57 protein-coding genes and 1 riboswitch (2 of these 58 only partly in view) are annotated in these 56,460 nt (G+C 68.7%); of the genes, 41 read left to right on the top strand and 16 right to left on the bottom strand.

Annotation, left to right across the window (positions count from 1 at the left end; genetic code table 11):
* Positions 1–209: the 3' portion of a ribonuclease J gene (locus OG817_RS19350; protein WP_131351645.1), read on the top strand. Its footprint begins 1,486 nt before the window's first position; only the last 209 of its 1,695 coding nucleotides appear in the window; its start codon lies off the left edge, out of view; the stop codon is at positions 207–209.
* A 26-nt stretch (positions 210–235) separates the two neighbouring features.
* Positions 236–1,267 carry a LacI family DNA-binding transcriptional regulator gene (locus OG817_RS19345; RefSeq protein ID WP_396389618.1) on the top strand — a complete coding sequence of 344 codons (1,032 nt, stop codon included), beginning with the start codon at positions 236–238 and terminating at the stop codon, positions 1,265–1,267.
* Here the strand turns inward: OG817_RS19345 and OG817_RS19340 are convergent.
* Both OG817_RS19340 and OG817_RS19335 read right to left on the bottom strand, forming a co-directional pair.
* Complete coding sequence (locus OG817_RS19340; protein WP_406056520.1) at positions 1,241–2,308, bottom strand: fatty acid desaturase family protein; 1,068 nt, start codon at positions 2,306–2,308, stop codon at positions 1,241–1,243. The two genes, OG817_RS19345 and OG817_RS19340, sit on opposite strands and share 27 nt — an antisense overlap.
* Positions 2,309–2,386: 78 nt before the next feature.
* Complete coding sequence (locus OG817_RS19335) at positions 2,387–3,454, bottom strand: fatty acid desaturase family protein (protein WP_406056518.1); 1,068 nt, start codon at positions 3,452–3,454, stop codon at positions 2,387–2,389.
* 193 nt (positions 3,455–3,647) lie between these two features.
* On the opposite strand from OG817_RS19335, the gene OG817_RS19330 reads away from it, so the two are divergent.
* Together OG817_RS19330 and OG817_RS19325 are read left to right on the top strand one after the other, a co-directional pair.
* The gene (locus OG817_RS19330; RefSeq protein WP_406056516.1) at positions 3,648–5,186 is read left to right on the top strand and encodes an alkaline phosphatase D family protein; all 1,539 of its coding nucleotides are present in this window, start codon (positions 3,648–3,650) and stop codon (positions 5,184–5,186) included.
* A 150-nt stretch (positions 5,187–5,336) separates the two neighbouring features.
* Positions 5,337–7,400: a prolyl oligopeptidase family protein gene (locus OG817_RS19325; protein WP_406056514.1), complete on the top strand. Its 2,064-nt coding sequence runs from the start codon at positions 5,337–5,339 to the stop codon at positions 7,398–7,400.
* 11 nt (positions 7,401–7,411) lie between these two features.
* Here OG817_RS19325 and OG817_RS19320 read toward each other — a convergent pair whose 3' ends face one another.
* Positions 7,412–8,776 (bottom strand): aminotransferase class V-fold PLP-dependent enzyme, encoded by a 1,365-nt coding sequence (locus tag OG817_RS19320; protein ID WP_406056512.1) that lies wholly within the window; start codon positions 8,774–8,776, stop codon positions 7,412–7,414.
* Between the two features lie 16 nt (positions 8,777–8,792).
* Positions 8,793–8,906: riboswitch (SAM riboswitch) on the bottom strand.
* 142 nt (positions 8,907–9,048) lie between these two features.
* Between OG817_RS19320 and OG817_RS19315 the strand changes: the two genes are divergently transcribed.
* The 11 genes from OG817_RS19315 to OG817_RS19265 all read left to right on the top strand — a co-directional run bounded on the left by OG817_RS19315 (position 9,049) and on the right by OG817_RS19265 (position 21,155).
* Positions 9,049–9,765: a hypothetical protein gene (locus tag OG817_RS19315; RefSeq protein ID WP_406056510.1), complete on the top strand. Its 717-nt coding sequence runs from the start codon at positions 9,049–9,051 to the stop codon at positions 9,763–9,765.
* A gap of 5 nt (positions 9,766–9,770) precedes the next feature.
* Positions 9,771–10,295: a DinB family protein gene (locus OG817_RS19310; protein WP_406056508.1), complete on the top strand. Its 525-nt coding sequence runs from the start codon at positions 9,771–9,773 to the stop codon at positions 10,293–10,295.
* Positions 10,296–10,366: 71 nt separating this feature from the next.
* Complete coding sequence (locus tag OG817_RS19305) at positions 10,367–12,457, top strand: DUF6351 family protein (protein WP_406056506.1); 2,091 nt, start codon at positions 10,367–10,369, stop codon at positions 12,455–12,457.
* 119 nt (positions 12,458–12,576) lie between these two features.
* Positions 12,577–13,365, top strand: coding sequence for a DUF4184 family protein (locus tag OG817_RS19300; protein ID WP_406056504.1), 789 nt, complete (start codon positions 12,577–12,579; stop codon positions 13,363–13,365).
* 73 nt (positions 13,366–13,438) lie between these two features.
* On the top strand, positions 13,439–16,069 hold the full coding sequence (locus OG817_RS19295; protein WP_406056503.1) for a DNA translocase FtsK 4TM domain-containing protein: 2,631 nt from the start codon (positions 13,439–13,441) through the stop codon (positions 16,067–16,069).
* Position 16,070: 1 nt separating this feature from the next.
* A complete protein-coding gene (locus tag OG817_RS19290; protein WP_406056501.1) occupies positions 16,071–16,637 on the top strand; it encodes a hypothetical protein in 567 nt (188 codons plus the stop codon).
* 119 nt (positions 16,638–16,756) lie between these two features.
* Positions 16,757–17,506: a helix-turn-helix domain-containing protein gene (locus OG817_RS19285; RefSeq protein ID WP_406056499.1), complete on the top strand. Its 750-nt coding sequence runs from the start codon at positions 16,757–16,759 to the stop codon at positions 17,504–17,506.
* Between the two features lie 329 nt (positions 17,507–17,835).
* Positions 17,836–19,482, top strand: coding sequence for a 30S ribosomal protein S12 methylthiotransferase RimO (gene rimO, locus OG817_RS19280; protein WP_406056497.1), 1,647 nt, complete (start codon positions 17,836–17,838; stop codon positions 19,480–19,482).
* Positions 19,479–20,096: a CDP-diacylglycerol--glycerol-3-phosphate 3-phosphatidyltransferase gene (gene pgsA, locus OG817_RS19275; protein WP_406056495.1), complete on the top strand. Its 618-nt coding sequence runs from the start codon at positions 19,479–19,481 to the stop codon at positions 20,094–20,096. The genes rimO and pgsA overlap by 4 nt, the downstream gene beginning before the upstream one ends.
* Positions 20,097–20,149: 53 nt before the next feature.
* Complete coding sequence (locus OG817_RS19270) at positions 20,150–20,701, top strand: CinA family protein (protein ID WP_406056493.1); 552 nt, start codon at positions 20,150–20,152, stop codon at positions 20,699–20,701.
* A 163-nt stretch (positions 20,702–20,864) separates the two neighbouring features.
* Positions 20,865–21,155 carry a helix-turn-helix domain-containing protein gene (locus tag OG817_RS19265; protein ID WP_131351698.1) on the top strand — a complete coding sequence of 97 codons (291 nt, stop codon included), beginning with the start codon at positions 20,865–20,867 and terminating at the stop codon, positions 21,153–21,155.
* A gap of 20 nt (positions 21,156–21,175) precedes the next feature.
* On the opposite strand, the gene OG817_RS19260 is transcribed toward OG817_RS19265, so the two are convergent.
* From OG817_RS19260 to OG817_RS19250, 3 genes are all read right to left on the bottom strand, one after another.
* On the bottom strand, positions 21,176–21,601 hold the full coding sequence (locus tag OG817_RS19260; protein WP_406056490.1) for a DUF4262 domain-containing protein: 426 nt from the start codon (positions 21,599–21,601) through the stop codon (positions 21,176–21,178).
* Between the two features lie 105 nt (positions 21,602–21,706).
* Positions 21,707–22,513, bottom strand: coding sequence for an Fpg/Nei family DNA glycosylase (locus OG817_RS19255; RefSeq protein WP_406056488.1), 807 nt, complete (start codon positions 22,511–22,513; stop codon positions 21,707–21,709).
* A gap of 3 nt (positions 22,514–22,516) precedes the next feature.
* A complete protein-coding gene (locus tag OG817_RS19250; protein ID WP_406056486.1) occupies positions 22,517–27,127 on the bottom strand; it encodes an ATP-dependent helicase in 4,611 nt (1,536 codons plus the stop codon).
* Between the two features lie 95 nt (positions 27,128–27,222).
* Here OG817_RS19250 and OG817_RS19245 point away from each other — a divergent pair, with 95 nt between their 5' ends.
* Together OG817_RS19245 and OG817_RS19240 are read left to right on the top strand one after the other, a co-directional pair.
* Complete coding sequence (locus tag OG817_RS19245; protein WP_406056484.1) at positions 27,223–28,368, top strand: LppM family (lipo)protein; 1,146 nt, start codon at positions 27,223–27,225, stop codon at positions 28,366–28,368.
* Complete coding sequence (locus OG817_RS19240) at positions 28,365–28,559, top strand: DUF3046 domain-containing protein (RefSeq protein WP_131351713.1); 195 nt, start codon at positions 28,365–28,367, stop codon at positions 28,557–28,559. The genes OG817_RS19245 and OG817_RS19240 overlap by 4 nt, the downstream gene beginning before the upstream one ends.
* A 3-nt stretch (positions 28,560–28,562) precedes the next feature.
* On the opposite strand, the gene OG817_RS19235 is transcribed toward OG817_RS19240, so the two are convergent.
* The 3 genes from OG817_RS19235 to OG817_RS19225 form a co-directional block, all read right to left on the bottom strand.
* Positions 28,563–30,677, bottom strand: coding sequence for an MMPL family transporter (locus OG817_RS19235; protein WP_406056481.1), 2,115 nt, complete (start codon positions 30,675–30,677; stop codon positions 28,563–28,565).
* 110 nt (positions 30,678–30,787) lie between these two features.
* Positions 30,788–31,351: a GrpB family protein gene (locus OG817_RS19230; protein ID WP_406056479.1), complete on the bottom strand. Its 564-nt coding sequence runs from the start codon at positions 31,349–31,351 to the stop codon at positions 30,788–30,790.
* A 44-nt stretch (positions 31,352–31,395) separates the two neighbouring features.
* Complete coding sequence (locus OG817_RS19225) at positions 31,396–32,187, bottom strand: hypothetical protein (protein ID WP_406056477.1); 792 nt, start codon at positions 32,185–32,187, stop codon at positions 31,396–31,398.
* Positions 32,188–32,437: 250 nt separating this feature from the next.
* Between OG817_RS19225 and recA the strand changes: the two genes are divergently transcribed.
* From recA to rny, 9 genes are all read left to right on the top strand, one after another.
* Positions 32,438–33,514 (top strand): recombinase RecA, encoded by a 1,077-nt coding sequence (gene recA / locus OG817_RS19220; RefSeq protein ID WP_131351723.1) that lies wholly within the window; start codon positions 32,438–32,440, stop codon positions 33,512–33,514.
* Positions 33,515–34,916: 1,402 nt separating this feature from the next.
* A complete protein-coding gene (locus tag OG817_RS19215) occupies positions 34,917–35,411 on the top strand; it encodes a regulatory protein RecX (RefSeq protein ID WP_238163069.1) in 495 nt (164 codons plus the stop codon).
* A gap of 289 nt (positions 35,412–35,700) precedes the next feature.
* On the top strand, positions 35,701–36,162 hold the full coding sequence (locus OG817_RS19210) for an alkaline phosphatase family protein (protein WP_406056474.1): 462 nt from the start codon (positions 35,701–35,703) through the stop codon (positions 36,160–36,162).
* Complete coding sequence (locus tag OG817_RS19205) at positions 36,162–36,497, top strand: alkaline phosphatase family protein (protein ID WP_406056472.1); 336 nt, start codon at positions 36,162–36,164, stop codon at positions 36,495–36,497. The genes OG817_RS19210 and OG817_RS19205 overlap by 1 nt, the downstream gene beginning before the upstream one ends.
* A gap of 116 nt (positions 36,498–36,613) precedes the next feature.
* Positions 36,614–37,132, top strand: a complete 519-nt coding sequence (locus tag OG817_RS19200) for an alkaline phosphatase family protein (protein WP_406056470.1) — start codon at positions 36,614–36,616, stop codon at positions 37,130–37,132.
* 86 nt (positions 37,133–37,218) lie between these two features.
* A complete protein-coding gene (locus tag OG817_RS19195) occupies positions 37,219–37,617 on the top strand; it encodes an MmcQ/YjbR family DNA-binding protein (protein ID WP_406056468.1) in 399 nt (132 codons plus the stop codon).
* Positions 37,618–37,791: 174 nt separating this feature from the next.
* On the top strand, positions 37,792–38,271 hold the full coding sequence (locus OG817_RS19190; RefSeq protein WP_406056466.1) for an antitoxin: 480 nt from the start codon (positions 37,792–37,794) through the stop codon (positions 38,269–38,271).
* A 143-nt stretch (positions 38,272–38,414) separates the two neighbouring features.
* Positions 38,415–38,906: a hypothetical protein gene (locus OG817_RS19185; RefSeq protein ID WP_406056464.1), complete on the top strand. Its 492-nt coding sequence runs from the start codon at positions 38,415–38,417 to the stop codon at positions 38,904–38,906.
* Positions 38,907–39,409: 503 nt separating this feature from the next.
* Positions 39,410–41,101 carry a ribonuclease Y gene (rny, locus tag OG817_RS19180; protein ID WP_406056462.1) on the top strand — a complete coding sequence of 564 codons (1,692 nt, stop codon included), beginning with the start codon at positions 39,410–39,412 and terminating at the stop codon, positions 41,099–41,101.
* Here the strand turns inward: rny and OG817_RS19175 are convergent, their stop codons facing one another.
* Positions 41,102–41,473, bottom strand: coding sequence for a nuclear transport factor 2 family protein (locus tag OG817_RS19175; protein ID WP_396389648.1), 372 nt, complete (start codon positions 41,471–41,473; stop codon positions 41,102–41,104).
* 45 nt (positions 41,474–41,518) lie between these two features.
* Here OG817_RS19175 and OG817_RS19170 point away from each other — a divergent pair, with 45 nt between their 5' ends.
* A complete protein-coding gene (locus OG817_RS19170; RefSeq protein ID WP_396389649.1) occupies positions 41,519–42,010 on the top strand; it encodes a GNAT family N-acetyltransferase in 492 nt (163 codons plus the stop codon).
* Here OG817_RS19170 and OG817_RS19165 read toward each other — a convergent pair.
* The 5 genes from OG817_RS19165 to OG817_RS19145 form a co-directional block, all read right to left on the bottom strand.
* Positions 41,989–42,291: a DUF6458 family protein gene (locus OG817_RS19165; RefSeq protein WP_406056459.1), complete on the bottom strand. Its 303-nt coding sequence runs from the start codon at positions 42,289–42,291 to the stop codon at positions 41,989–41,991. The two genes, OG817_RS19170 and OG817_RS19165, sit on opposite strands and share 22 nt — an antisense overlap.
* Positions 42,292–42,375: 84 nt before the next feature.
* On the bottom strand, positions 42,376–43,539 hold the full coding sequence (locus OG817_RS19160; protein WP_406056457.1) for an acyl-CoA dehydrogenase family protein: 1,164 nt from the start codon (positions 43,537–43,539) through the stop codon (positions 42,376–42,378).
* Between the two features lie 54 nt (positions 43,540–43,593).
* The gene (locus OG817_RS19155; protein WP_406056455.1) at positions 43,594–44,079 is read right to left on the bottom strand and encodes an NUDIX domain-containing protein; all 486 of its coding nucleotides are present in this window, start codon (positions 44,077–44,079) and stop codon (positions 43,594–43,596) included.
* Positions 44,076–44,651: a DUF1707 domain-containing protein gene (locus OG817_RS19150; protein ID WP_406056453.1), complete on the bottom strand. Its 576-nt coding sequence runs from the start codon at positions 44,649–44,651 to the stop codon at positions 44,076–44,078. The genes OG817_RS19155 and OG817_RS19150 overlap by 4 nt, the downstream gene beginning before the upstream one ends.
* A gap of 38 nt (positions 44,652–44,689) precedes the next feature.
* Positions 44,690–45,379, bottom strand: a complete 690-nt coding sequence (locus tag OG817_RS19145; protein WP_406056451.1) for a type 1 glutamine amidotransferase — start codon at positions 45,377–45,379, stop codon at positions 44,690–44,692.
* Between the two features lie 122 nt (positions 45,380–45,501).
* Between OG817_RS19145 and OG817_RS19140 the strand changes: the two genes are divergently transcribed.
* The 6 genes from OG817_RS19140 to OG817_RS19115 are packed head-to-tail and all read left to right on the top strand — an operon-like array spanning position 45,502 to position 50,895.
* Positions 45,502–46,356 (top strand): FHA domain-containing protein, encoded by an 855-nt coding sequence (locus OG817_RS19140; protein WP_406056449.1) that lies wholly within the window; start codon positions 45,502–45,504, stop codon positions 46,354–46,356.
* Between the two features lie 46 nt (positions 46,357–46,402).
* Positions 46,403–47,614: a 1-deoxy-D-xylulose-5-phosphate reductoisomerase gene (gene dxr / locus OG817_RS19135; protein ID WP_406056447.1), complete on the top strand. Its 1,212-nt coding sequence runs from the start codon at positions 46,403–46,405 to the stop codon at positions 47,612–47,614.
* Positions 47,611–48,921: a M50 family metallopeptidase gene (locus OG817_RS19130; RefSeq protein ID WP_406056445.1), complete on the top strand. Its 1,311-nt coding sequence runs from the start codon at positions 47,611–47,613 to the stop codon at positions 48,919–48,921. Before dxr ends, OG817_RS19130 begins: the two co-directional genes overlap by 4 nt.
* 24 nt (positions 48,922–48,945) lie before the next feature.
* Complete coding sequence (ispG, locus tag OG817_RS19125; protein ID WP_396389659.1) at positions 48,946–50,097, top strand: flavodoxin-dependent (E)-4-hydroxy-3-methylbut-2-enyl-diphosphate synthase; 1,152 nt, start codon at positions 48,946–48,948, stop codon at positions 50,095–50,097.
* 41 nt (positions 50,098–50,138) lie between these two features.
* Complete coding sequence (locus tag OG817_RS19120) at positions 50,139–50,354, top strand: hypothetical protein (RefSeq protein WP_406056443.1); 216 nt, start codon at positions 50,139–50,141, stop codon at positions 50,352–50,354.
* On the top strand, positions 50,347–50,895 hold the full coding sequence (locus tag OG817_RS19115; RefSeq protein ID WP_406056441.1) for a nucleosidase: 549 nt from the start codon (positions 50,347–50,349) through the stop codon (positions 50,893–50,895). Before OG817_RS19120 ends, OG817_RS19115 begins: the two co-directional genes overlap by 8 nt.
* Here OG817_RS19115 and OG817_RS19110 read toward each other — a convergent pair.
* Positions 50,876–51,382 carry an NUDIX domain-containing protein gene (locus OG817_RS19110; RefSeq protein WP_406056439.1) on the bottom strand — a complete coding sequence of 169 codons (507 nt, stop codon included), beginning with the start codon at positions 51,380–51,382 and terminating at the stop codon, positions 50,876–50,878. The genes OG817_RS19115 and OG817_RS19110 overlap by 20 nt on opposite strands.
* A 106-nt stretch (positions 51,383–51,488) precedes the next feature.
* Between OG817_RS19110 and OG817_RS19105 the strand changes: the two genes are divergently transcribed.
* The 8 genes from OG817_RS19105 to OG817_RS19070 all read left to right on the top strand — a co-directional run.
* Complete coding sequence (locus OG817_RS19105) at positions 51,489–52,274, top strand: cyclase family protein (RefSeq protein ID WP_406056437.1); 786 nt, start codon at positions 51,489–51,491, stop codon at positions 52,272–52,274.
* Positions 52,271–53,881 carry a thiamine pyrophosphate-binding protein gene (locus OG817_RS19100; RefSeq protein ID WP_406056435.1) on the top strand — a complete coding sequence of 537 codons (1,611 nt, stop codon included), beginning with the start codon at positions 52,271–52,273 and terminating at the stop codon, positions 53,879–53,881. Before OG817_RS19105 ends, OG817_RS19100 begins: the two co-directional genes overlap by 4 nt.
* An 81-nt stretch (positions 53,882–53,962) precedes the next feature.
* Positions 53,963–54,331 carry a MerR family transcriptional regulator gene (locus OG817_RS19095; RefSeq protein ID WP_360455124.1) on the top strand — a complete coding sequence of 123 codons (369 nt, stop codon included), beginning with the start codon at positions 53,963–53,965 and terminating at the stop codon, positions 54,329–54,331.
* Complete coding sequence (trxA, locus tag OG817_RS19090) at positions 54,328–54,663, top strand: thioredoxin (RefSeq protein WP_406056433.1); 336 nt, start codon at positions 54,328–54,330, stop codon at positions 54,661–54,663. The genes OG817_RS19095 and trxA overlap by 4 nt, the downstream gene beginning before the upstream one ends.
* Before the next feature lie 175 nt (positions 54,664–54,838).
* Positions 54,839–55,003, top strand: coding sequence for a CopG family transcriptional regulator (locus OG817_RS19085; RefSeq protein ID WP_360455119.1), 165 nt, complete (start codon positions 54,839–54,841; stop codon positions 55,001–55,003).
* On the top strand, positions 55,000–55,647 hold the full coding sequence (locus OG817_RS19080) for a VOC family protein (protein WP_406056430.1): 648 nt from the start codon (positions 55,000–55,002) through the stop codon (positions 55,645–55,647). The genes OG817_RS19085 and OG817_RS19080 overlap by 4 nt, the downstream gene beginning before the upstream one ends.
* Positions 55,644–56,126, top strand: coding sequence for a GNAT family N-acetyltransferase (locus tag OG817_RS19075; protein WP_406056428.1), 483 nt, complete (start codon positions 55,644–55,646; stop codon positions 56,124–56,126). The genes OG817_RS19080 and OG817_RS19075 overlap by 4 nt, the downstream gene beginning before the upstream one ends.
* Before the next feature lie 18 nt (positions 56,127–56,144).
* Positions 56,145–56,460: the 5' portion of an MFS transporter gene (locus OG817_RS19070; RefSeq protein ID WP_406056426.1), read on the top strand. Its footprint extends 941 nt past the window's final position; the window shows 316 of its 1,257 coding nt (coding positions 1–316); the start codon lies at positions 56,145–56,147; its stop codon lies off the right edge, out of view.

Here is a 56,460-nt window from a genome sequence, read left to right as displayed (position 1 = left end):
CGGAGATCCAGGCGCGCGGGTTCGTCGAGGACGACAGTGTCTTCGACGACCTGAAGCCGCGGATCGAGGCGGAGATCGAGAAGGCGATCGGCGGCGGTGTGGACGACATGTACCAGCTGCAGCAGGTGATCCGGCGGGTGGTGGGCAAGTGGGTCAGTGACACCCACCGCCGCCGCCCGATGATCATCCCGGTCGTCGTCGAGAGCTGAGCAGACAGGAAAGGGTGGGCCGGCGGGTGAGCATCAGCGGGGTGAACGGCACGGGGCAGCGCCGGCCCACGATGAAGGAGGTCGCGGCCCGGGCGGGCGTCGCGCTGAAGACGGTCTCCCGGGTGGTGAACGAGGAGCCGAACGTCAGCCCCGAGCTGACCGCGAAGGTCCAGGCGGCGATCAAAGAGCTCAACTACACCCCGAACGAGAGCGCCCGGATGCTGCGCCGCGGCAAGACCGGGACGATCGCGGTGGTCATCCGCGACATCGGCGACCCGTTCTTCGCCTCGCTCGGCCGCGCCGTCGAGCTGTGGGCCCGCTCGAGCGGTTCGGTCGTGATGATCGGCCTGACCGACGAGGACCCCGAGCGGGAGCGGGAAGTCTGCCTGGAGTTCGTCGCCCGCCGGCCGGACGCGCTGATCATGGCGCCGATCGGGGAGACCCAGGACTACCTGGCCCCGCACGTCGACGCCGGGATGGCGGTCGTCACGATCGACCGGCCGGCGCACGGGATCGAGGCCGACGCGGTGCTGGCCGACAATGCCGGCGGCATCGACCAGGCGATCGACCACCTGGTCCGGCAGGGGCACCGGCGGATCGCGTACCTCGGTGACGACGAGCGGATCTTCACCGCCCGCGAGCGCGTGGTCGCCTACCGGGCCGCGATGTCCCGGCACCGGATCGACGTGGACGAGGACCTGGTCCACCTGTCCGAGCCCACCACGGAGGGCATCGGCATCACGCTGTCCGCCGTACTGGACCGGGCGGAGCCGGCTACGGCGTTGCTGTCGGCAAACAACATGACCACCGCCGAGGTGCTCCGTGGACTGGCCGGCCGGCGGGACAAGGTCGCGTTGGTGTCGTTCGACGACCTCGCGCTCGGCGACCTGCTCAGCCCCGGGCTGACCGCGGTGGCGCAGTCGGCCGACGTGATGGCGCGGACCGCGATCCAGTTGATGACCGAGCGCCTGCCCGAGCCGCACCGGCCGGGCCGCACGGTCCGCGTCCCGGTGAAGCTGACGATCCGCGGCTCAGGCGAGATCCCGCCCACCGGCTGAGCGGAGTTCCGTCGCCAGCGGGCACTGGAACGGGTCCCGTGCTCTGAGCCCGACGTTGTTCAGGTAGTCGACGACGATCCGGTACGACTCGAACAGGCCGACCTCGGTGTACGCAACGCCGTGCAGAGCGCAGTACTCGCGGACGATCGGCTGGACCTGGCGGAGCGTCGGCCGCGGCATGCTCGGGAACAGGTGGTGCTCGATCTGGTAGTTCAGCCCGCCCAGCGCGAAGTCGGTCAGGGTGCCGCCGCGGATATTACGGGACATCAGCACCTGACGGCGGAGGAAGTCGAGCTTCATCCCGGCCGGGACGAGCGGCATGCCCTTGTGGTTCGGCGCGAACGCGGCACCGAGGCAGACGCCGAACACCGCGAGCTGCAGACCGAGGAAGGCGCTGGCCTTGCCCATCGGGAGCAGCAGATACAGCGCGGCCACGTAGCCCGCGATCCTGGACATCACGACCACGGCCTCGATCCGGTCCAGCCGGTTCGCGTCGCGGCGCAGGAGGTGGCGCACGCTCGACGAGTGCAGGCCGATTCCCTCCAGCGTCAGGAGCGGGAAGAACAGCCAGCCCTGCCGCGCTGCGATCCATTGACCGAGTCGCCCGCGCTTCGCAACGGCGTACGGCGTGAAGGCGATCGCATCGAGCTGTACGTCGGGATCCTTGTCCACCTGGTTCGGCGCGGCGTGGTGCCGGTTGTGCTTGTTCCGCCACCAGGTCACACTCATCCCCGCGATGCAGCCGGCCAGGACTCGTGCGGTCCAGTCGTTCCGCGCCGCCGAGTGGAAGATCTGCCGATGGGCGCCGTCGTGACTGAGGAACGCCACCTGCACGAGTACGAGTGCCAACGCGCCGGCCAGCAACAACTGGAACCACGAGTCGCCGAGCAGTACGACGCCCACTGCCACCGCAAGCAAAGCGGTCAGGACCAGACTGATCCGCGTGAGGTAGTAGCCCTGACGGCGTCGAAGGAGACCGAGCTCCTGAACGTTCTGCAGGAGGTCGGTGTAGAGGCTGACGTACCGCTGCTGGGTGCGCATTCGTGCATCATCCAGCATCGCGGCCAAACGGCCATGAAGGTGAGCGCGTGGTCCGATGTCCGGTTGGCAAAGTGCCGGCTAGCGCAGCTGCGCGGCCAGCGGGCACTGGAACGGATCGCGCGCCCGGAGCCCGACGTTGTTCAGGTAGTCGACGACGATCCCGTACGACGTGAACAGTCCGACCTCGGTGTACTTCACCCCGTGCAGGTCGCAGTACTCGCGAACGATCGGCTGGACCTGGCGCAGCGTCGGCCGCGGCATGCTCGGGAACAGGTGATGCTCGATCTGGTAGTTGAGCCCGCCGAGCGCGAAGTCCACGATCATCCCGCCCCGGATGTTGCGTGACATCATCACCTGGCGGCGGAGGAAGTCGAGTTTCATCGTCGCCGGGACGAGCGGCATGCCCTTGTGATTCGGCGCGAACGACCCGCCGAGGCAGATCCCGAACACGGCCAGCTGCAGCCCGAAGAACGCTCCGGCCTTGCCGACCGGCAGCAGGATCAGCAGCACCGCCACCGACCCGGCCAGCCGGGTCAGCACGATCGCGGCTTCGATGCGCTCTACCGAGGTCGCCGTACGCCGGAGCAGGTGGCGCAGGCTGGCGACGTAGAGGCTCAGGCCCTCCAAGGTGAGCAGCGGGAAGAACAGCCAGCCCTGACGCCGGGTCAGCCAGCCGCGCAGACCCTTGCGCTGGGCAAATACCTCGGGCGTGAAGGCGATGACTCCTGGGCCGATGTCAGGGTCGCGGCCGAGCTGGTTGGGCGCGGCGTGGTGGCGGCTGTGCTTGGAGTGCCACCAGCCGGAGCTCATCCCGACCAGTACGGCGGCCAGCAGGCGCGTGGTCCAGTCGTTCCATCGGTTCGAGTCGAAGATCTGCCGATGGGCGCCGTCGTGGCTGAGGAACGCGACCTGGGTCAGCACGAGCGCCAGCCCGCCGGCCAGGAGGAGTACCAGCCACGAGTTGCCGAGCAGGGCGACTCCGGCCCAGACGGCCGCGAACGCGATCGTCACCAGGGCGATCCGGATCCAGTAGTAGCTGTGGCGCCGCTTCAGCAGCCCGAGCTCGCGCACGGTGCGGGACAGCTCGGTATAGAGGCTTGCGTAGCGCTGCTGCGGATGGTCGTCATCCTCGACGAGTTGCGACATGAGAAACGCCCCGCTCCGGGAGTGCATCGATCGCGATGCGCTACCGGGTCTGGGGCAGCGCCACGTATCTGTGGCTGGTACCACCACGGAACCACGGACACGGACCTGGCGCAACCGGCGGTGTCAATGTGAGACCGGGCGTTGATCATCCGGGGTTCACCCGGTCGTCACCGGTGCGGAGGAGGCTGGCGCCATGAACTTGAGCCGCCGCCAGCTCTTGGCCGCATCCACCGTCGCCGGTGCCTCCCTGGCTGTCCCCGGAATCCAGTCCAGCGTGGCTACCGCGGCCCCCAACGTCGTACGTCGTGCCCGGCCCGCGCTGCCGTCCGGGATCATGTCGGGCGACGTCACCGAGAACTCCGCCGTCGTCTGGTCCCGGACCGACCGCCGCGCCCGGCTGGTCGTCGACCTGACCAGCAACGGCCGCTTCGACACCGCGATCCGGTTGCGTGGCCCGATCACCGGACCCGACGACGACTTCACCGCCCAGCTGCCGCTGAAGGGCCTGCGCCCGGGCCAGCGCTACGACTACCGGATCGCGTTCGAGGACTCCTGGGGTCGCCGCGGCGAAACCCTCGAGGGGTCGTTCGGTACGCCGGGCCGCAACCGCGGACTGTCGTTCGTGTGGACCGGCGACACCGCCGGGCAGGGGTACGGGATCAACCCGGAGATCGGCGGCATGGCGGCGTACAAAGCCATGCACCAGACCCGGCCGGACTTCTTCCTGCACTCCGGCGACAACATCTACGCCGACGGCCCGATCGAGGCCGAGCTGAAGGTTGCCGACGGCACCGTCTGGAAGAACGTGGTGACCGAGGAAGTCTCCAAGGTCGCCGAGACGCTGGCCGAGTACCGCGGCCGGTACAAGTACAACCTGCTCGACGACAACGTCCGGGCGCTGTACGCCGACGTTCCGATCGTCAGCCAGTGGGACGACCACGAGACGCTGAACAACTGGTACCCCGGTGAGATCCTCACCGACGACCGCTACACCGAGAAGCGGGTCGACGTCCTGGCGGCCCGAGCCCGGAAGGCGTTCCTCGAATACCTGCCGATGGTGCACCCGGCCGGCCGGAACCGGATCTACCGCAAGGTGAGCTACGGCCCGTTGCTCGACGTGTTCTGCCTGGACATGCGGACGTACCGCGGCGCGAACCCGACACCCGACACCGTCGGCCCGGTCGCGATGCTCGGTGCCGAGCAGGCCGCGTGGCTGGTCCGCGAGGCGGCCGCGTCGAAGGCGACCTGGAAGGTGATCGCCAGCGACATGCCGCTCGGCCTGCTGGTTCCGGACGGCACGGTGATCGAGGCCGTCGCGAACGGCGTCAGCGGCGCGCCCGGCGGCCGTGAGCACGAGATCGCCTGGGTGCTGAGCCAGTTCAAGCGGCGCAAGGTCCGCAACACGATCTGGCTGACCGCGGACGTGCACTACGCCGCGGCCCACCACTACGACCCGTCCCGCGCGGCCTACACCGACTTCGACCCGTTCTGGGAGCTCGTGGCCGGCCCGGTCAACGCGGGCGCTTTCGGCCCGAACGCACTGGACTCGACGTTCGGCCCGAAGGTCGAGTTCGTGAAGGCGGCCGACTTCCCGAGCCAGTCGCCGGCCAGCGGCAACCAGTTCTTCGGTCACGTCTCGATCGACCCGCGCAGCGGCGTGTTCACCGCGTCCCTGCGCAACCTGTTCGGCACCGTGCTCTGGTCCCAGGACATCAACCCGGCCCGCCACTGAGGGCCCGTCGTACCCACCGGCCTCCGGCGCCTGCGCGGGATGCCGCCCACCGGAGGCGGTGGGTCCGACGCTCACGGCACGACGACGTCGACCCGCGGCCGACGTACGAGCTTCTGCTGAGAGTCGCACTCGCCGGATAGGTTGGATCGCATGACCGCCGCTTACCCCGAGAGCCGTCGCGACGACGTCGTCGACACGCTGCACGGCCACCAGATCGCCGACCCGTACCGCTGGCTGGAGGACCCGGACTCCGCCGAGACCCAGGACTGGGTCCGCCGGCAGAACGAGTTCACCCAGGCCGAGCTGTCGACGTACCCGGAGCGGGAGTGGTTCGAGGCCACGATGTCCGCGATCCTGGCCCGGCCGCGGGCCGGCGTACCGGCGAAGAAGGCCGGCTGGTACTTCGCCGGCCGCAACGACGGCACCCAGGCGCAGGACGTCGTGTACGTCGCGGAGTCGCTCGAGGAACTGCTCGACGGCGGCCGGGTCCTGATCGACCCGAACACGCTGTCCGCCGACGGCACCGACTCGCTGGGCTCCTTCACCGTCAGCCCGGACGGCAAGTACTTCGCCTACGGCATCAACGAGAGCGGCAGCGACTGGACGACGTTCCGGCTGCTCGACATCGCCACCGGCACCGCGGTGGACGACGTCGTCACGGAGGCGAAGTTCTGTGAGGCCACCTGGCTCCCGGACAGTTCGGCCTACCTCTATCTGCACTATCCGCCGACCGGCCGGAGCGAGGGCACGGAGACGAAGTCGCTGACCGGTGGACGGCTGATGTTGCACAAGGTCGGCGATCCGCAGTCGTCGGACGAGCTGGTGCTGAGCTTCCCGGACGAGGACCGCTACTTCATCACGCCCGAGGTGTCCGAGGACGACCGCTACCTGGTCGTGCACATCACCGAGGGCACCGACCCGGCGACCCGGCTCTGGGTCTTCCCGATCACGTCGGACGGCCTCGGCGATCCGGTCAAGGTGGTGGACGAGTTCACCGACGAGATCGCGTTCGTACGGATGTCCGGTGATCAGCTCCTACTGCGGACCGACCGGGACGCGTCTCGCGGTCGCGTGGTGCTCTCCTCGCTGGACGGTACGTTCACCGATCTGATCCCGGAGGGCGAGGCGACCCTGCAGGCGGTCCGCGGTACGGCGGCCGGCCTGACGACCCTCACACTTGTCGACGCACAGCCGGTGCTGACGCTCTACGCGCTGGACGGCTCCGGTGCTCGCGTTGTCGACGTACCGGGCGGGGGAGTGGTCGGTCTCAACGCGTCGCCGGAGTACGACGAGATCTTCGTCGGCCTGTCGACCACCACTGATCCCACACTGTCGTACGTCGTGTCGGCCGAGTCGGGCTCTGTACGTGCGTTGCCAGAGCTGGTCCGTGGCGGAGGCGGCTTCACTCCGCCATCGGTCATGGTGACTCGCCGGATCGCGCCGGGCCGCGACGTGCCGTACTTCCTGATCACTCGCTCCGACCTGGACTTCTCACAGCCGCGCCCGACTCTCATGTGGGGGTACGGCGGTTTCCGCATCCCGGTCCTGGCCGACTACCGGCCGGGTTGGCCGGCGTGGCTCGCGGCCGGCGGAGTGCTGGTGATCGCCAACCTGCGCGGTGGTGGTGAGTACGGCAGCGACTGGCACGACGCCGGGCGGCTGAAGAACAAGCAGAACGTGTTCGACGACTTCATCGCCGTGGCCGAGCACCTGCGCGACACCCGCGTGACCACTCCGGAGCAGCTGGCGATCCACGGCCGCAGCAACGGCGGTCTGCTCGTCGGTGCGGTGATGGCGCAACGCCCCGACCTCTTCGCGGTCGCCCTGCCGGGCGTGGGTGTCATGGACATGGTGCGCTTCCACCTGTTCACCGTGGGAGCCGCCTGGGCCTCCGACTTCGGGCATCCCGACGATGCGTCGCAGTTCGAGGACCTGCTGGCCTACTCGCCGCTCCACAGTCTGCGGGACGGTACGGCGTACCCGCCGACGCTCGTTGTCACCGGTGACCACGACGATCGCGTCGTGCCGTTGCACAGTCACAAGTTCATCGCGACGCTGCAGCATGCCCAGTCCTCGGCCGCACCGATCTTGACTCGGATCGAGGTCAACACCGGCCACGGCTTCGGCAAGCCCGCTGCAATGGTCGCGTCGGAATGGGCGGACCTACTGGCGTTCGCTGCTCACCATGTAGGTCTCGTAACTCCTGAGCAGTAGGAGGCGGGTCCTCACCAGATCGGCGGTGCCTGGAGGTCGCGCGGGTCTTCAACGGGTTGACAGCCGTGGGCGGTGTCCTCGTACTCCGTCCGCGGTCCGCTCGTGGCAAGCGTCCGTACGGCGTTGACGAGGCGGTCCACGTGCTCACGCGTCGTACCGAGGCCGAGGCTCGCGCGGACGGCGGTGCCGTGCTCGGGGGAGCCGGCGAGCAGGTGGCCGACCAGGGGGTGGGCGCAGAACTTGCCGTCGCGCACTCCGATGCCGTACTCCGCACTGAGTGCCGCCGACACGAGTGTCGAGTTCAGCCCGGCGATCGTGAAACAGACAGTGCCGACGCGGTCCGTGTCCTCAGCGAAGATCGAGTACGTCGTGACGCCGGAGAGCTGGGCGAGACCGGTGCGGAGCCGGGCGAGCAGACTGCGCTCGTGCTGCTCGATCGCGTCGCGGTGCTTGGTGATCGCCGCACACGCGGAGGCCAGTGCGATCGCGCCGATGACGTTGGGGGAGCCGCCCTCATGGCGTGCCGGGCCGGTAGCCCAGACCACGGTGTCGCCGGTGACTGTGGTCGTGGCGCCGCCGCCGTACAGGTAGGGGTCGGCGGCGTCGAACCAGTCCGCGCGGCCGATGAGCACACCGGCGCCGTACGGGGCGTAGAGCTTGTGGCCGGACAGTGCGACCCAGTCGACGTCCAGCTTCTCGATGTCAACGACGCGGTGCGGCGCGAGCTGGGCGGCGTCCAGGCAGACCCTGGCTCCGTGGGCCTTGGCTACTGCGGCGATCTCCGCGATCGGGAAGATCTCACCGGTGACGTTCGATGCACCCGTGACCACGACCAGCCGCGGGCCTTCGGGCGCGGCCCGGAGCGCGTCCGCGACGTCCGTCACGGCCTCGGTCGGGGAGCTCGGCGCGGCGAGGCGGACGGTCCGCTCGGCCGGCCAGGGGAGGAGCGCGGCGTGGTGCTCGGACTCGAAGACGATGACGGTCACGTCTGCGGGCACCACATGTGCGAGCAGGTTCAGCGCGTCGGTGGTCTGGCGGGTGAAGATCACCTGGTCGTCCGCGCGGGCGCCGACGAAGGCATGCACCTCGGCGCGGGCCTGCTCGTACCACTGCGTGGTGATGCGGGATGCGTAGCCGTTGCCGCGATGCACCGACGCGTACGACGGCAGTGCGGCCTCGACACTGGCGCGGACCGACTCCAGACACGGCGCGCTGGCCCCGTGGTCGAAGTTCGCGTAGTCCGTCACCCGGCCGTCGGCCAGCGGGACCAGGAGGTCCGAGCCGACGGTGGCCGGGACGCTGCCGGTGGCGAGCCGGGCGACGGTCGCCCGCGGGGTCGCCGTACTGGCAGGCTCGAGGATGGAGAGGATCGACATGGTGCTGCTCCCAGGAAGTCCGCGCTTGCCGAACGGGGTATCCGCACGGCCCGGTCTTCACCCGGGGCACCCCACCGCGGAGGAGGGTTGCCGGCCAGCAAGCCGGGGCTTGACGCTGGCACTCATGACCTGCCGAGAACGGTAACGAACGGGCCACGATCGACGCCAGCCCTGATCTCGCGATGTGAGATCGCCGCACGCATGTTGAGACACGGTCCGGACCGCAACCTTTCGCGCGGCTGTTGCGTCCGACCGGGCGGGAGGTGGTGGGGATGTGGTGGAAGAAGGCGAGCTGTCCGGTCCGCAGCGTGGAGCAACTCTGGATCGAGGAGAACCTCGACTGGTTCGTCGCCGAGTTCGGTGACGAGCTCCTGCGCCGGCCGGTGGTGGTTCCCGAGGAGTCGTGGTTCCCGGCCGGGTACAGCGGTTCGGAGGACGACGTACGGGCGGTGTTCCGGACGTTGTGCGATCACGTGGAGGTGCCGGCGGACCGAGTCCGGCTGGACCTCGAGCCGGATGAGCCCGACGAGCTCGTCGCGAACCTGGGGCTGAACTCCGAGTCGTCCGGGGCGGCGGCGCACTGGCGTCAGCGCGACGGCGTCACCGTGGTGACGGTGGACATGAAGCAGGCGCAGCGGCCGGTGGCTCTGGTCGCGACCATGGTCCACGAGCTCGGCCACGAGCGGCTTCTCGGCGAGGACCGGATCGATCCGGACCGGCGCGACGGCGAGCCGCTGACCGACCTGTTCACGGTCTTCGTCGGCTTCGGGATCTTCAGCGCGAACGCGTCCTTCGAGTTCTACCGGACCCATACCCACTACCGGACCTCCAAGCTCGGCTACCTGACCGAGGCCATGTACGGGTATGCACTCGCGCGGTACGCCTGGCTGCGCGGCGAGACCGAACCGGCCTGGGCGGAGCGGCTCGACACCAATCCGCGCGAATGGATGAAGCAGGGGCTGCGCTACCTGGAGGCTGGTGTTGGATAGGGGCCATGACGACGGAGTGGACAGCGCCTGACGTAGACCGGCCCGACGGTTCGCTGACCGCGCCGGAACGCGAGCTCCTGCAGGGGTATCTGAACTTCTACCGCACCACGCTGCTGCTCAAGTGCGCCGGTCTGACCGCGGAGCAGTTGGCCGAGCGCCCGTCGCCGCCATCGAACCTCTCGCTGCTCGGACTGATCCGGCACCTGACCAAGGTCGAGCGCATCTGGTTCCGCATCCACTTCGCCGACGAGTCGCCGGCCGAGCCGCTGTTCGCGCCCGAGCTGGGCAAGGACGCCGACTTCGAACTGATCGATCCGGCCGAGGCGCAGGCGGCGTACGACGGTCTGATCGCGGAGTGGAAGCTGTCCGACGACGCGGCCGCCACGCGGTCGCTCGACGATCGCTTCACCTTCGGCGGTACTGAGTCGACGCTGCGGATGATCTACATCCATCTCGTCGGGGAGTACGCGCGGCACTGCGGTCACGCCGACCTCGTCCGTGAGCAACTGGACGGCACCACCGGCGCCTAGTGGTCCACTCGAATCTGGAAATCGATTGCCTTGACCTTCCGGTCTGCATCGCGCTGTGATCGACTCGTCGCATGAAGCGACCGACCGCCCTCGTTCTGCTCCTGATCGCCGTACTCTCCAGCCTGCTCGCGGTGCCCGCGCACGCCGCGGGTGTCCGGTTGGAGGTGCTCTCGTCGCCACGACCGGACATGGTCAGCGACGGCAACGTGCTGGTCGGGGTCTACGGCCCGGACCTCGACCGCCTCACCGTCCGGCTGGACGGGCGCGATGTCACCGACGCCTTCGCCCGGACCGGTGATCACCTGACCGGCCTGGTCGACGGCCTCGTGGACGGCCGCAACACGATCACGGCCGACCGCGAGCGGCTGGTGGTCACGAACCACCCGCGCACCGGCCCGATGCTCGCTGGTCCGCACGAGACGCCGTACATCTGTGGGACCGCCGACTTCACCACGCTCGCGAAGGTCAAGCTCGGGCCGCCGACGGATGCGAACTGCTCGGTGCCGACCCGGGTCGACTATCTGTACCGGTCCACGATCGACCGCTCGCTGAAGGTGCTGCCCTCGGATCGGCCCGCGGACCTCGCGACCACGACCACCTCGGACGGCCGGACCGTGCCGTACATCGTCCGCGTCGAGACCGGCGTGATCAACCGGTCCATCTACGAGTACGCCGTACTCCACGACCCGGCGGCAGGCGAGCCGGACGTGCGGCACGCGCCGACCGGCTGGAACGGCCGGCTCGTCTACACCTTCGGCGGCGGCTGCCCGGGCGGCTGGTACCAGCAGGGCAGCGGCACCGGCGGCATCAACGACGACCTGATGCTCGGTCGCGGGTACGCCGTCGCGTCGTCGAGCCTGAACGTGTTCGGTGTCAACTGCAACGGGGTGCTGGCGGCCGAGACGATGTCGATGACGCGGGAGCACATCGCCGAGACCATCGGCGTACCGAGGCAGACCGTCGGCTGGGGCTGCTCGGGTGGGTCGTACCAGGTGTTCCAGATCGCCGACGACTACCCGGGGCTGCTGGATGGCATCGTCGCGTCCTGCGTGTTCCCCGAGGTCGGGTTCGCGACGCTGCACACGATCACGGACGCGCTGCTCCTGGACCACTACTTCCAGTCCGCGACGGGCTGGACCGACGAGCAGAAGCGGGCCGCGGCGGGCTTCGGCAAGGTCGGCACGATCGCCAACCTGGCCGGCGCCGGGCGCCGCATCGATCCGCGGGTCTATTGCCCTGGGCAACTTCCGGTGGAGCAGCGGTACGACCCGGTGACGAATCCCGGCGGCGCGCGCTGTGACGTCTACGACCACCAGGTGAACGTCTGGAGCAAGGATCCGGCCACCGGCGCGGCGCGACGTCCGCTGGACAACGTCGGCATCCAGTACGGCCTGGACGCGCTGAACTCCGGCAAGATCACTGCGGACCAGTTCCTTGACCTGAACCGGGCGGTCGGCGGCTTCGACACGGACGCGAACTTCGTCCCCGCCCGGACTGTTGCGGATCCGGCGGCGATCAGTACGGCGTACCGGACCGGGCAACTGATCAACGGTGGCGGGGGACTGGCGAGTACGCCGATCATCGACTACCGGCAGTACTGGGACGAGTTGCCGAACGGCGACATCCACCTGATCTTCCACTCGTTCTCGCTGCGGGAGCGGCTGCGCAAGGCCAACGGTGATGCGGCCAACCAGGTGATGCTGGTGCAGGCCGGCGACGCTCCGGGTGGATTCAGTACGACGAACCCGGTGCTGGCCGACGCACTGACGGCGCTGGACCACTGGATGGACGCCACGGACGCTGACACCCGGCCCGGCTCGTCGCACGCGCGGTTGCTGCGCAACAAGCCGACGTCATTGGCGGAAGCCTGCTGGAGCCCGCAGGGCGAGAGGATTGTCGAGACGCAGGTCAACGGCATCGGCACGACCCGGTGCAACACCTTGTATCCGGTGTGGCCGGCGCCGCGGCAGGTGGCCGGGGCATCCGTTGCCAACGACGTCATCAAGTGCCGGCTCCACCCGCTGACGCCGTCGGACTACAAGGTGCCGTTCGCTCCAGCTCAGAGGGAGTCGCTGCGGCAGGCGTTCCCCAACGGTGTCTGCGACTGGAAGGCACCCGGCGTCGGCCAGCAGCCGCTGGCTGGAAGCTGGCCCACCTTCTGACCTCTGGTCTTCTTAGTGTCCTGAGTCGGAAGTTCGACGGCGCTTTCGGCGCCCAGGCACGCACCTGAACACCGACATCGCTCGCCGAACTTCCGACTCAGGACACTAGGCTGCGGGACGTGCCGTTCACCCTCGCGCATCCCGCAGCCATCTTGCCCCTGGTCCGACGTCCTCTGGTGGTGTCGGCCCTGGTGGCAGGTGCGGTGGCGCCCGACCTCTTATACCTCGACCCGATCTACAGCTTCGCCACGCAAGGGATCAACGGCAACTTCACGCTGACCCTTACGCACAAGCTGTCGTCAGGCCTCTGGCTGGACCCGCTCCTGGCTTTGATCCTGCTCCTGGCCTTCCAGGTTGTGGTGAAGCGGCCGCTGCTCGCCCTGGCTCCGTCCGGTCTGGCTGCTCGCCTGCCCACCCCCTCCTGGCGCGTGCCCTCGACGGCTGTCCTGCTCTGGACGGTCGTGTCGGCGGTGATCGGCGCCCTGACGCACGTCCTCTGGGACTCGTTCACCCACTACGACGGCTACTTCGTCCGCCGGTACCACTCGTTCTTCGCGGCGCAGGTGACTGGTGCGTGGGACGTCAACCGCATCCTGCAGTACGTGAGCACCGTCGGCGGCTGCCTGATCCTCGCCGTCTGGCTCTACCGCTGGTACCGCCGGGTCGACGTACAGCCCGTCGCCACGCACGACCACATCCCGTCATGGGTCCGGTACGTCGTACTGGCCGCGATGGTGCTCATCGGCCTGGCCGGGGCCGTCGTACAGCTGAGCAGGGCGGACCTCGTCGGCGAGGCGGCCGCCCGGTCGATGCTGACGGGGGTCGCCTCCGGGTGCCTGGCGGCGCTCGCCTGGTACGTCGTCCTCTGGCACCTCTTCCGGCTCCGCCGCCGTGTGGCGGCGCTGTGATGCTACGGATGGGGCAGCGTGATCGGCGTGTGACACGTGGGACTCGAGAGGTAATCGGGGTAGCCTGCTAGATATGGCGACCCGCACGTCTTCCCCGGCGCGGGCGCAGAAGTCGGCAGCCAAACGACCGAGTACGGCTCGTTCGGCCGCTGGTGGACGCTCCCGTCCGTCAGGCGCTCAGAAGCGTGGGCAGAGCGCGAAGCGCGGTGGATCCTCCGCCGCGCGGACCAGTACGCCCAAAAAAGGCGGAGCGGGCCCGTTCGCGGCCGCCATGATCGCTCTCGGCCGCGGTGTCGTGAAGATCTGGATCGGAATCGCGCACCTGCTCGGCAGCATGGTCCGCGGCATCGGCCACGGCGCCCGCGACCTCGACCCCGAACACCGCCGCGACGGCGCCGGCATGTTCCTGATCGGCCTGGCGGTCGTGGTGGCCGCCGCCATCTGGTGGAACCTCCCGGGCGCGGTCGGTCATGGCATCCGGACCGTCGTCGGTGGCAGCGTCGGCATGCTCGGCTGGGCCGTGCCGCTGCTGCTGCTCTTCGTCGCGGTCCGCACGCTGCGTCACCCGGACCGCAACGGTCCGGCCGGACGTCAGGTGATCGGCTGGACCGCCGTCTCGCTCGGCGTACTCGGCCTGGTCCACATCGCCAACGGCCTGCCCCGTCCCGGCAACCCGGCCGACGCCTCGCTGCAGGACGCCGGCGGCGCGATCGGGTACGTCGTCTCCTCACTGCTCTCGGACCTGCTCACGCAGTACGTCGCCGCGCCGCTGCTGGTCCTGCTCGCGATCTTCGGTGCGCTGGTGATCACAGCGACGCCGGTCTACGCGATCCCGCTCCGCGTCCGCGCGGCGTTCGACGTACTGATGGGACGTACGGCGCTGCCCGAGGACGCTCCGTCCGTCGCGGCGGCCTCGACCGACGACACCGTGCGGTTGACCCGCAAGGAGCGCCGGGCCAAGGCTGCCGGCCTCGACGAGGACGGGGAGCCGACGATCAAGCCGTACGACTCGCCGGTGCTCGAGGGACGGGAGATCTCCAAGCGGGGCCGCAAGGCGAAGGCCGCGCCGCCGTCGGAGGACGACGCGTACGACGTCGATGTGGATGCCGCCGCGGCCTCCGCCGGTGCCGCCGTCACGGGCCCTGTGGCTTCGGCGAAGAAGACGCCGGAGGCGCCGCCCGAGCCGCCGCCGCACACGCCGATCCCGCAGCGCGTGGAGCAGCTCAGCCTGTCCGGCGACATCACCTACACGCTGCCCGACGGCCAGATGCTCAAGCCGGGTTCGGTGCACAAGGCGCGGACCAAGGCGTCCGACCAGGTGGTCGACCGGCTGACCGAGGTGTTCGAGCAGTTCGGCATCGACGCGCAGATCACCGGCTACACCCGCGGTCCGACAGTGACCCGCTACGAGGTCGAGCTCGGCTCGGCGGTGAAGGTCGAGAAGGTCACCGCCCTGTCGAAGAACATCGCTTACGCGGTGGCATCGGCCGATGTGCGGATCCTGTCGCCGATCCCAGGCAAGTCCGCGATCGGCATCGAGATCCCGAACACCGACAAGGAGATCGTCAGCCTCGGCGACGTGATCCGCTCGGCGACCGCCCGCAACGACCACCACCCGATGGTGGCCGGGCTGGGCAAGGACGTCGAGGGCGGCTTCGTGGTCGCGAACATGGCGAAGATGCCGCACCTCTTGGTCGCGGGTGCGACCGGCTCGGGCAAGTCGGTGTTCGTCAACTCGCTGATCACCTCGGTCCTGATGCGGGCCACGCCGGACGAGGTGCGGATGATCCTGGTCGACCCCAAGCGGGTCGAGCTGAACCACTACGAGGGCATCCCGCACCTGATCACGCCGATCATCACCAACGCCAAGAAGGCGGCCGAGGCGCTGCAGTGGGTCGTCCGCGAGATGGACATGCGGTACGACGACCTGGCCGCGTTCGGGTTCCGGCACGTCGACGACTTCAACAAGGCGGTCCGCGGCGGCAAGGTGAAGCCACCGCCTGGCAGTGAACGCGTGCTGACGCCGTACCCGTATCTGCTGGTGATCGTCGACGAGCTCGCCGACCTGATGATGGTCGCCCCGCGCGACGTCGAGGACTCGATCGTCCGGATCACCCAGCTGGCCCGTGCCGCCGGCATCCACTTGGTGCTCGCGACTCAGCGGCCGTCGGTGGATGTGGTGACCGGTCTGATCAAGGCGAACGTCCCGTCCCGGCTGGCGTTCGCAACCTCGTCGCTGGCCGACAGCCGCGTCATCCTGGACCAGCCGGGTGCGGAGAAGCTGGTCGGTCAGGGTGACGGCCTGTTCCTGCCGATGGGCGCGAGCAAGCCGATGCGAATCCAGGGCGCGTGGGTGACCGAGTCCGAGATCCACGGCGTGGTCGAGCACTGCAAGACCCAGCTGGAGCCGACGTACCGCGAGGACGTCACCGCCGTGGCCGGGCCGAGCAAGGATCTCGACGACGAGATCGGCGACGACCTCGACCTGGTCGTGCAGGCGGCCGAGCTGATCGTGTCGACGCAGTTCGGCTCCACGTCGATGTTGCAGCGTAAGTTGCGCGTCGGCTTCGCCAAGGCGGGCCGCCTGATGGACATCCTGGAAAGCCGGGGAGTCGTGGGACCGAGCGAGGGGTCCAAGGCGCGCGACGTACTGGTCAAGCCGGACGATCTAGAGGACTTCATCGCGACCCTGCGAGGAGAGTGACGTGACCGCCGCAAGTGCGCAGCCCCGGACCGATCGCTTCGACGTGGATCCCAGACCGGTGCCGTTCACCATCCGTTCCTCCCAGAAGGTGCACGGGGGACTGGCGCTCGGCGCGGCCCTGGTCGCGGTGGGCTTTGCCGCGTCCGCCTCCACCAGCCCGACCGGCGTACTGCGCTGGATCGCGGCCGCCGCGTTCGCCGTACTCGCCGTGATCTGCGCGCGGGCGTTGACGGTCGGGGACATGCTGGTCGCCGACGATGTCGGGATCCGGTTGCGAATCGGCAACGAATGGATCGGGACCCGGTGGGAGGACATCGACCAGGTGACGGTGCTGAAGCGCCGCCATCCGCTCGACGACGGCCGGATTGCCGTTCATTTACAGGATCCTGGGCCCATCCTTGGTGCGATGCCGAATTCCAGTCGCAAGAGAACTGATGCGAATCGGCGGTTGACCGGCTCGTCACTCGCGGTACCGTTCGGGTTGACGGCACGCCCGTCGAACGGGGAAGTGGTACAGGCACTGCACATGCTGGCGGATGCCAGATGTCCGGTCAGGGAACAACTCTGAGTCTGGCGTGACCCCGTCGCACCAAGGCCGTTGACTTGATGTCGAGGGTCCTAGCCGTCGGCGAAGACGACGTCGACGGCCCGAGCAACCAGTCGGGCGATGGAGAGGACGGTGGGGACGTGAGCATCGGCAGCGAGCTCACGGCGGCCCGCGTACGGGCCGACATGACGATCGAGCAGCTGAGTGCCGCTACCCGGATCAGAACCGGGCTGCTCGTCGCCATGGAGGCCGACGACTTCTCTCGCTGCGGTGGGAATTTCTACGCCCGCGGGCATATTCGGTCGATCGCCCGCGTGGTCAAGGCCGACCCCGTGCCGCTGCTCGCGGCCTTCGACGCCGAACACGCCGTCGAGGAGGAGAAGTCCCGCCGCGAGGAACGTGCCGTGGTCAAACGGCCCTCGCTGCATCCGGCCCGCCCGCGCTGGGCGGTTGTGGTCGGCGCGATCCTGGTCGGTCTGATGGGCTGGGGCATGGTCCGCCTCTTCACGCTGCCCAGCGACATCGAGGCCAACGCGTCAAAGACCGCCAGCCCCACGCCGGCCGTGACCACGCCGGTGGCGCCGAAGCCGACTCCCACGCCGACGCAGAAGGCCACCCCCAAGCCGCCGCCGGTCGCCACTCACGTGAAGCTGGTGCTGACCGCGAAGGGCGACGGCTCGTACGTCACGTTGCGGAACAGCAAGGGCAAGCGCCTCTTCCAGGGGATGGTCGGTCCCGGCGTGACCCAGACCGTCACCAACAAGGGCATCGTCCGTGTCTCCATCGGCGTGCCCGCCAACCTGGTCCTGAGCCTGAACGGCGAGCGCCTGCGAACCACCCTCTACCGCTTCACCGTCAAACCCGACGGCACCATCCAAAAGTCGTCCTGACACCGCCAACCGCGAGCGTCATCCCGCTGACTCCTGTCGACCCGGTAGTCGGCGCTGCCGCGCTTCGGCGCCGCGTGCGCCCGTGTTGCCACGGGCTGCTGCGGTTGGGCGCCGCGTGCTCCGCTGGTGGCGCGAGCTGCCGCGGTTGGGCAACGCGTGCTCCGGTGTTGCCGCGGGCTGCTCGAGTGTCGTAGGTGCGGTCGGATCCGTTCGCTCGTTCGGTGCCTGTTCCGCCCGGCAGAACTGGCGCGGGCGGTGTGGTGTGCAGGCGGTACGGAAGGTGATAGCTGGTTAGGTGGGGGACTGCGCGGCGAGTCATACTCGTGGGGATGACTACGCCACCCACCACCGTCGCCCTGGTCACGCTGGGCTGTGCCCGCAACGATGTCGACTCCGAGGAACTCGCCGGCCGTCTCGAAGCCGGCGGCTTCCGGCTCGTCGAGGACGCCGCCGAAGCGGACACCGTGGTGGTGAACACCTGTGGCTTCGTCGAGGCCGCCAAGAAGGACTCGGTCGACACCCTCCTGGCCGCCGCTGACTACAAGGACTCCGGCCGCACCCAAGCAGTCGTCGCAGTCGGCTGCCTCGCCGAGCGGTACGGCGAACAACTCGCCGACGCGCTTCCCGAGACCGACGCAGTCCTCAGCTTCGACGACTACGCGGACATCTCCGACCGCCTCCGCTCGATCCTCTCCGGCACCAAGCACCAGCCCCACGTCCCACGCGACCGCCGCAAACTCCTCCCGCTGGCCCCCTCCGCCCGAGCCGCCACCACCGGCGTAGCCATCCCCGGCCACGGCGACCACATCCCGGCCGAACTCAAGCCAGTGCGGTCCACCGAGTCGGTGGAATCTGACGGCGGACCTCAACCTCTCAAGGGGCGCTTCGTCACGACTGCCCCCGAGGAGTTGACGATCGACGCGCCGGATCTCGCGTCGGCGCCGGCGAGCGGTCCGCGGGTTGTTCGTCGCCGGCTGGACGGTGGACCGATGGCTCCGCTGAAACTGGCGTCCGGGTGCGACCGGCGCTGTGCGTTCTGCGCGATCCCGATGTTCCGCGGCGCCTTCGTCTCCCGCCGTCCGACCGAGGTGCTCGGCGAGGCCCAGTGGCTCGCGGAGAACGGCGTCCGCGAACTGTTCCTGGTCTCCGAGAACTCCACGTCGTACGGCAAGGACCTCGGCGACCTCCGCCTGCTCGAGACCCTGGTCAGCGAGATCGCGGAAGTCCCGGGGATCGCCCGCGTCCGGGTCTCCTACCTGCAACCCGCGGAGATGCGCCCGACCCTCATCACCGCGATGACGTCGACCCCCGGCGTTGTCCCGTACTTCGACCTCTCCTTCCAGCACGCCTCCGGCCCGCTCCTGCGCCGCATGCGCCGTTTCGGTGACGCCGAACGCTTCCTGGACCTGATCGCCCAGGTGCGCGCCACGGCGCCGACGGCAGGTATCCGCAGCAACGTGATCGTCGGCTTCCCCGGCGAGACGGAGGAGGACGTCGACATCCTGTGCGACTTCCTGTCCCGCGCCGGACTCGACGCGATCGGCGTCTTCGGGTACTCCGACGAGGACGGCACCGAGGCCGAGACGTACGACGGCAAACTCGATGAGGACACCATCGCCGCGCGCCTCGACCGCGTGACCCGCCTCGCCGAGGACCTCACCTCTGCCCGCGCCGAGGCCCGCGTCGGCGAGCTCCTCGAGATCCTCCTCGAGTCCGTCGACCCAAGCACGGACCCAGCCACCGACACCGAAGCCGACACCGAGCGGGCAGACGGGCGGTCGGGTGAGGGGCGGGCGGCTCATCAGGGCCCCGAGGTGGACGGTTCGACGACGGTGATCGGTCTTCCGGACGGGGTGAACGTCGGGGACATGGTGTCGGCGAAGGTGGTCGGGACGGACGGTGTGGACCTGATCGCAGAGTTCGCGGCACTCGTGAGCCCCCAGGACGGCCGTCGGGCAGCTAACCTGACCGCGTGACCAACCCGCCGAACCCGGCGCCGCGCGCAGCCGGCCATCTCCACGCGCCCAGCGCGTGGAACGTGCCGAACGCGCTGACGGTGTTGCGGCTCGCGCTGGTCCCGCTCTTCGTCTGGCTGCTGCTTCGCGACGGCGGCACCGAAGACGGCAACAGGTTGCTCGCGACCGCCGCGTTCGTGGTCGCGATCGTCACCGACCGCTTCGACGGAGACATCGCCCGCCGGTGGAACCTGGTCACGAACTTCGGCAAGATCGCCGACCCGATCGCGGACAAGGCGCTCACCGGAGCGGCCTTCATCGGCCTGTCCATCCTCGGCGAGCTCCCGTGGTGGGTCACCGTGGTCGTCATGGTCCGCGAGTGGGGTGTCACGGCCCTCCGCTTCTGGGTGATCCGGCACGGCGTGATGCCCGCCAGTCGCGGCGGCAAGCTGAAGACCGTACTCCAGGCGATCGCTCTCGGCCTCTACCTCCTTCCGTGGCAATCGGTGGCGGTCCTCCACTGGACCGCCATGGTGGTGATGGCCGCAGCCGTCATCGTGACGATCGTCACCGGCATCGACTACGTAGGCCGGGCAATCCGCCTGCGAAACGCCGCCAAACGTCCCCTCCCATGACCTCCTGCGGTCGTCGGCCGGAGCGGTGTGTCGCCTGCGCGGTGGCTGGATAGGTGACTGGTGCTGAGCAGAAGGAGGGCGCAGTGGCGGACGGCGTCGTAGTTGGTGGGGGAGCGGACGACGAGTTGGGAGAGGCAGTACGGCGGCTGGTCGCGCGGCTAAAGGGCCGTGGCGAAACCCTGGCCACTGCTGAATCGTTGACGGGCGGACTGGTCGGCGCAGCGCTGACCGACATACCCGGCGTGTCGGCCGTCTACCGGGGCGGTCTGGTCGTCTACGCAACCGATCTGAAGGCCCAGCTGGCCGGCGTGCCTGAGGACCTGCTGGCGGCTGTGGGGCCGGTTCACCCGGACACAGCCACAGCCCTGGCCAACGGCGTACGAGAGCGTCTGGACGCCACCTACGGGCTGGCGACGACCGGTGTAGCCGGGCCCGACCCGCAGGGAGGCGTTGAGGCCGGGATTGTGTACGTCGCCGTGGCCGGACCGGGCACTGTGCGGGTGCGGAAGCTCGCGTTGAGCGGTGACCGGGCAACTGTCCGCAGGCGGAGCGTGCAGGCAGTTCTGGAACTCGCCGTCGATCTTGTGCCGGAAGATCTCGACTGATCGGTGTGTTGAGACCAGCATGGGGAGAGGTAGGGCAGACTGGCACGGCGCACCGAAGCTGGACATTGCGACGAGTAGTGACCCAGCAACGGGTACCGTTGGTTCCTACGGTCGAGCTACCGTGCGGGTAGAGACGACCGGACAGGCGGAAGGGAGAAAGCTCATGGTGCTGGTTCGTGGCCTGCTGGGCGACGTACTGCGGCGTAAGCGGCTGCGCCAGGGGCGCACTCTCCGCGAAGTGTCCGCCGACGCGCGTGTCAGTCTCGGCTACCTGTCCGAGGTGGAGCGCGGCCAGAAGGAAGCCTCCAGCGAGTTGCTCGCGGCGATCTGCATGGCTCTCGAGGTCCCGCTGTCGACGGTGTTCGCCGAGGTCAGCGAGGACCTGGCCCGCGAAGAGGCCCTGGTCCTGACGCATCCGGCCATCGAGCCCGAGGTCGTTGCCTCCGCCGCCTGACACCACGCTCAGGCACCTCATCACGCGCTCCGTCCGGGAGCGACCGGCTGGATGAGGCCGGTCCTGGTCGGCCAGATCAGTTGCAAAGCCGGTATCGGCCCGGCGCCGGGTTCCCTGAACATGCTGTTCGCGGTGAACAGATGTGTCGCCGAGTCGGGAAACCGCAGCAACTCGGCCTGCTCCGGCGGCGGGAAGTACTCCGACAGGTCGTCACCCTCGTCGAACGCCGCGCCACCCATCACCGCCCAGGCGAGCGGCTTCACGCTCAGATAGGCCCACCGTGGATCGGCGTCGAAGACGATGATCTCCGGATGATCGTGCAGGCTGAGCCCGAGCGAGTAGCCGAACCCGGGATTGCGGTCGCCGTCGCCGTCGACGTACTGCATCGTCCAGCCGTAGGTCTGGATGTTCTGGACCAGTTGCCGCGAGTACTGCTCATCGGTCAAACCACCGCACCGGTCGCACATCACCTTCTCCTCTCGTTCGAACAGATGTTCGATACGCCGGAGAAGATATCCGTGTTCCGGCCCGTCGCCGGGGTTGTCCACAGGTCAGTTCGCGGGCTCACTGCCCGGCGCGCCGGGCTGGCACACCGGACACCAGTAGCTGACCCGCTCGCGGGTCGGTTCGCCGATCGACGCCGTCCGAATCGTCGTGCCGCAGCGCCTGCACTGTTTCCCGGCGCGCTCGTGCACCCAAGACCGCTGGCCGGGCCGGTCGATGCCGGTACTCACCTGGGTGCCGTTGCGCAGGTTGGCTTTCATCAGCCGTCGGCTCAGGTCGACGGCGGCGGGGATGTCGACGTCCGAGACTGGTCTCCAGGGGTCGAGACCGAGCAGGAAGCAGACCTCGCTGCGGTAGAAGTTCCCGATCCCGGCCAGGTTCCGCTGGTCCAGGAGTGCCTCGCTGATGGTTCGTGCGGGATCGGCCTCCAGGTTCGCGATCGCCTGGTCGCGGTCGAACGAAGGCGACAGCAGATCCGGCCCGAGGTGGCCGACCACGGTGTCTTCGGCGTCCGTCGCCACCAACTCGAGCACCGGAAGGCGGTAGCCGACGGCCTTCCACGCCGCGGTCTCCAGCACGGCCCGGATCTGGTGGTCCGGCCCGCCGTGCCAACGCTCGCCGGGCCGGTACAGGTGCCAGGTCCCGTCCATGCGGAAGTGGCTGTGGATCGTCACGCCGCCGGAGACGCGCATCAGCAGGTGCTTGCCGCGCGCAATGACCTCGAGCATGGTCCGGCCGCTCAGATCGGTCGTCGCCAGCGTAGGCACGCGGAAATCCGTCGCCGTCAGCTCCTGCCCGCTGAGCGCCTGGTGCAGCCGCTTGCACGCCCGCCAGACGGTGTCTCCCTCGGGCATCGCTCAGGCCCGTAGCCGCAGGCCCCGCGGCGTCGCGTGGAAGCCGGCCTTGGCCAGAGCGTCGCCGAACGCGGTATGCCGGACCTGCTCGCCGTCGGCTGTCTCCACACTCAGCTTCCCGAGCTGGCCGTCGCGGATCGAGAGCGCGAGTGCGTCAACAGCCGGCTGCAGCAGATCCGGGTCCTCAGCGAAGCTCAGCACCGTCCGCCCACCGCGCTCGACGTACACGATCAGCTGTCCATCCACCATCACGACCAATGCACCGGCCTTCCGCCCGGGTCGATGCCCGCTCGCACTCTCGCGCTCCGGCCAGGGCAGTGCCGCGCCGTAAGGGTTCGCCGGGTCGGAGGCCGCCAGTACGACGGCCCGTGCCGACAACTCCTCATCTCGGCGGTTGCGGCCCGCACCAACTCGGACAGGTCGGATGTCGGCGCTCGCGGCCGTGCCAGGCAGCTCAGCCATCGCACGCAGCCTGTCGACTGCGCCGGGCAGCGCGAACTGCGCCGCACCGAGGCCGGCTACGAAGTACCCGCGACGGCATCGCCCGGACTCCTCGAACGCGCTCAGCACCTTGTAGACCGCCGCGAACCCGCCCGGCGTCCGCTCGGTGATCACCGAACCACGCGTGACGATCCCGTACCGATCGAGCAGCGTCTCCGCCGCGGCATGTGCGCGCCGGGTCGCATCCTCATTCCGCTCCGGCAGCAGCGACCAGCGCCCACCAGCGTTCGGAGGACCACTGCGCGCCGGCATGGCTGGACGGCCGGGCCGGATGGGACGACCCGGCCGAGCACGAGGCGTCGTACGACGGGTCCGATGACTGCCGCGACCTCCGCCGACCAGTGATCGCACCGGTGCGAGCGTGTCGTTCGTCAGATGTCCGGCCCAGACGAGATCCCACAACACGCCGACCAGCGTCTGATCGTCCACCACACCCGAGGCTGCGCCGACGACATCACTCAACTGACGGAAGAAGAACGCACCGCCACCCGACAACGCGTCCAGCACAGCCTGATGCGTGTCCCCGGGCTCGAACGACGGATCCGGATCGGGCAGCGTCAAGTCGCAGTTGTCCGCGAGATGCAACGACACCCACCCGTCGGTCCCCGGCAGCGAACCCGAACCCGCCCACACGACCTCGCCGGTCGCCGTCAACTCGTCCAGCATCGACGGCTGATACCCGGGCACCCGCGACGGCAGCACGATCGACTCCAGCGCCGACGCCGGCACTGCGCATCCCGCCAACTGCTCGACCGCTCCGAGGAGTACGTCGTACCCGCGCCCGCGGCTACTGGTGATGCCTTGCCAAGCAGGCAGGAAGCGCGCGAGCGCCGACGGATCGACCGGCTCGACCTCCTTGCGCAATGCGGCCAGCGACCTCCGCCGGAGCAGGCGCAGCACCTCGCTGTCGCACCACTCCAGCGCGATGCCCCCGGGCAGGAACTCGCCCTCGACCACGCGCCCCGCGGCACCTAGCCGACGCAACGCATCGGTGACGACGGCGACACCGATGCCCAGATGCGTCGCAAGGTCGATCGCCCGGAATGGCCCGTGCGTCCGCGCGTACCGCGACACCAGATCGCCGAGCGGATCGGCGACCGGCTCGGCATGCGCCTCGGCAACCCCCGGTGGTAGCGGTACGCCGAGCGCGTCGCGCAAACGTGCGACATCCTCGACGACGGCCCACCGGTGCTCGCCGGCGATCCGGACCCGCACCACCCGGCGGGCGGCCGCCAGCTCGGTCAGCCAGGACTCCGCATCAGCACCCTCCACGCACCGCTGCGACGCCTCGGGCAACGAGAGCGGACCGACCATCCGCAGTACGTCGAACAACCCTTCGCCATCGCGGGCACGGCGATCCTCGGCGAGCCGCTGCAGCTCGGCCTCGGTCCGCAGAACCACCTCGGCGTCGAGCAACTCACGCAGCTCGGTCCGCCCGAGGAGCTCCGCCAGCAGGCTCTGATCCAGCGCGAGCGCGGCCGCACGCTTCTCCGCGAGCGGCGTGTCGCCCTCGTACATGAAGGCGCCGACGTAGCCGAACAGCAAGGACTTCGCGAACGGTGAGGCCTCGGACGTCTCCACCTCGACCACCGAGATCCGCCGCTCGCTGATCCCGGTCAGCAGCTCCTTCAGCGCCGGCAGGTCGTAGACGTCCTGCAGCACCTCGCGCAACGTCTCCAGCACGATCGGGAACGAGCCGTACTTACTCGCCACACTCAGGAGCTGCGCAGACCGCTGCCGCTGCTGCCACAGGGGCGAACGCCGCCCAGGATTCCGCCGGGGCAGCAGCAATGCCCGCGCAGCGCACTCCCGGAACCGTGCAGAAAACAGCGCCGACCCGCCGACCTCTCCGGTCACCAGATCCTCGATCTCTGCCGGGTCGAACAGCACGAGCTCCGCACCCGGGGGCGCCTCGTCCGTCTCCGGCAACCGCAACACGATCCCGTCGTCCCCCGACACCGACTGGGCATCCATCCCGTAGCGCTCGCGCAGTCTCGCCGCGATCGCCAGCGCCCACGGTCCGTGCACCTGACCGCCGTACGGCGAATGCACGCAGACTCGCCAGTCGCCGAGCTCGTCGCGGAACCGCTCGACGACCACGGTCACGTCATCGGGCACCCGGCTCGTCGCTTCCCGCTGCTCGGCGAGGTACGACACCAGGTTGTTCGCCGCGTACTCGTCCAGGCCGGCCGCTCGCGCACGCTCGACCGCTTTGCCCGCCGGGAGAGAGGCCATCTTCCGGATGAACGCACCGGTCGCCTCACCCAACTCGGCCGGACGGCCGACCGCGTCACCCTTCCAGAACGGCAACCGCCCGGGCTGTCCGGGCGCAGGGGAGACCAGCACCCGGTCGTGCGTGATGTCCTCGATCCGCCAGCTCGACGCCCCCAGGGTGAACACGTCGCCCACCCGCGACTCGTACACCATCTCCTCGTCCAGCTCGCCGACGCGATGGTTGGTCGACTCGCCGACCAGGAAGACACCGAACAACCCGCGATCGGGAATCGTCCCACCGCTGGTCACCGCCAGCCGCTGCGCGCCCGGCCGGCCAGAGATCTCGCCGCTGACCCGGTCGAACACGATCCGCGGTCGCAGCTCGGCGAACTCGTCCGACGGATACCGGCCCGACAACATGTCGAGCACCCCGTCGTACGCCGATCGTGGCAGCGTCGCGAACGGGGCACAGCGTCGTACCAGAGCAAAGAGCTCGTCGGCGTCGATCGTGTCCAGCGCGACGATCGAGACGATCTGCTGTGCCAGCACGTCGAGCGGATTGGCCGGGATATGCAGGCTCTCGATCAGCCCGTCCCGCATCCGCTGCACGACGACAGCCGTGTCGATCAGGTCGCCGCGGAACTTGGGGAACAGCACTCCACGCGACACCGCACCCACCTGGTGACCGGCACGGCCGACCCGCTGCAACCCGCTGGCCACCGACGGCGGCGCCTCGACCTGGACCACCAGATCGACCGCGCCCATGTCGATGCCGAGCTCGAGACTGCTCGTCGCGACCACACACGGCAGGCGCCCCGACTTCAGGTCAGCCTCGATCAGCTGTCGCTGCTCCTTGCTGACCGAACCGTGGTGTGCCCGCGCGACCAGCGGCGGAGCAGCGAGCGAGGCACCGGATTGAGCCATCACCTGCGCCGGTGAACCGGCTTCGGCGAGCTCCAGCTCGGCCCGCTCGGCGGCGATCTCGTTCAGCCTGGCGGTCAGTCGCTCGGCCAGGCGGCGTGAGTTGGCGAAGACGATCGTGGAGTTGTGCTGCGCGATCAGGTCGAACACCTGCTCTTCGACATGCGGCCAGATCGATGCGTGCTGCGGCGGACCGGCGGCCGATCCGGACGTCTCCAGCTCGGTGCTCGCCAGCTCGGCCATGTCCTCGACCGGCACGACGACACTCAGGTCCCACTGCTTGGCGAACTTGGGCTGGACGACGGTCACCGGCCGCTCGCCGCCGAGGAAGCGAGCCACCTCCTCGACCGGTCGCACTGTCGCCGACAAGCCGATGCGTTGCGCGGGTTTGGGCAGGAGCGAGTCCAGCCGCTCCAGAGTGAGCGCCAGGTGGGCGCCGCGCTTCGTCCCGGCGACCGCATGCACCTCGTCGATGATCACGGTCTCCACGCCGCGCAGCGACTCGCGACCCTGCGACGTCAGCAACAGGAAGAGCGATTCCGGCGTGGTGATCAGTACGTCGGACGGCCTGGTGGCGAAGCGGCGTCGCTCACTGGCCGGCGTGTCTCCCGAGCGCACCGCGACCTCGATGTCGAGCGGCGCCTCACCGAGCCGCCGCGCCGTCTCCCGGATCCCGATCAGCGGGGCGCGCAGGTTGCGCTCGACGTCGACCGCGAGGGCCTTCAGCGGCGACACGTAGAGCACCCGGCACCGCAGCTTCGGGTCGTCCGGCGGGGGAGTCGTGGCCAGGCGGTCCAGAGCCCACAGGAAAGCGGCAAGGGTCTTGCCTGAACCCGTTGGGGCGACCACCAGCGCATCCCGGCCCGCGGTGATGGCGTCCCACGCCTCGAGCTGGGCCGGGGTGGCCGCCTCGAAGACGTCGCCGAACCACGCCCGGGTCGCGGGCGAGAACCGGCTCAACGCGCTGGTTTTCGTCACGTCGCCATCTTGCCGGGTACCGCCGACAGTTTCACGCCCGCCCGGATCGCCCCGGACCGAGGGCACTGTCCGCACCGTCTGGAATGATCGTGGGCATGATCAACCGCGTACGTGCAGCGCTTGTCGTCGTGGCGTGCCTGGTCGCGCTCACCGGATGCGTGAAGCTCGACGCCGACCTCAAGGTCAGCTCGAACGAGACGGTCTCGGGCACGATGGAGATGGGCGTCGACAAGCAACTGGTGGAGTCCAGCGGCCAGTCGCTGGAGAAGATCCGCAGCCGGGTCGAGGACGCCATCAAGGAGCTGACCACCGACGGTGTCACCTGCAAGCCGTTCGAGGACGATCAGTACGTCGGTTCCACCTGCCAGTTCGACAGTGTTCCGTTCGAGAAGATGGGCACGTCGACCGGTGAGGGCGTCGGCTTCCGCAAGGAGGGCAACCGGATCATCGTCTCGGTGAAGGAGTCCGATCTCGGTCAGGTCCCGTCCGGCACGCAGCCGTCGGTGAACTTCAAGATCACCATGCCGGGCAGGATCCTCGAGCACGACGACGGTGCGTCGATCAGCGGCCGGACGGCGACGTACGACAGCCTCGACAAGCTCGGCAAGGTGTCGCTGACGTCGGAGGCGGGCAGCACCTTCCCACTCTGGTTGATCATCGTGATCGCTGTGCTGCTGTTGCTGGCCGCCGCAGCGGTGGTGTTCTTCGTGCTGCGTGGTCGCAGGAGACAACAGGCGTACGCGCAGTACCCCGGGCAGTATCCGGGCCAACCGCAGCAGGGACAGTGGGGCCCGCAGTACGGCGGGCAGCCGGGGCAGTACCCGGGTCAGCCTGGGTACGGCGGGCAGGGCGGCTACCCGCCAGGCGGTCAGCCGGGTCAGCCAGGGCAGTACGGCGGCCAACCTGGGCAGTACCCGGGTCAACCCGGGCAGGGGCAGCCGGGGCAGGCGCCGTTTCCGGGGCAGCCCGGGCAGCCGCAGTACCCTGGACAGCCTCAGCAGGGGCAGTGGGGTCAGCAGGGACAGCCGCCGCAGCAGGGCCAGGGCAGCTGGGGGCAGCAGCCCGGCCAGGGCCAGCAACCTGGTCCGGGGCAGCAACCTGGTCCGGGGCAGCCTGGTCAGGGACAGCCCGGTCAGGGACAGCGGCCGGCGCCGCCGCCTCAGCCGGGCCGGCCTGGACCGCAGGACGGCTCACAGGGTGGTTGGGGACAGCCACCGAAGGACGACGACGGGCAGGCATGAGACTGACGGAGTTCTGGGCGCGGATGGACCAGCATCTCGGTCCCGCGTACGCACGGACCTGGGCCGAGACGCAGGTCGTCCGCGACCTCGGCGGCCGGACGGTCGTCGAGGCGCTGGCCGACGGCGAGCACGCCAAGACCGTCTGGCGTGCCGTCTGGGCCCACCTGCAGTTGCCGCCCAGCGAACGCTGACGGTCAGGTGCTGGTCAGCTCAGGCTCCGGCTCGGGCAGCTCGTCGGCAGGCTCCGGATCGCGCTTGTGCGCCAGCTTGCTCGGCCACCACAAGTGCCGGCCGATGTCCAGGTTGAGTGCGGTGACCAGCACCGAGCGGACCACGATGGTGTCGAGCAGGACGCCGAGCGCGACCGCGATGCCGATCTCGGCGAACGCCACCACCGGCAGTGTCGCCAGTACAGCGAACGTCCCCGCCAGCACCAGTCCGGCCGACGTGATCACCCCTCCGGTCGCGGCGACGCCGATCAGCGCACCACGCCGGGTGCCGTGCTTCTTCGACTCCTCGTGCACGCGCGTCATCAGGAAGATGTTGTAGTCGATGCCCAAGGCAACCAAGAAGACGAAGACGAACAACGGCAGCGACGTGTCCGCCCCTTCGAACCCGAGCGCGTCGAACACCAGCGCGCTGATCCCCAGCGCGGCGGCGAACGACAGCACGACCGTTGCCACCAGCAACACCGGTGCGAGCAGCGCCCGCAGCAGCAGGGCGAGGATGAGGAACACCACCGCGAGCACGATCGGGATGATCACCTTGTTGTCCTGATCGGCCGCCCGCTGGGTGTCGAGCAGAATCGCCGCACCGCCACCGGCACGCGCGTCGGCACCCGGTACTGCGTGCACGGCGTCGCGGACGCGATCCACGGTGTCCTTCGCGGCCTGACTGTCCACCGCGTCCGTCATGGTGCCCTCGAGGTAGGCCAACCCATCGGCCTTCTGCGGTTCCGCCACCGACGCGATGCCTTGCGTCGAGGCCATCGCCGTACGGACCTCTTCTGCCTGGGCCTCGTTGCTGACCACGACCAGCGGGTTGCCCGCACCGGCTGGGAAGTGGGTGGCCAGGATCCTCTCGCCGACCACGGAGTCCGGCGTACCGACGAACGACTCCTCGTTGGACAGTCCGGTCGGGTCCAGGCGGAGGATGCCGAGGGCTGCGATCCCCAGGACGACGGACGTCGTGATCCAGGTCAGCCGCGGACGTACGGCGATGCGCCGTCCGATGCGACCCCAGACACTGTTCTCGGTGTGGTCGTCCGAGCCGTACGTCGGACGGAGCGGCCAGAACACCCAGCGGCCGCAGATGACGAGCAGAGCGGGTAGCAGAGTCAGCATGGCGAGTAGTGCGACGACGATGCCGACCGCTGCGACCGGTCCAAGGCCACGGGTCGAGTTCATCGACGCGAAGAGCAGACAGAGCATGCCCGCCACCACAGTCGAGCCGGAGGCGACGATCGCCGGGCCTGCGCGGTGCATTGCAAAGGCCATGGCCTCGTGCCGGTCCTCGTGCCGTCGGAGCTCTTCCCGATAGCGAGCGACCAGCAACAAGGCATAGTCCGTCCCAGCACCGAACACCAGAACGGTCAGAATGCCTGCACTCTGGGCGTTGACGGTCAGATCTGCCTTGGTGGCGAGGTAGTAGACGACAGCCTGCGCTGCGAAGAGTGCGACACCTGCCGACACCAGTGGCAGTAACCAGAGCACCGGACTGCGATAGGTCAGCAGCAGGATGATGATCACCACAGCCGCGGCGGAGTACAGGAGTTTGCCGTCGATACCGGCGAACGCCTCCTGCGAATCAGCGGCGAATCCGCCCGGCCCGGTGAGGTGGAACGACAGACCGTCCGGCCGGTCGGCGGCAACGCGTCTGATGTCGTCCGCGCGTGCGCCGATCGTCTCCCAGCCTCCGGTGCCCGCGTTGATCGGTACGAGGACCTGCAGGGCCTTGCCGTCTTCGGACGGCAGCGGCCCGACCACCTCGCGGTCGACGTTCTCGAGTTGCGCGAACTGCGCCAGGTGTTGCGTGACCGCCTGCCGATCGGCCGCAGTGATTCCGGACGATCGCTCGTACACGAGCACTGCCGGGATCTCATCCGGCGACGAGAACTGCTGCGTCGCCTTCAGGACCTCGGTGGACTCCGCCTTGCCCGGCAGCCACGAGACGGCGTCGTTCTCCTGAGCGCCCGTCAGCTTGCCGGCCGGACTGAACGCCGCGGCCATGGCCACGATCCACAGTCCGAGCACGATCCACTTCGACACCTTGCCGCACGGCAACGCCGCCAGCCGACCCACTCCGCCCACCCGAACCACGCCCCCTACGGAGGGACGCCACGTACCCCCCGAATCCAGCGTGGTGGCTGCACCGCGACAGGGTCAACGACCCCGGAGTAGTACTGCCCTCACCCTCTGTTTCAGGCAGTCCAGCCGGTACGGGCGGCCCACTCCTCGGCAGGCAGGTAGATGAGATCGCAGACCGGGTCCTTCAGATCGGAGTACTCCGCCGTCGACTCGATCGGCAACGCAGCCGCTCGCCTCTTGAACTCCCCATAGGCGCGAGCAGTGTCCGGGTGGTTGCGGAGGTAGTCGCGGAACAGCAGCGCATAGCGCTGGTTGGCTCGACCAGCGACGCGGATGTGCAGGTTCACGCGTCGCCGGTACATCGGCTCCACCAGTAGTCGCTTGACCCATTGCAGGTCGTCGGCCGGGAGGCCAGGTACCGCGTGGTCGCGTTTCGGTGGGCGGACCTCCCAGTCCGCGGCGGCCATGCGTTCCACCACGTCGTCGAGCTCTGGCTCCGTCCCGACGGTCACCTGCATGTCGATGATGTCCTTGGCGGGCAGTCTCGGTACGGACGTCGATCCGATGTGATCGATCCGCTGTGCGGTCTCGCCCAGCAGGTCGCTCACCACCCGGGCGGTCTTCTCGTACTGAGCGGGCCAGCTGTCGTCCGGACGCACGATGACGATCCCAGTCATGCCCAGATCATCCCAGGCCGACGTCCGTGCCCCCAGTCCTGGGCTCAGACCGGTTTGACCCGGAACGCGCTGGTGGTGAGGAGGTCCGCAGCCCGGTACGCCGCTTTGCGGATGGCCAGGCGCTCGTCGAAGAACCCACCGACCATCCCGACCACCGGCAGCTTGCCGACGAATCTGGCGCCAATGCTCCCGCGGGGGCGCTCCTCGAACACGTCGCCGAGCCCGCCGAACAGCTTGCTGATCCGCCACACCAGGCGGACGCCCTTGCGCAGACCGGCTTCCTCGGACTCGTCGCCGAATCCCAACTGCTTGGCGACGTCCTGGCCGGCTGAGGTCGGGTCGTCGTACTCGAGGACGTCGTCCGGCGTGATGGGCCGATCGGTGAGTACGCGTGCGATCACCGCCGTACGGTCGGCATGCGCTTCGACGCCGTACTCGCGGCAGACCGCACCGATGACCATGGCCTGGACGGCCGCACCGAGCGTGTCCTTGATCGGGAGCCGGTCCGCGGCCGCGCCGCTGATCCGGGGGAGGCCCGCGACGATCGCGGCGAACCCGCCGAGGCGCTCCACCCACCAGTCGCAGCGATCTGCCAACGGCAGCGTCGGCCACTCGGTGTGACCGGGCACCTTCATCTTCAACAGCCGGTCGATGGCCAGGATGAGGGCCTTCTCGCCCAGGTTGGGGCGCTCCTGCGCGGAGTACTCGACCAGGATGCTGCGGATGCCGAACGGGTCCTGGGTGCGGAGCGCGTCGAGCACGGAGTCGACGCCGAACTCGACCCGGCTGAGGGCCAGGACGACGGCTGCGTCGGGGACGTCGGGACGGTCTGCCACGCCCGCAAGAGTAGGGAGTGGGCGGTCCACGATGGTTGCCCGGGCAGACTTCGGCGTGTCAGTTGCGATTCGAACAGGTGTTCGGGATAGTTTGGTCCCTGAAGGTGCGCCGGACGGCCGAAGTTGTCCACAGATTCGAAGTGGCGGCGAAAACTGTCCGACGTGATGGATACCTTCTCTGGCGACACGAGAAGTCCTCCGGGCGGCTGGGAAGCGGCCCCGATTATGAGATGGGTCAGGTGGCAGTCACATGGCTGGTGCAACGGCGAGTGCGGAGCGCGCGGCGAGCGATCGCGAGAAGGCGCTCGCGACTGCGCTGACGCAGATCGAGCGGCAGTGCGGCAAGGGTTCGGTGATGCGCCTCGGGGAGCAGAACAGGCCGCCGATCGAGGTCATCCCCACCGGGTCGATCGCGCTCGACATCGCGCTCGGAATCGGCGGGCTGCCGCGCGGTCGCGTGGTGGAGATCTACGGTCCGGAATCCTCCGGTAAGACGACGGTCGCCCTGCACGCGGTCGCGAATGCTCAGCGCGCCGGCGGGATCGCGGCCTTCATCGACGCGGAGCACGCCCTCGACCCGGAGTACGCGCGGAAGCTGGGCGTCGACACCGACGCGCTGCTGGTCTCGCAGCCCGACTCCGGTGAGCAGGCGCTGGAGATCGCCGACATGCTGGTCCGCTCCGGCGCGATCGACATCGTCGTGATCGACTCGGTGGCCGCGCTGGTGCCGCGGGCCGAGATCGAGGGTGAGATGGGTGACAGCCACGTCGGTCTGCAGGCCCGGCTGATGAGCCAGGCGCTGCGGAAGATGACCGGTGCGGTCAGCGGGACGAACACGACCGCGATCTTCATCAACCAGCTGCGCGAGAAGATCGGCGTCATGTTCGGCTCCCCGGAGACGACGACCGGTGGTAAGGCGCTGAAGTTCTACGCGTCGGTGCGGCTGGACGTGCGCCGGATCGAGTCGCTGAAGGACGGCACCGACGTTGTCGGTAACCGGACCCGCGTCAAGGTCGTGAAGAACAAGGTGGCCCCGCCGTTCAAGCAGGCCGAGTTCGACATCATCTACGGCCAGGGCATCAGCCGCGAGGGCAGCCTGCTCGACCTCGGTGTGGATCAGGGCTTCGTCCGCAAGGCCGGTGCCTGGTTCACCTACGAGAGCGACCAGCTCGGTCAGGGGCGGGAGAACGCGCGGAACTTCCTGCGCGACAACCCCGATCTGGCCAACGAGCTGGAGAAGAAGATCAAGGAGAAGATGGGCATCGGCCCGACGCTGGACGCACCGGCCGACGCGGCCGCCACGGCCGAGGTCGATGTCGACTTCTGATCACTCCACCGCGGGTGGCAGCGCTCCTCGGCAGTCCACTGCCGACGACGCTGCGCCCGCGGCGCTGTCTCTCCCACACGCCGACCGCCTGGCCCTAGCCCGAGACCTCCTCGCCCGCGGCCCAGCAGCAGCCGGTGGTGCTTCGGAAGGATCCGGCGAGGGCAACGAACCGTCCGGGGACGCATCGCGGGCTGGTCGTCGGTCTACCGAGCGCCGTTCGGGTCAGCGAGCCTCTCGCGGTGCGGGCCGTGATCGCGGCTCTGGTGCCAATCGCGCCGAATCGTGGTCAGATCCGTTCGCGGATGACGATCCGTTGGAACCGACGTCAGCCCGGCCTCGCGCAGGCAGGATCAGGCGAGCCGCCGGGGCCGATGACCCATGGGCAGACTCCGAAGCGTCCTCGAGCAGCACTGAGGAACCGGCGGACGGGAGCGCCCAAACCTCAAGTCAGCGCCGCCGGCCCCGGAACACCTCGAGACGTGGCTCGGATCCGAAGCCTGTCGACCCATGGGGCGATCTGGACGAAACCGCCATACGAGCCTCCGAGGCGAGGAGTGCTGACCGGCAGGCGGAAGCACGAGCGTTTGCCGCTGAGACCCCGGAGCCGAGCCCGGCGCGAGGCACGATCAATCGCGCTCCTGGATTTGACCAGTTCGAGGTAGCGACCGGGGCGTCAGGCAACGATCAGCCGGGGCGCGATCCTGCGCGAGATCAGAGCCCGGTTGTGGCCGATCCGTGGGGCGACTCAGCTGGTTCTGCTGCTGATAACCAGGCTGGCTCCGAGCTGCGTCGAGGTACAGCAGCCACTACCAGCCAGCCTGCCGGCGAGCGATCACCCGTTGCTCAGACATCACGCGAACGCAGGTCCGTAGGCAGCTCCGCGGAGGCGACTGCCTCGGAGGTGGAGTCGATCGATCGGTCGAGCGACCCGGCGGTTCCTGTGGCGGACCGGCTGAACGCGAGCCCGGCTCGACGTCGAACGGTTCCCGCGGCCGACCCGACGGTCCCCGGGGCAGACTCGAGCCCAGGTCGAGGTCGCGCGGTTCCTGCGGTGGACTCGCTGGAAGCGGGCGCAGCTCGGGGTCGAACGGTTGCCGCGGTGGACTCGCTGGAAGCGGGCGCAGCTCGGGGTCGAACGGTTGCCGCGGAGGACCCGCTGGAAGCGGGCCCAGATCGAGGTCGCGCTGTTCCTGTGGAGGAGTCGCTGGACACGAGCCCAGCTCGGCGTACGGCGACGCAGGCTTCGGGGGGTGGGGCGTCTTCGGGTGGGACTGGGAGCCGTGGGCGGCGGACGGTGGCTCGGCGGAATTTTGGTGGGGGTCGGCGGGGGAGTCGGCGGTCCGCGGATGAGCCCGACGGGCCGGGGGATCCCGGGTTGGATGGGATGGAGGATCCGCAGTCGGTGGCGCGGACGATTTTGCTGGACAAGCTGAGCGGGCAACCGCGGACGCGGGCCGAGTTGGCGGATCTGCTGGCCGAGCGGGAGATTCCTGAGGACGTGGCGGAGGAGGTGCTGGATCGGTTTACCGAGGTCGGGTTGATCGACGACGCGGCCTTCGCGAACGCGTGGGTCGAGTCCCGGCACCGCGGTCGCGGGCTCGGCAAACGAGCTCTGGCCCAGGAGCTCCGTCGTCGAGGCGTGGACGATCAGCTGGCGCGCGACGCGCTGGACGAACTGGATCCGGACCAGGAGGAAGAAACCGCCCGCGCTCTGGTTCGCCGCAAGCTCCCGTCGATGCGTTCGCTCGACCGCCAGGTCGCCATGCGCCGCCTGCTCGGAATGCTGGCCCGCAAGGGCTACCCCGGTGGCCTCGCGATGACAGTCATCAAGCAAGAGCTCGCCGCCAGCCACGAAGAACTCCCACTCCTGGACCCCTCCGGCCTGGAACCCGACTGATTCCACCGCAGCCGAGCCAGTCCCAACCCGGTGCTGCCACCGGCAGATGGACGAGCCTCCACCACCGTGAGGCGGGACGCGCCACTGCCACCGTGAGCCGGGACGAGCCTCTACCACCGTGAGGCGGGAGGCGACGGCGGGCTCGGCGTGTGCTTAATCAGTTAACCTCCGCAAAAGGTTGTGCTCGGAAACTAGTTCCGCAGCGTTGGAGCACGGGCCGGGTGACGGACACCTTCGAGGCGGAAGGTCATTGACGGAATCACCGCCTACCTTCGAGAGGTTCCGCCCAATGTCCGACTTCACCCGCCGCCGCTTCCTCGGCGGCGCCGCCGCGACCGCCAGCCTTGGTGCCGCGGCAGCCCTGATGCCCGCGACCGTGCAGAAGGCCCTGGCCACCCCGCCGCCGCGGCCGGCCCGGCTCGGCGACATCAAGCACGTCGTGATGCTGATGCAGGAGAACCGCAGCTTCGACCACTACTTCGGCACGCTGTCCGGAGTGGCCGGGTTCGACGACCCGCAGGCGATCAAGCTGTCCACCGGACGCGACGTGTTCCACCAGCCCGACGCGGAGAACCCGGACGGCTACCTGCTGCTGTTCCACCTCGACACCCACTCGACGAACTCGCAGGCCATCCCGTCCACCAGCCACGCGTACTCGGTCCAGCACCAGGCGTGGAACGCCGGCAAGATGGACAACTGGCTGCCCGCGCACCGCACCGCGCCGCGGACAAGGCCAACGGTCCGTACGTGATGGGCTACTACACCCGCGACGACATCCCGTTCCAGTACGCGCTCGCCGATGCCTTCACGATCTGCGACCAGTACCACTGCTCGGTGCAAGGCCCGACCTGGCCGAACCGCCTGTACTGGCAGACCGGCATGGTCGACCCGGGCGGCACGCTCGGTGGTCCGATCACCTCGAACTCCCTGCCGAACGGCGCGTACCGCTGGACGACGTACGCCGAACGCCTCGAGGCTGCGGGAGTCGGCTGGAAGGTGTACCAGGACCAGGTCGGCCTGAACAGCTACAACATGCTGCCGCACTTCCAGCAGTTCCAGGACGCCGCGCCCGGTACGCCGCTGTAGGAGAAGGGCATGAAGGTCTCGTCGCTCGGCCAGTTCGAGTACGACGCTCTGCACGACCAACTGCCGACGGTGTCCTGGCTGATGACGGCCGGTGGCGTCTCGGAGCACCGAAGGAGATGCCGGCCGCAGGCGCCGACTTCGCCGCCTCGAAGATCGCCGCGATCGCCGCCAACCCGGACGTGTGGAAGAAGACCGTCTTCATCCTCAACTACGACGAGAACGACGGCCTGTTCGACCATGTCGTTCCCCCGACCGCGCCGGCCGGCACGCCGGACGAGTACGCCCTCGACCTGCCGATCGGCGGCGGGTTCCGGGTGCCGTGCATCATCGTGTCGCCGTGGACCGCCGGTGGCTGGGTGACAAGCCAGAAGTTCGACCACACCTCGGTCCTGCAGTTCCTGGAGAAGCTCACCGGCGTACGCGAGACCAACATCAGCCAGTGGCGTCGCAAGACCTTCGGTGACCTCACCTCCGTCTTCCGCCAGGACCACGCCGCGAAGCCCCCGCTCCTTCCGGAGACAGGCTCCCGGCTGAACCTGGCCACCTACGAGACCGCGCAGTTCCCGGCGCCGACCTTCCCCGGCGCCGCGCAGGTGGTCCCGCACCAGGAACGCGGATCCCGCCGCCGTCTCTGACGAACCGGCGTGCCCAGGCGATCGCCCCATCGCCTGGTCACGCCATCGTGCGGCGGATGCCTGAACGACGTTGTAGCTTGAGGGTCATGGCGACCCTGGAGGACGTGGAGCGGCTGGTCGCGGCATTGCCCGAGACCGTGGAGACGACGAAGCACGGCCATCGCACCTGGGCTGTCGGAGGCAAGGCATACGCCTGGGAACGGCCTTTCAGCAAGGCGGATCTGCGCCGCTTCGGCGATGAAGCCCCGCCGCACGGACCCATACTCGCAGTCCGGGTGGAGGATCTCAGCGGGAAGGAAGCGGTGCTCGCGGCTCGTTCGGCCGACGGATTCTTCACAATCCCGCATTTCAATGGTTATGCCGCCGTACTGATCCAGCTGGACGTGGTCCCGGCGACCGTTCTGAAGGAGGCGCTCCTCGACGGTTGGCTGGTCTATGCACCGGCGGCGGTGGCGAAAGCGCACCTCGGCAAGAGCAAGCCTTAGCCGCCGAACGCGGTGCGGACGGGGAGTGAAGGGCGGAATCTGCGGGGCTGTGGGCGGCGAGGGGCGTTGACGGTTGCGGTGTGACGGTGTGTTATCCGAAGTGGGGCCGGTGTTTGGTCCGGCCCGTACGCTGGGGATTTTCGTCGATCCGCCCCTGACACCGCGGAGGGTGCAATGAGCGATTTCCAGGAACAGGCGAAGAACTGGCTCCGGAACGTCGTCAAGCAGAACCCGGACAAGATCAAAGCCGGTGCGGAGAAGGCCGGCGACCTGATCGACAAGCACACCGGCGGGAAACACGCGGAGAAGGTCGACGCCATGCAGAAGAAGGTCGGCGACTACGTCGACGGCCAGGCCCCCGAAGGCGAGGCGGGCGGAGTCCCGTCGCCCGGCGGCGGCGTCGACCCCGCGACCACCGGCGAAGCCCCCGAGCCTCCCCGCGACACCGCCCAAGCAGGCAGCGACACCACCGAGGCGGCCCGTGATGCGGCCGAGTCGACCGAGGAAGCAGTCGACGGCGGCGTAGTCGGCGGCGACGCGCCAGACCCGTCCACCGAGCCGACCAGCTCAGCCGGCTCAACCCCCGAAGGCACCCAAACCGGCAGCACCGTCACAGGCCAAGACTCCAACGACCTCCCCGGCCCCCGCCCCTGACCCAATCCACCCGGCAGTCGTCCTCCCCCCGAGGACGACTGCCGCACGCGTTGCGCGTGAGCACTCGATGTCAAGGCGACCCGACGGACAGCAATGCGGAGAGTAGTCGAGCAAACCTAGAGTGTCATCCTGGGGATGATGGCATGGGCAGAACGCGACGGCGCGGTGGGAGTCGGTCGGCGCAGTTCCGTTCGTGGGGATGGCTCCTGGCGGCTTGCGCCGCGCTCGCGATCTACAGCCACAGCTGGCGGACGGCTCTGTACCTCGCGCTGATGTGGCTGGTCTATGTCGTGTTCCTGCAGCTGGCCATGTGCAGGGTCGAAACCCGGAAGCATCAACCGTGCAAGTGGCTGGTCCGGGGACTGATCGGGACCTGCAAGTACCACGTCGGCAGCAAACGTGGTCTGCCCCGGTTGGTTCGCGGACCGAGGTGCGTCGGACTACCGAGACTCATGTGGCCGCGGGACGACTTCGACGGTCTCGTGGCCGTGCAGGCCGAACCGCAGCCGGAGCCCGGTCGCGCTGTGACCGCGAAGGCGAGTCAGCCGAGGTACGACCGGTTGAATGTGCTGATCGCCGTCGGTGCGTTCCTGGTCACCTTGGTGGGCGTGATTCGCGACTTCGTTGCTGGTTGAGGCCCGAGCACAACCGTGGATGTGGAGTGGACCAGTCGGGGGAGTGGTTTGGGTGGGTGGGGTGAGTGTCCTTCTTGACCGGGTGGTGGGGCGCGCCTAGCCTCGGAATCAGTAAGGGATCACTCCACCTGACGGTGGCGGACATAGCACCGGCGGGTCGGTTGATCACCGGCTGACCGGCCGGAGAAACACGAAACCACGCTCGACCGAGCTGAAGGATGACGACGGCGACTCGTACGCCGTCGATTGGACGGCACCGCGGCGGACGGATCCGGCGGTGACAGCGGCTTGAAGTCTGTTCCTGGGTGACGCACACCCGGAAACGGCGACGGCAGCGGTCACGACCGGCACCGTCGGCGAGCAGTACCGTCACAACGGACGGACCGCGCACCCCGGAAACCCCGGTGGTGCGTTCAGCCGTACCGTCTCCTCGACCGTAGGCGGATCCCTTCGACCGACGCCACAGTCCCGCCCGGTGCGTGACTCGACGAGGGGAGAAGCCGATGTCACTCGCGGCCATGCCGACGGCGACGTCAGTCGGGCTGACCCTGATCGGACTGCTGATCGCGGGCCTGCTGGCCTGGATCGGCTTCACGCTCTCCCGCCGCAAGGCCGCCGACAACACCGCGGCCGCCGCCAACGCCCAACTCGAGGCAGCCACCATCGCCGCCGGCGCCAAGTCCGCCGCGGAGTTGGTACGCCGCCAGGCCGAGGAGGAGGCCGCCGTACTGCGGACCCGGGCGGAGACGGCCGAGAAACGCGCCGAGGAGATCCGCCGCGCCGCGGAGGACCGCGCTTCCGAGGTACGGCGTGAGGCCGAGCACCGCGCGTCCGACGTACGCCGGGAAGCCGAGACCGAGGCCCAGTCGATCCGGGACGACCTACGCGAGCAGCGGCTGGAGATGGAGCGCCGCGACCACCGGCTGACCGAGCGTGAGGAGCGGCTCGACGAGCAGCACCGTTCGATCGAGGAACGCCAGATCGAGCTGACCGCGCAACTCGCGGAGCTGGACCAGCGCAAAGCCGAAATCAGGAACCTCGAGGAGGAACGCCGCCGGATCCTGGAAGGCGTCGCGAACCTCAGCTCCGAGCAGGCGAAGGCGGAGCTGGTCGCGTCGATCGAGGCGGAGGCGAAGCGGCACGCGCATTCGATCGTCCGTGAGATCGAGCGGCAGGCCTTGGACGAGGGCGAGACCAAGGCACGCAAGATCATCACCGGCGCGGTGCAGCGGCTGGCGTCGGAGCAGACCAGCGAGTCGGTCGTCTCGGTGGTGCACCTGCCGAGCGACGACATGAAAGGCCGGATCATCGGCCGCGAGGGTCGCAACATCCGATCGTTCGAGCAGACCACGGGCGTCAACCTGATCATCGACGACACCCCTGAAGCCGTGCTGCTGTCCTGCTTCGATCCGGTCCGCCGGGAGACCGCGCGGCTGACCCTGGATTCGCTGGTGCTGGACGGCCGGATCCACCCGAGCCGGATCGAGGAGATCTACGAGCGCAGTCGCGGCGAGGTTGCCGAGCTGTGTGAGCGTGCGGCCGAGGACGCGATGGCAGAGGTCGGCATCACCGACCTGCACCCCGAGCTGATCCGGACGATGGGCCTGCTGCGGTACCGCACGTCGTACGGGCAGAACGTGCTCAAGCACCTGATCGAGTCGGCGCACATCGCCGGCATGATGGCGGCCGAACTCGGGCTGGATCCCAAGCTGTGCAAGCGCGGCGCGTTCCTGCACGACATCGGCAAGGCGCTGACGCACGAGTCCGAGGGCAGTCACGCGATCGTGGGTGCGGAGCTGGCCCGCAAGTACGGCGAGAACGACGACGTCGTGCACTGTATCGAGGCGCACCACAACGAGGTCGAGGTGCGGACCGTCGAGGCCGTACTGACCCAGGCCGCGGACGCGGTCAGTGGCGGCAGGCCGGGTGCGCGACGCGAATCGCTGGAGGCGTACGTGCAGCGGCTCGAGCGGCTCGAGGAGATCGCGATGCACCACGACGGTGTCGAGAAGGTGTTCGCGATGCAGGCCGGCCGGGAGATCCGCGTGATGGTGCTGCCGGACGCGGTCGACGACATCGCCGCGCAGGTGATGGCTCGCGACATCGCCAAGCAGGTCGAGGAGGAGCTGACCTACCCGGGCCAGATCCGGGTCACCGTCGTCCGCGAATCCCGCGCCACCGAGGTCGCCAAGTAGTCACTCGGCGTACTTCGCGCGCCACTCCGGCGGATCGAACGGCGAACCGTAGATCCGGGTCTCGCGCGCGATCCGCCCGTCCTTGAACTCGACGACGTTCGCGACGTAGTAGATGTCACCGCCGTAGTCCGAGCGGCCCAGTACGACGAAGTGGTCGCCCGCACCGGTGATACGCAGGATCTGGATCGACGGTGGCGCAGGGTATTCCTGCTGCATCGCCCGCATCCGGTCCCGCCCGACGATGCGCTCGCCGGACTGCGGCATCTCCAGTACGTAGTCGTCGGCGCGCAACTCGTGTTCGGCCTCCGCCGACAGCGCCAACTGGTCGTCCGTCGGCCACAACCGCTCCAGCAACTCACGATTCCTGTCCATGATTCACGGTCGCGACGACCCTTCAATCAGTCTTAAAGTCTGCGAATGGACATCAGACCCGCGACCCCCGCCGATGTCGAACAGTTGATCGCAGGCGTCGCCGAGTATCCGGCAGCGCAGCATCACCTCCGCGCCCGCTGGGACATCCAGGAAGGCGGTGACGGTCTGTTCCTGCTGGCCCACCGCGACGGCGAGATCGTCGGCCAGACGATGTTGCTCAGGGAGTCGAAGTACGCCGAAGTCCGCGCCGACGGCGATCCGGCCGAGATCAACGCCCTCAGCGCCGTCGTCCACAACCAAGGCATCGGTACGGCGATCATCCGCGTCGCCGAGGCGATCGCGGGGGAGTGGAACAAACCCGCCATCGGCCTGGCCGTCGGCGCCGACAACCCCAAGGCCCGCAGGCTGTACGAGCGCCTGGACTATCGGCCGTGGTCAGGCCCGCCTGTCGTCGATGAATGGACCGAGCAGGCTGCCGACGGCACGGTGGTTCGCACCCACGCGGACGAGTGTGACTACTTCCTCAAGTCTTTGTGATCCTCGCGCAGGTGGGTCGGCGTGACGTCGATGGGATGGTCGGCGACCTGGTCGGGCGGGGCGGTGTTGTACTGCTTCTCGACGTCCGGGTCGATCACCACGACGTCATCATGCCCCCGGCGCCGGTTGGCCAGCCGGTACGACAGCCAGATTCCGGCGGCGCCACCGAGCATGATGATGATCCCCAGGGCGGTGAGGTTCAGAGTGTCGGACGTGTCCCGCACGGCGAACGCGATGATGGCTCCCGCCGCGATGAGCGCGATTCCGGCCCCGATCCTCATACGGGCTCCTTCCTGACCTCGCGAAGTGGTCACGTTGAGTAGCTGATCTCACTCCTGGTACCCGATCAGCCCCTCGACCATGCGTCAGCGGAAGGCGGCGTGCCCGGTCAGCGCCTGGCCGATGACGAGCTGGTGGACCTCCGAGGTGCCCTCGTAGGTGAGGACGGACTCGAGGTTGTTGGCGTGCCGCATGATCGGGTACTCGCCGCTGATGCCGTTCGCGGCCAGGATCGTGCGGCACTCGCGGGCGATCGCGATCGCCTCGCGGACGTTGTTGAGCTTGCCGACGCTGACCTGCTCCGGGCGCAGTGTACCCTTCTCCTTGAGCCGGCCGAGATGGACGGCGAGCAGGATGCCCTTGTTCAGCTCGACCGCCATGTCGGCGAGCTTCGCCTGGGTCAGCTGGTACGCCGCCAGCGGCTTGTCGAACACGATCCGCTCACCGGCGTACGCGATCGCCGTCTCCAGGCAGTCGCGGGCCGCGCCCATCGCGCCGAAGATGATGCCGAAGCGGGCCTCGTTCAAGCAGCCGAGCGGCCCGGACAGGCCGCGTGCCTCGGGCAGCATCGCGGACGCCGGAAGCCGTACGTCTTCCAGCACCAGTTCCGACGTGACCGATGCCCGCAGCGACATCTTCTGCTTGATCTCCGGTGCGGAGAAGCCAGGCGTCGTGGTCGGTACGACGAAGCCGCGTACGCCGTCGTCGGTCCGGGCCCACACGACCGCGACATCGGCAACGGAGCCGTTGGTGATCCACATCTTCGAACCGTTCAGCACCCAGTCGTCTCCGTCGCGGCGGGCGTTCGTGCGCATGCCGGCCGGGTTGGAGCCGAAATCGGGCTCGGTCAGGCCGAAGCAGCCGATGGCCTCGCCCGCGGACATCCGGGGGAGCCATTCATCCTTCTGCTCGTCACTGCCGTACTTCCAGATCGCGTACATCGCCAGCGACCCCTGCACCGACACCAGCGACCGCATCCCGGAGTCCGCCGCCTCGATCTCCAGGCAGGCGAGTCCATAGGCGACAGGCCCGACCCCGGCGCACCCGTAGCCGGTTAGATGCATCCCGAGGAACCCGAGAGCCCCCAGCTCCTTCGCCAGCTCCCGCGCCGGGATGCTCGCCGTCTCGAACCACTCCGGCAACGCCGGCCGCAACCGCTCGTCCGCGAACCGCCGAGCCGTCGCCCGGACGTCGACCTCCTCCTCGGTCAGCAACGAGTCGACATCCACGAGATCCAGCGAAACGGTCATACCCGAACGCTAACCTGTCGCCGCCGCGCCGCGGTGGTGTGGAAAGCCACACGCTCACTTGACGATCAAGGTGCCGTCGAACGCGTCGAGATCCGCCAGGGTCTCCCGGTAGACGGATCGCAGTGGTGGCAGCCCGGACCGTGGAAAGAACCGCGCGTCCCGCGTCTCGTCGGTGTCGGTGGTCAGCGTCCCGCTCCAGCGGTCGACCCGGAACACGACCGTGAACATCTGGTGCTGCCCGCCGTAGGCGTTGGTAAACCAGTACTGCGGACCCGTGTACAGCGCGATCGGTGTCGCCGACTCCACGATCAGTCCGGTCTCTTCCGACACCTCGCGGACGAGCGCATCCCAGATCGACTCGCCCAGCTCGAGCCCTCCGGCCGGCATCACCCAGGTGTCGTCGTCGCTGCGGCGGACCAGCAGTATGTCGCCCGTGTCGTCGACGATCACGGCACGCGGGCCTGGTGTGATGATCCGCTGATCGCCGACGTGCTTGCGCAGGATGCCGGCGTACGACTGCTCGAACGGGACAGCCGTCACTTCCGGTACCAGGGCCACCACCAGTGGCGTTTGCGGGGGTGGCGGATCACGATGCTGCCGTGGCGGGCCTGGCCGGTCACGTGCAGGCGTACGCCGCCGGACCTCGGTGGACCGGCCTTGTTCTTCGCACTGCTGTGGACCATGTCGACCTGGTCGATGTCGACGCTCCAGCCCGCCGGGATCACCATCACGACCGAGCTGTGCTTGGCGTGCGCATCGACGTGGATCACGGACCAGTGCACCACCGCGTCGGTGAAGTCGAGCTTCACCGACGAGTGCTCCGCGATTGCCGTCATCCGCTCCGGCACGGTCCAGGCGCCCTCACGCTTCTGCGCGCTGTGCTTCGCCCGGAGCGTGAGCTCGGCGGCGCTGCCGTGCGCGACCGGCACGAGATCGGCCGTCGCATTGCGCAACTCCACTTGGGTCTTGGCCGAGTAGACCTGGGTCAGCCGCTCGTCCAGCTCCTGGAAGTCCAGCCGCCCGTCCGTGTGTGCTTCCTGGACAACGGCGGCGGCGCGCTCACGATCGTTGTCGGACGCCCGTTGCCCGGGCGGCGGCTGCTCCAGACTCATGCCCCCAAAGGTAGCGCCGCTACCGGTCCCTCCGGACGTCAGTCGGCAAGATCCAGGAACCGGCCGAAGACCGTCGACCAGGTCTGGTCCAGCTCGGCCGCGTGCCGCTCGGCGCCGGCGACGACCTCGTCGGGCACGAATCCCCACGAGCGCAGGGTTTCCGGGTTCCAGCGCCGTACTCGCTCGGCGGCGACCTCCGGGTGGAACTGCACTCCCCAGCTGCGGCCGATGCGGAGCATCTGGTGGGGGCAGCGCTCGCTGGACATCAGCGCAACGGCGTCGGCCGGGAGCCGGGTGATCTGATCCTGGTGGCTCTCGATCGCACGGACGGTCGACGGCAGACCGGTGAGCAGCGGGTCGTCCTCGGCGCCGGGCAACAGCTTCAGTTCGGTGACGCCCTTCTCGGGCAGTCCGTACTTGCCGCGGACCTCACCGCCGAAGGTGTGCGCGATCAGCTGAGCGCCCAGGCAGATGCCGAGGACCGGCGCGCGGTCGTGCTCGGTGGTGGTCCGCAGCAACTCCCGCTCGGCCTTCAGCCACGGCTTGGCATCGTCGGCGTCGGGCAGCATTCCGCCGCCGAGCAGGATCAGCGCGGCATGGCCGTCGATGCCTGCGGGCATCGGCTCGCCGTCCCAGGCACGGACGACGACGGGTGAGAACCCCCGACCCTCGAGCCAGTCGAGCAACCGGCCCGGACCACTGCCCGGATCGTTCTCGATGATCAGCACTGTCTTCGTATGGTGAGTGGCGGCAGGGGACACAAGCGCCAAAGATATGCCACCGGCGGCACACCGGACACCGCCGTACCGGAGTGGTGGTTCCGCGATACTGAGTTGCTGGGGGTGTGCGGATGGAGCCGATCAGTGGGTTCGTGAGGGCCGTGGTGGGAGACGTGAACTTCACCTTCGGCAAAGGCATGGTGGCTGCGTTCCTCGAGGCGCGCGGCAAGGCACGTGCGTCCGGGGGCGACCGGTCCGTCCAGCCGCAGTTGGACGTGCTGATCAGAGCGCACGGCCAGTACGAGCCGTTGTTCATCCCGGCCGGCACAGTGCCGGCGGTGGACCGGTTGGCGGGGTTGGAGCAGTACGAGCCGGCGCCGCAACTGACTGTCGAGTTCACTCCGGGCGACGGTGGTGCGCAGGCACACCTCACGGCGAACGATCCGGTGCTCGTCACCATCACCGATGTCAGTCACCCGGAGTTCGACGCTGTGGTGTTGACCACGTCGCTCGGCGGTGCGACGTACGCGCGGCTGCCTCCGGGGTACTACCACGTGTCCGCTGTCGTCATCGACGAGTCCGAGGACCTGCTGCTCGGGTACGGCGCTCAGCACAACCTGCACCTGGCGAGTGGTGACGACCTGCTCCTGTCGCTGGCGATTCACACCGAGGGCATGGCGGAGATCGAGGCGGCGCTGGCGGCTCCACGGCAGCCGGTGCTGGTGGGTCCGGACGGGGACGCGATGCCGATCCTCGACCTGGTGCTGATCGGCCGGTCGCCGGACTGCGACCTGATCCTGGACCACCCGCAGGTGAGCCGGCACCACGCCGAGCTGCTCCGGATCGACCAGGTCACCTTCGAACTCCGCGACCTAGGCTCGACCAACGGCACGACCGTCAACGGCGTACCGGTCCGCAGCATCCACGTGGGCGACGGCGACGAAATCCGCCTCGGCGACTTCCCCCTCCTCCTGTACCTCTCCTAGAACCACCACCTCGTCACCTTGTGTGTTCACCTGGGACAATGGCTGCGTGAATCCGCGATCCGTTGTCATCCTCGGCTCTACCGGCTCTGTGGGGACCCAGGCGCTCGAGTTGATCGGGCGCAACCGCGAGCGATTCCGGGTGCTCGCGCTCTCGGCGGGCGGGAGCAACGTCGGTCTGCTCGCCGCGCAGGCGCTGGAGTTCGGCGTTGAAGTGGTCGCGGTGGCGAAGGCGACGGTCGCCCAGGACCTGCAGCTCGCGTTCTACGCCGAGGCACAGCGCCAGGGGTACGCGCAGGGTGAGTTCCGGATCCCGAAGATCATCACCGGCCCGGACGCGTCCAGCGAGCTCGCGGCGATGCCGTGTGACGTGGTCCTCAACGGCATCACTGGCTCGGTCGGACTGCAGCCGACGCTCACGGCGCTCGACGCGGGGACGACGCTCGCACTGGCCAACAAGGAGTCACTGGTGATCGGCGGTCCGCTGGTCACCCGCCGGGTCAAGCCCGGGCAGATCGTGCCGGTCGACTCCGAGCACAGCGCTATCGCGCAGTGCCTGCGCGGCGGAACTGCCGACGAGGTACGCCGTCTGGTGGTGACGGCGAGCGGCGGTCCGTTCCGGGGCCGGTCGCGGGCCGAGATGGCCGACGTCACCCCGGAGCAGGCGATGAACCACCCGACCTGGGACATGGGTCCGGTGATCACGATCAACTCGGCCAATCTCGTGAACAAGGGCCTCGAAGTGATCGAGGCGCACCTGCTGTACGGGCTGCCGATGAGCCGGATCGAGGTGGTCGTGCACCCGCAGTCGATCGTGCACTCGATGGTGGAGTTCGTGGACGGCGCGACCATGGTCCAGGCGTCGCCGCCCGACATGCGGTTGCCGATCGCGCTCGCGCTCGGCTGGCCCGACCGGATTCCGGACGTGGCGCCGGCCTGTGACTGGACCACGGCGAGCAGTTGGGAGTTCGAGCCGCTCGACGACGAGGCCTTCCCGGCGGTCCAGCTGGCCCGGGAGGCGGGGACCCGCGGCGGCACCGCCCCGGCCGTGCTGAACGCGGCGAACGAGGTCTGTGTCCAGGCGTTCCGGGACGGCCGGCTGCCGTTCCTGGCGATCGTCGACACCGTGGCCCGGGTAGTGACCGAACACGACGTACCCTCGTATGAGGAATTGTCCATCGACGACGTACTGGCCGCGGACGGCTGGGCCCGCGCCCGGGCCCGTGAACTCACCGGCGTACAGGAGACCACCAAGGCATGACCGCGCTTCTCACTCTCCTCGGCATCGTGCTGTTCGCGGCCGGCATCCTGATCTCGGTCGCACTGCACGAAATGGGCCACATGCTGCCCGCCAAGGCCTTCGGGATGAAGGTGTCGCAGTTCTTCGTCGGCTTCGGCCGGACCGTGTGGTCCACCAAGCGCGGCGAGACCGAGTACGGACTGAAGCTGATCCCGGCCGGCGGGTTCGTCCGGATCATCGGCATGATGCCGCCCGCCAAGGGCGACGACCCGACCAAGGTGCGCAAGGCCAACACCGGCCCGATCCAGTCGATGGTCGAGAACGCCCGTACCGCGGACTACGAGACGATCGCGCCCGAGGACAACGGCCGGCTGTTCTACCAGAAGGTGTGGTGGAAGAAGCTGATCGTGATGGCGTCCGGGCCGCTGGTCAACGTGGTGATCGCGTTCGTGCTGTTCGGCGGCCTGTTCATGCTGTACGGCGCCAACGTCGCGCAGACGACCGTGGCCACGGTCACGGACTGTGTGATCCCGGCCTCGCAGGCATCGACCGACCGCAAGTGCGTCGACACCGACAAGGTGTCGCCGGCCAAGGAGGCCGGGTTCCAGGTCGGCGACAAGATCGTCGCGTTCAACGGCACCGCGATCTCCAGCTGGGACCAGCTGACCCCGCTGATCCGGGCGAACACCGACAAGCCCGCCACCATCGTTGTCGTGCGCAACGGTCAGCAGACCACGCTGCAGACCCACACGATCGTCAACCAGGTCCCTGACGAGGCGGGCTCGGACAAGATCGTCTCGGTCGGGTTCCTCGGCGTCTCGCCGGAGATGAAGACCGAGCGGCAGGACTTCGGGTTCGTGGTCAGCAAGATGGGCGAGCTGACCGTGGCGACAGTGAAGGCGATCGGGAACTTCCCGCAGAAGCTGGTCGGCGTGGCCAAGGCGATCGGTGGCGGCGAGCGCGACGAGAACAGCCCGATGAGCGTCGTCGGCGCCAGCCGGGTGGCCGGCGAGATCGCGTCCAACCAGTCGCTGACGGCCGGCTCGCGGATCGCGTTCCTGATCTCGCTGCTCGCCTCGCTGAACCTGTTCCTTGCCTTGTTCAACTTCATCCCGCTGCTGCCGCTGGACGGCGGACACATGATCGGCGCGATCTGGGAGGGCATCCGGCGCGGCTTCGCCAAGCTGTTCGGCCGGCCCGACCCCGGGTACGTCGACGTGGCCAAGCTGCTCCCGATCGCGTACGTCGCGGCCAGTGTGATCGTGGTGATGGGCGTCCTGCTCGTCATCGCCGACATCGTCAACCCGATCCGTCTCTTCAACGGCTGACCCTCACCCAACGGTTAAGGACACATGAGCATCAACCTGGGCATGCCCGCGCTGCCGCCACCGACCCTGGCCCCGCGCCGCAAGACCCGCCAGATCAAGGTGGGCAAAGTGCTGGTCGGTGGGGACGCGCCGGTCTCGGTGCAGTCGATGACGACCACGAAGACGCACGAGGTCAACACGACGCTGCAGCAGATCGCGGAGCTGACCGCGGCCGGCTGCGACATCGTCCGGGTCGCCTGCCCGCGGCAGGAGGACGCCGACGCGCTGGCGGAGATCGCCCAGCACTCGCAGATCCCGGTCATCGCCGACATCCACTTCCAGCCGAGCTACGTCTTCGCCGCGATCGAGGCGGGATGTGCGGCGGTCCGGGTGAACCCGGGCAACATCCGCAAGTTCGACGACCAGGTGAAGGAGATCGCGCAGGCCGCGAAGGACCACGGGACGTCACTGCGGATCGGTGTGAACGCCGGCTCGCTGGATCCGCGGCTGCTGCAGAAGTACGGCAAGGCGACGCCGGAGGCGCTGGCCGAGTCGGCCGTCTGGGAGGCCTCGCTGTTCGAGGAGCACGACTTCCACGACTTCAAGATCTCCGTGAAGCACAACGACCCGGTCGTGATGGTCCGCGCGTACGAACTGCTGGCCGAGCAGGGTGACTGGCCGCTGCATCTCGGCGTGACCGAGGCCGGGCCGGCGTTCCAGGGCACCATCAAGTCGTCGGTGGCGTTCGGCGCGCTGCTGTCGAAGGGCATCGGCGACACGATCCGGGTGTCGCTGTCCGCGCCGCCGGTCGAGGAGGTCAAGGTCGGCCTGCAGATCCTGCAATCGCTGAACCTACGCGAGCGCAAGCTCGAGATCGTCTCCTGCCCGTCCTGCGGCCGCGCCCAGGTGGACGTCTACACCCTGGCCGAGCAGGTCACCGCCGGTCTGGAGGGGATGGAGGTCCCGCTCCGTGTCGCGGTCATGGGCTGCGTCGTCAACGGCCCCGGCGAGGCCCGCGAGGCCGACCTCGGCGTCGCCTCCGGCAACGGCAAGGGCCAGATCTTCGTCAAGGGCGAGGTCATCAAGACCGTCCCCGAAGCGGCCATCGTCGAGACCCTGATCGAGGAAGCCATGCGCATCGCCGAGGAGATGGGCGAGACCGCAGACCCCGGCACCCCCACCGTCACGGCAGGCTGACTCGCACAGGCCGTAAGACGCCGCACCCTCGGAGCTCCTAGATGACGCATGCCGACCGGGGCAGCATTGACCGCGCGGACGAGTTGGAACGCCGCCGGCGGGCGCAGCAGTTCGTCGCCGTGTTCGAAGCGGTGGACTGGGACTTCGCCGGTTCGGCCGATGGCTGGCGGTACGGCGGTGGCCGCGATCTGGGCCGATTGGTGGAAGATGCACGCCGTTCGAAGGCCCGCGAGGCCGAGGGATTCGCTGGTGACTGAGTTTGTGGTTGTCAGTGCTGTTGCTGGGGAAGCCCGGTATGTGCCGCCAGGGATCTCGGTGGTGGTGACTGGGGTGGGGAAGACTGCGGCGGCGGTGGCTACTGCGCGGATGCTGGCGGAGCGGGATACGTCGGAGTTGGTGGTGCTCAATGTGGGTACGACGGGAGCCTTGAGGGACGGGCTGTCGGGGTTGTACTTGCCGAGCACGGTGATCAATCACGATGTGAATGCGGAGGCGATCCGGGCGATCGGACTGGATCCGCAGGACGCGTTGCACGTCGAGGGTGGGGACGGGACAGTGCTGGCGTCGGGGGACGTGTTCGTGACGGATCCCGTCGTACGGGCGCGGCTCGCGGAGCGGGCCCATTTGGTCGACATGGAGGCGTACGGCGTCGTCTACGCCTGCCGCGAGTACGGCGTACCGGTGCGGGTCGTGAAGCATGTCTCGGACTCGGCCGACGAGGCGGCGCTCGACTGGCCGGCGCTCGTGGATGCCAGCGCGAAGGTCCTAGGGGAGTGGGTCAGCGACTACGTGCGCTGAGCCACTCCAGTACGGCGATCTCCCGCACCAGCCACCGCATCACGCCGACTCCACTCGCCAGCACAGCCCGGTTGGCCGCGAGCGCGAAATCCACCGTGACCCACTGCGGCGTGAGCTCCAACTCCGCCTCGTACCCCTCCAACTGCTGCCCATCACGAGCCGACCCACCCGTGCATGAGAAGTAGTGCGACGTCATCCCGAAGACGTCGTACGCCGCCTCGATCGCCGGCACCTCCTCCCTGGTGGTGCCGAGTTCGGTGCCGACCGCAACATCGACGTACCCGCACTCCTCGTGGAACTCCCGCTGCAGGGCGTCCGCGAACGACTCACCCGGATCCATCCCGCCGCCGGGGAACTTGTAGTCGCCGTGGCGCGAGGCGAGGAGTAGCAACTCCCGCCCGCGGAAGAGCACACCTCGGACCGCGGTCCGCTCGACCAGCCGTCCGCCAGGCGAGAGTTCGGGCGAACGAAAGGCCGCCAGCAGCATGCCGCCAATGCTGCCTGACCCATGAGGCTGGGCGAAATCCTGGACGCGGTGACGGTCGTCGCCCTAGCGTCGGGGGGTCTCGTACGCCACTGTTCTGGAGGTCCACATGACCGGCTCGTCGCCCTTGTCGGTACTCGTCGCAGCACTCGCCGATGGGTCGGTCGAGGTGGTGGACCTGACGTCGCCGCTGTCCGCGTCGACGCCGGTCATCCAGCTGCCGCCGGAGTTCGGGCAGACGGCGCCGTTCGCGCTCGAGGAGATCAGCAGATACGACGACCGCGGGCCGGCGTGGTACTGGAACAACTTCACCAGCGGCGAGCACACCGGCACCCACTTCGACGCGCCGAACCACTGGGTCACGGGCAAGGACCTCGCCGACGTGGCGTCGGTCCCGGCTCGCAAGCTGATCGCGCCGGCGGTCGTGCTCGACTTCAGCGCCGAGGTCGAGAAGAACCCCGACTTCCTCGTCGAGGTCGACCACCTCAAGGCCTGGCAGGCGGAGAACGTGCCTCTGCCCGCAGGCGGCTGGTTGTTCGTGCGCACGGGGTGGGATACGCGGTCACACTCGCAGGAGGCGTTCCTCAACGCCGACGGGAACGGGCCGCACACGCCGGGCCTGTCGCCGGAGTGCGCGCGATGGGTGGCGCAGGAGTCGCCGGTACTCGGCCTCGGTGTCGAGACCGTCGGCACCGACGCCGGGCAGGCGCACTCGTTCGACCCGCCGTTCCCGTGTCACGCAAACCTGATGGGCAGCGACAAGTACGGGTTGACGCAGCTGCAGAACCTCGCCAAGCTGCCGCCGACCGGCGCCGTCGTCATCGCCGGCCCGTTGCCGATCGTCAGCGGCTCCGGAGCTCCGGCCCGCGTGCTCGCGCTGGTCGAACGCGGATGAACGTCGCGGATGCCATCGGTCGGGCGTTGGCGGCCGCGGGCGTCCGCCAGGTGTTCGGCGTGATCGGGTCGGGCAACTTCCACCTCACGAACGCGATGGTGGCCGGCGGCGCGCGGTTCGTCGCCGCGCGGCACGAGGGCGGCGCGGCCACGATGGCAGACGCGTACGCACGGATGAGCGGGTCGGTCGCCGCGCTCTCGGTCCATCAGGGCTGCGGCCTGACGAACGCGATGACCGGGATCGCCGAAGCGGCGAAGAGCCGGACGCCGATGGTCGTCGTGGCGGCGGAGGTCACCGAGCCGCGGTCGAACTTCTACGTCGACCAGGAGGCGCTCGCCCGTTCGGTGGGTGCGGTGCCGGTGCGGATCACCTCGGCGGAGACCGCGGTGGCGGAGGCGCTAGGTGCGGTCGCGACGGCGGTACGCGAACGCCGTACGGTGCTCCTGAACGTTCCGCTCTCCGTGCAGGCGTTGGAGACTGCGGCACCGGCGGTCGCGCCACCGCCTTCAAAGGACCCGGTGGTGCCGGACGCAGCCGAGGTCACCAAGTTGACCGACCTGCTGCGTCATGCGGAGCGACCGGTGTTCGTCGCGGGCCGCGGGTCCCGCGGCTATCGACAAGTCCTTGAATCCCTGGCGGAACGATCCGGCGCGCTCCTCGCTACCTCAGCCGTCGCGCACGGTCTGTTCCAGGGCAACCCATGGTCGCTCGGGATCTCCGGAGGCTTCGCGTCGCCACGGACCGCTGAGCTCATCCGCGCGGCCGACCTCATCGTGGGCTGGGGCTGCGCGCTGAACATGTGGACGACGCGGCACGGTGCGCTCATCGGACCTGACACGACCGTCGTGCAGGTCGATGACGATGCGACCGCGCTGGGCGTCCACCGCGAGATCCAGCTCGGCGTCACCGGCGACGTCGGGCTCACCGCCACGATGGTGCTCGACGCGTTCGGCGAGCAGCGGGTGGGCTATCGCACGGCGGAGCTCGGGAGCGTGCGCTGGCGCGACGTGGCGTTCGACGACGAGAGCACGGGGGACCGGATCGACCCACGAACGTTGAGCCTCGTGCTTGACGACCTCCTCCCGGCCGAACGGGTGATCGCCGTCGACTCCGGCAACTTCATGGGCTACCCGAGCGTGTGTCTTTCGGTGCCGGACGAGAACGGCCTCTGCTTCACCCAGGCGTTCCAGTCGGTCGGGCTGGGGCTTGCCACCGCGATCGGTGCCGCGCTGGCGCAGCCGGACCGCCTGCCCGTCGCCGTGCTCGGTGACGGCGGTGCGCTGATGAGCGCCGCAGAGCTCGACACCGTACGACGACTTGGCCTGCCGATGCTGGTGGTCGTGTACAACGACGACGCGTACGGCGCCGAGGTGCACCACTTCGGTCCCGGCGGGCACCCGTTGGACACGGTGACGTTCCCGCCGACCGACATCGCTGCAATCGGACGCGGGTACGGCTTCGAGGCGGTGACCGTACGCACCGCCAAAGACCTCGCCGCAGTCGGGGGCTGGCTGAACGGACCACGGTCCGCACCGATGCTCGTGGACGCGAAGGTCGTCGCGGACCATCTGTCGTGGTGGCTGGAGGAGGCGTTCCGCGGCCACTGACACTGGCGAACAGCATCCGGGTTATTCTGGCTTGACCTTGACCCCAGGGGCAAGGTTTAGCGTCGGAGTGAAGGAGGCGGGATGCGGATCAGCGATCTGGCGGCCGAGGCCGGAGTGACGGTCAAGGCGGTGCGGTACTACGAGTCGCAGGGACTGCTCAAACCCCGGCGCGAGGCCAATGGGTACCGGACGTACGAGCCGGACGACGTGGTTGTGGTGCGCGAGGTGAAGGCGTTGCTGAGCCTCGGGCTGACCGCGGAGCAGACGTATCCGTTCATCGAGTGCCTGCGGGCCGGCAACGAGCGGGCGGACGTCTGCCCGGCGTCGCTGACGGCGTACCGGGCCCGGATCGCCGAAGTGGACCAGCGGATCACCGAACTCACCGACCTGCGGGCCCGGCTCACCGACCTCCTGTCCGATGCCGAGAACTGGAGGATGAAGCAACTATGACTGACCTGCAAGCGGTCGACGAGGGGACCTTCGACGACGTGGTGCTGCGCTCGGACAAGCCGGTGCTGGTGGACTTCTGGGCGCAGTGGTGCCCGCCCTGCCACCAGATCGCGCCGCTGCTGGCGCAGGTCGCCGCCGAACGCGCGGACGAACTCACCGTGGTGAAGCTGAACTCCGACGAGAGCCCGGAGATCTCCGCCCGCTACCGCGTCATGGCGTTGCCCACGCTGATGCTGTTCCACCGCGGCGAGGTCATCTGGTCCGTCGTCGGCGCGCGCCCCCGAGCCAAACTCAACAAAGAACTCGACGACGCCCTCCTGGCCGCGGTGTAGAGATTGGCACCTCCGTCCGGTAGCGGGTTGTTTCATCACTGACCCGCAACAACCCGCCAGTCAGCAGGTAACCCGCCAGCCAGCACCCAGCCAGCCATCTATGCACCACCTGCCGGCTTTCATCGTCGGACTCGTCTGTTGACTGGTAGCTGTCTAGGATGCTAGCAATATAGCCATGAGTGATGACGGCGGCAAGAAGGTGCAGTTCAACGTGTACCTGCCGCCCGAGTTGGTCCGCCGGGTGAAGCACAAGGCGATCGACGAGGCGGCAAGCCTGTCCGCGCTGGTGGAGCAGGCGCTGACGGAGTACCTGGACAAGCATGGGGAGGCGCGGGGATGACTGGCGTGGTGATCCGGCCGCTGCGGTTCACGAACGACGTGGACGCGATGCGGGCGTTCCTGGAGACTGTCGGACTGACGGCCCGGATCGAGTCCGAGCGGGGAGGGTGGGCGGTGATGCTCGCGGGGCACGGGATGATCGCGCTGCACGACGCCGCTACCAGTTCGACCGGTGGCCGGCCGGGGCAGACGGACCTGGTCTTCGAGGCCGAGGACGTCGACGCCCTGAAGGCGACGCTGGACGGTACCGGGTACGCCGAAGTGTCGATCTGGGACGAGGCGTACGGGCGGGTGCTGTCGGCGATCGCCCCGAACGGGACGAAGTTGTGGGTCGACGAGCGCAGCGAGGACCTGTACGGCTACCGGCTCAACGAGACCCCGCCGGACGAGCGCTGGAGCGTCACGCCGTACCTGGCCGGCAGGGACCAGGCGGCCTGGACGCGGATCCTGGATCTCCTCGGGGCGCGACAGCACGTGTACTTCGGTCCAGGGGAGAAGGAGGGCGTGCGGATGGATCTGTCGACGAGCGAGGACCTGGCCGCGGTCCTGCAGCGACTGACGGACGCCGGCTATCGGGCGACCCGGGCAGGCGACACGCTCGAGGTCGTGGATCCGGACGGGCAGCCGATGGTGGTGCACGGATGATCACGGTCCGCCGGGCCGAGGTCGGTGACGTCGAGGCGATCCGGCGGATCGGGCTGACGACCTGGCCGGTCGCGTACGGCGGTCTGGTGTCGGACGAGTTCATCACCGACGGACTCGCGCAGTGGTGGTCGCCGGAGGCGGTCGAGCGCGGCATCCGCAACGGCATCACCCTGGTCGCGGCCGAAGATGAGCAGTTGGTCGGGATCGTCGGCCTCGGCCGTGAGGGCGACTTCTGGGTGATGTGGAAGCTCTACGTCCTGCCGGACCACCAGCGCAACGGCGTCGGCAAGGCGCTCCTCGACTCGGCGGTCAGGGCCTTGCCGGAGGGTACGACGGAACTCCTGCTGGACGTCCTGGTCGGCAACGAGCAGGCGATCGGCTTCTACCGGGCCAACGGGTTCGGCGAGGCACAGAAGACCCCGGACCGCGATCTCGGCGTCGAACTGATGTGGATGAGCCTTGACCTCCAGACGGCTTGAAGTTGCAGAGTGCCCCGCATGACGACCACGATGCCCGACCGGCTCCGGGACGATCCGGACTTCCGGCGGTACTGGCTCGCCCGTGCCCTGTCCGTCACGGGGTCGATGGTCACCGCGATCGCGTTGCCGGTGCTGGTCTACCGGTTGAGCGGTTCGACCGTCCTCACCGCACTGGTGTCCGCGCTCGAAGCAGCGCCGTACCTGCTGACGGGTCTGTTCGCCGGCGCGCTCGCCGACCGGTGGAACCGGCGCCGGGTGATGGTGAACTCCGACCTGGTGAACGCGATGCTGGTCGGCTCGGTCCCGGTCGCGCATCTGCTCGACATGCTGACCG

The sequence above is a fragment of the Kribbella sp. NBC_00889 genome (assembly GCF_045207705.1).
Lineage (GTDB): Bacteria > Actinomycetota > Actinomycetes > Propionibacteriales > Kribbellaceae > Kribbella.
Note: the sequence above shows the minus strand (reverse complement) of the source record. Positions and strands in the feature narration are given on the sequence as shown.

What these genes read in the sequence shown, in the direction of transcription:
- OG817_RS19340 (WP_406056520.1), bottom strand. Translation starts at nt 2,308, where the DNA reads ATGCGCACCCAGCAGCGGTACGTCAGCCTCTACACCGACCTCCTGCAG.
- OG817_RS19335 (WP_406056518.1), bottom strand. Translation starts at nt 3,454, where the DNA reads ATGTCGCAACTCGTCGAGGATGACGACCATCCGCAGCAGCGCTACGCA.
- OG817_RS19330 (WP_406056516.1), top strand. Translation starts at nt 3,648, where the DNA reads ATGAACTTGAGCCGCCGCCAGCTCTTGGCCGCATCCACCGTCGCCGGT.
- OG817_RS19325 (WP_406056514.1), top strand. Translation starts at nt 5,337, where the DNA reads ATGACCGCCGCTTACCCCGAGAGCCGTCGCGACGACGTCGTCGACACG.
- OG817_RS19320 (WP_406056512.1), bottom strand. Translation starts at nt 8,776, where the DNA reads ATGTCGATCCTCTCCATCCTCGAGCCTGCCAGTACGGCGACCCCGCGG.
- OG817_RS19315 (WP_406056510.1), top strand. Translation starts at nt 9,049, where the DNA reads ATGTGGTGGAAGAAGGCGAGCTGTCCGGTCCGCAGCGTGGAGCAACTC.
- OG817_RS19310 (WP_406056508.1), top strand. Translation starts at nt 9,771, where the DNA reads ATGACGACGGAGTGGACAGCGCCTGACGTAGACCGGCCCGACGGTTCG.
- OG817_RS19305 (WP_406056506.1), top strand. Translation starts at nt 10,367, where the DNA reads ATGAAGCGACCGACCGCCCTCGTTCTGCTCCTGATCGCCGTACTCTCC.
- OG817_RS19295 (WP_406056503.1), top strand. Translation starts at nt 13,439, where the DNA reads ATGGCGACCCGCACGTCTTCCCCGGCGCGGGCGCAGAAGTCGGCAGCC.
- rimO (WP_406056497.1), top strand. Translation starts at nt 17,836, where the DNA reads ATGACTACGCCACCCACCACCGTCGCCCTGGTCACGCTGGGCTGTGCC.
- OG817_RS19265 (WP_131351698.1), top strand. Translation starts at nt 20,865, where the DNA reads ATGGTGCTGGTTCGTGGCCTGCTGGGCGACGTACTGCGGCGTAAGCGG.
- OG817_RS19255 (WP_406056488.1), bottom strand. Translation starts at nt 22,513, where the DNA reads ATGCCCGAGGGAGACACCGTCTGGCGGGCGTGCAAGCGGCTGCACCAG.
- OG817_RS19245 (WP_406056484.1), top strand. Translation starts at nt 27,223, where the DNA reads ATGATCAACCGCGTACGTGCAGCGCTTGTCGTCGTGGCGTGCCTGGTC.
- OG817_RS19240 (WP_131351713.1), top strand. Translation starts at nt 28,365, where the DNA reads ATGAGACTGACGGAGTTCTGGGCGCGGATGGACCAGCATCTCGGTCCC.
- OG817_RS19230 (WP_406056479.1), bottom strand. Translation starts at nt 31,351, where the DNA reads ATGACTGGGATCGTCATCGTGCGTCCGGACGACAGCTGGCCCGCTCAG.
- recA (WP_131351723.1), top strand. Translation starts at nt 32,438, where the DNA reads ATGGCTGGTGCAACGGCGAGTGCGGAGCGCGCGGCGAGCGATCGCGAG.
- OG817_RS19210 (WP_406056474.1), top strand. Translation starts at nt 35,701, where the DNA reads ATGTCCGACTTCACCCGCCGCCGCTTCCTCGGCGGCGCCGCCGCGACC.
- OG817_RS19205 (WP_406056472.1), top strand. Translation starts at nt 36,162, where the DNA reads ATGGGCTACTACACCCGCGACGACATCCCGTTCCAGTACGCGCTCGCC.
- OG817_RS19200 (WP_406056470.1), top strand. Translation starts at nt 36,614, where the DNA reads ATGCCGGCCGCAGGCGCCGACTTCGCCGCCTCGAAGATCGCCGCGATC.
- OG817_RS19195 (WP_406056468.1), top strand. Translation starts at nt 37,219, where the DNA reads ATGGCGACCCTGGAGGACGTGGAGCGGCTGGTCGCGGCATTGCCCGAG.
- OG817_RS19190 (WP_406056466.1), top strand. Translation starts at nt 37,792, where the DNA reads ATGAGCGATTTCCAGGAACAGGCGAAGAACTGGCTCCGGAACGTCGTC.
- OG817_RS19185 (WP_406056464.1), top strand. Translation starts at nt 38,415, where the DNA reads ATGGGCAGAACGCGACGGCGCGGTGGGAGTCGGTCGGCGCAGTTCCGT.
- rny (WP_406056462.1), top strand. Translation starts at nt 39,410, where the DNA reads ATGTCACTCGCGGCCATGCCGACGGCGACGTCAGTCGGGCTGACCCTG.
- OG817_RS19175 (WP_396389648.1), bottom strand. Translation starts at nt 41,473, where the DNA reads ATGGACAGGAATCGTGAGTTGCTGGAGCGGTTGTGGCCGACGGACGAC.
- OG817_RS19170 (WP_396389649.1), top strand. Translation starts at nt 41,519, where the DNA reads ATGGACATCAGACCCGCGACCCCCGCCGATGTCGAACAGTTGATCGCA.
- OG817_RS19165 (WP_406056459.1), bottom strand. Translation starts at nt 42,291, where the DNA reads ATGAGGATCGGGGCCGGAATCGCGCTCATCGCGGCGGGAGCCATCATC.
- OG817_RS19160 (WP_406056457.1), bottom strand. Translation starts at nt 43,539, where the DNA reads ATGACCGTTTCGCTGGATCTCGTGGATGTCGACTCGTTGCTGACCGAG.
- OG817_RS19150 (WP_406056453.1), bottom strand. Translation starts at nt 44,651, where the DNA reads ATGAGTCTGGAGCAGCCGCCGCCCGGGCAACGGGCGTCCGACAACGAT.
- OG817_RS19140 (WP_406056449.1), top strand. Translation starts at nt 45,502, where the DNA reads ATGGAGCCGATCAGTGGGTTCGTGAGGGCCGTGGTGGGAGACGTGAAC.
- OG817_RS19130 (WP_406056445.1), top strand. Translation starts at nt 47,611, where the DNA reads ATGACCGCGCTTCTCACTCTCCTCGGCATCGTGCTGTTCGCGGCCGGC.
- ispG (WP_396389659.1), top strand. Translation starts at nt 48,946, where the DNA reads ATGAGCATCAACCTGGGCATGCCCGCGCTGCCGCCACCGACCCTGGCC.
- OG817_RS19120 (WP_406056443.1), top strand. Translation starts at nt 50,139, where the DNA reads ATGACGCATGCCGACCGGGGCAGCATTGACCGCGCGGACGAGTTGGAA.
- OG817_RS19110 (WP_406056439.1), bottom strand. Translation starts at nt 51,382, where the DNA reads ATGCTGCTGGCGGCCTTTCGTTCGCCCGAACTCTCGCCTGGCGGACGG.
- OG817_RS19105 (WP_406056437.1), top strand. Translation starts at nt 51,489, where the DNA reads ATGACCGGCTCGTCGCCCTTGTCGGTACTCGTCGCAGCACTCGCCGAT.
- OG817_RS19100 (WP_406056435.1), top strand. Translation starts at nt 52,271, where the DNA reads ATGAACGTCGCGGATGCCATCGGTCGGGCGTTGGCGGCCGCGGGCGTC.
- OG817_RS19095 (WP_360455124.1), top strand. Translation starts at nt 53,963, where the DNA reads ATGCGGATCAGCGATCTGGCGGCCGAGGCCGGAGTGACGGTCAAGGCG.
- trxA (WP_406056433.1), top strand. Translation starts at nt 54,328, where the DNA reads ATGACTGACCTGCAAGCGGTCGACGAGGGGACCTTCGACGACGTGGTG.
- OG817_RS19085 (WP_360455119.1), top strand. Translation starts at nt 54,839, where the DNA reads ATGAGTGATGACGGCGGCAAGAAGGTGCAGTTCAACGTGTACCTGCCG.
- OG817_RS19080 (WP_406056430.1), top strand. Translation starts at nt 55,000, where the DNA reads ATGACTGGCGTGGTGATCCGGCCGCTGCGGTTCACGAACGACGTGGAC.
- OG817_RS19075 (WP_406056428.1), top strand. Translation starts at nt 55,644, where the DNA reads ATGATCACGGTCCGCCGGGCCGAGGTCGGTGACGTCGAGGCGATCCGG.